We start from the raw sequence: 56,032 nt of genomic DNA on the forward strand, positions 1-56,032 counted from the left end.
CGTTGAACCGCTCGACACAGGCCTCCCCCCACTGGCGATAGCCGTGCAGGATGACTTCGGTGTCGCTATGGGTGCGAAAGACATGGCCCTTCGCCTCCAGTTCGGCGCGCACCTCGGCAAAATTATAGATTTCGCCGTTGAAGACGACCGCCAGACTCCCGTCCTCGGTCAGCATCGGCTGCGCACCGCCACCAATGTCGATGATGGACAGACGCAGATGCCCCAGACCAACGCCCGGCGCGGTCCACACACCCACCCCGTCCGGCCCGCGATGCGGCATCGCGTCGATCATCAGGCGCACGCGCGCGGGATCGACCGGCTTTGCCGTTTCGATATGAAAGATGCCTGCTATCCCGCACATATGCAGCGGCCTTAGAGCATGACGGGATCAAGGGCGAAACGGTTTTTCGCGGAGTCCCTGCGAACGCCCGCGATCACGAAATGCCAGCGCTGCGGTCGGCCAATGCCCTTACCGAACCAAGGTCGCGCAGGAAGGCGACGATGGCCGCGTCGGCAGGCTTCCCCTCACGCTGTTCGGCAGAGATCAGGATGGCGACCGCCCGCTGATCGCGACCCAGCAGGCGGGCCAACATCGTATCCAGCTTGACCTGCGCCGCGCTGCCCGTCAGCGCGCCACCGCCCACACGGTAAAAGGTTGCGACATGCCGAACGACCGGGCCGGGCGCGGTAATCTGCTCGCCGCGCGCACCGGACGGCGCAGATGCTGGCGAGGACCATGCCCATTCCCCATCGGGATCGACCGCACCCTGCCCGAAGCCCACCAGTTCGCGGCCTTCCGCCTGGCCGTCATAGGCGATGATGGTCAGGTCCACCACCTGCCCCTCCGCATTGGCGTAGCGCGCGGCGGCGTGAAGGTTCGCGCCATCGAAGCGCGGCTTCCACGGATAAGCGGGCGACGCATCGGTCTGCGCCCAGCCTTTTATCTGCGGCAGCGCCAGCCGGGCGGGCAAGGGATCGCTGGCCGCAGCGGAAATGGTGAGCCACAGCGGCGCGGCGAGCGCCAGCGCCAGTGCGCCGCCTGCAACACCCAGCATCGCCCCCTGCCGGACTGCGCCCTGCAACTGGCGGGGATCGAACCACGCATCCCCCGGCTTGCGGTCAAAAAAAGGCCAGGCAACGGCCATCACCAGCGTCATGATGATGGCGAAGAACACCCAGCCATAGACGATATGATCGAACCCCACCGCCGCGTCGATGCTGGTATAATGGGCGACCAATATCGTCGCAAAAGCGCGAAAGCCATTGGCAAGGATCGACAGCGACAGCGCCCCGGCCATGAAAGTGATCCGGCGCGGCCAACTGCGGAAACAGACATTGCACACCAGCGCGCCATAGGCGGTCATGGCGATCAGGAACTTGGCGCCCGAACAGGCCTCCGCCACCTCGAAATAGCCGGTCGGCGTGGTGATGAAGATGCCCTCCATATGTGCGGGCACGCCAGCCAGACCAAGGAAAAACATGGAAAGCCGCGCCGTCACCAGTTGCAGGAAGGGCACGACCTCCTCCCCGAACGGCACCAAGAAAAAGGCATAGAAAAGCGGGAATATCAGCGCGCGGGCGACCGAGGGGCCTAGCAGCGCGATAACCGCCCCCTGAAGCATGACGACCAACCCGCCATGCCGAAACAGCGCCACCCCCGCCGCCGATCCCAACATCCAGCACAGCGCTCCCGCGCCCAGCCAGATCAGGCCCGGCATCCAGACGACAGGATCAAGCTGACGCAGACCGGAGGCGCGCTGTTGCACCAGCCAGCCGACCAGAAAGGGCACGAAAAGGCAGTGACCGAAGGTCGAAGAGGTCCACCAGATCGTCACCATGTCGCGCGCATCAGCAGCGAATAGCAACAGGATTGCAGCCGCCACGATGCCCAGCACCATGAGGTGCCCGCGCCATCCGGTCAGATCGATGCCCCCGCCCGACAGGCGGCGAGCAAGCGTTGCGCCCCCACTCACGCCGCTACCCTCAACAGGTCAGGCACCCCCGCCAGTGTCGCGCGCCAGTCATAGCGCTCGACCATCCGCGCCCGCGCGGCTGTCCCCAGCATGGCGGCACGCTCCGGCGTAGCCAGCAGATCACAGACAAGGGCGGCCTCCTGATTGGCATTATCGGCGACAAGGAAATGCACGCCATCGCGGGCATCAATCCCCTCCGCCGCCTGGGCAGAGGCGACGACCGGACGCGCCATCGCCATAGCCTCCAGCACCTTGTTCTGAATACCCCGCGCAATCCGCAGCGGTGCAACGACGACATCCGCCGCCGCCAGCCAGCCGCGCACATCAGGGACAGCGCCGGTAACGATGACGCCGGGCAGATCACCCAGCGCCAGCACAGGCTTTGAGGGCGCCCGTCCCACGATGGCGAAGCGCGTATCGTGATAGGCAGCACGGATCGCAGGCAGCGTCACCCGCGTGAAACTCTCCACCGCCTCGACATTGGGTCGATAGTCCATCTGGCCGGTGAAGACGAGCAGCGGTCCCTCCCCCTTCCCGACCCGCGCGAAATCGGCGGCAGGATTGAAATGGTCGAGCGCAACGCCATTCTCCAGCGCCCGCACCCTGTCCCGCCCCTGCCCGCTGGCAGCGCGAAACAGCGCGGCCTCCGCCTCACTCACGAACACGCTCACCTGCGCCCGATCAGCGACGGCACGCTCGAAATCGAGCAAAACGCGCCCCTCGCGCCGGTTGATCCACCCCATCGCCCCCCGTCCCTGCACGCCATAGGCCGCATATTTGGCGGAGTCGAAATCGACGAAATCCATGAGGAAGGGGATATGCGACGGCAGGGCAGGCACAAAATGCGCCATCTGCGCCGAATAGGCGACCACGGCGGCAATGGGCCGCTCGGCAAGAGTCCGGGCGACCCAGCGATGCAGGCCCCCATGATCGAACAGCGACACCAGCAAAGGCTGCCCGCGCACCAACCCGGTCAGGCCAGCGACCACGCGCGAGCGATCCCGCATCAACACGCACTGGCTGGCGGTGATGCTCGCCATGTCCGCCGCGAACCCCATGTCGCGATCATCGTCGGCAAAACAGCCGACATGGACCGGTGCAATCTCCGCCAGCCGCTTCAACAGATGATAGGAGCGGATTTTGTCACCACGATCGGGCGGAAAGGGAATGCGGTGACAGAGGAAGAGGATTTCCCCCTTCCCTTGTAACATGTTCACGGCTTCAACCGAGGCCACGGGAAATCACCGGGCCAAGAAGGTTGGCGACCGGCAGCGGCAGGCGCTTCCACAGGTCGATGCGGCGCTGATATTTGGGACTGTTGGGATTGATGTCGCGGTCCGCGCCGTCCCCACCCCATAGATGATAGCACAGCGGCTGCGGTTCGAAGCCAAAGCTCTTCTTCCACGCCGCCTGCCCGCTGCCCACCTTCGACCGGCCAAAGTCGAAATGCGTGCATCCCCGCGTCCGGGCATGACCCATTAGCCGGTAATACATGAGTTCATTGGACCGCAACCGCCGCGCATCCTGAACGCCCCCACCCCAATAGGGCATCACATGACCAGCGTGATACAGGCTCAGCACGGCCGAAACCGGACGGTCGCCGTCATAGATGGTGGTAATGTCGGCATCCTCACCGAACACGGCCATGACCTCGCGGAAAAGCCGCGCAGGGAAAACCGGCGTCCCCAGGTTGCGGACGCTTTCCCCATAAATCCGAAAATGATCGCGCATGTGGCGTGCATCCCGCCCATGCTCCACGCGTAGCGCCGGATTGGCGAGCGCCTTGCGCAATTCGGCGCGGTGCTTGCGCGGGATGGCCAGCAATTCCGCCTCATCATCGGCGGCCAGCGGACGGACGAAGCCCAGATGTCCATCGCAGCGACTGGTCCAGTCACCGCCCGGAGAAACGCCTCCCCGCAATTCGACCGACAGGCCGCCAAGATCCGCACCCAGTTGCTGCGCCGCCCGACCCAGCGCCACGCGTGCAGCGGGATCATCGGCCAGCAGCCCGCCATCGACGGCAAAGGCGCTCGACACCAGCGCCTGGCCGAACAGGCGACTGCGGACATGATGCAGCGGCAGCAGCCCTACGATCTTGCCCGAAGGCGCTACCGCCGCCAGCATATGCGCGGGATTGCTGGTAGCGCGGGCCACGGCGGTCATCCAGGCGGGACGATGGAAGGGCGTGCCATCCGCATGGCCCAGAACGAACGCATCCGCCGCCGCCGCCAGCAGGGGATCGGCAAGGTCCAGTGTCGTCACCGCCATGTCGGCCTGATATCCCATCCTCATGCCGCCTGCTCCGCCTGTGCATCGACCAGCGCGTCGATCCGCGTCCAGGCGAAATCGCGGGTCAGGCGACGCAGCTTGCCCGCCATCGCCGAAAGATTGCTATAATGCCGCACCCGCGACTTGAACGGCGCGCCCGCGACGCGCGGCTGGTCCGGATCAATTTCCCACGGGTGGAAATAAATGATCGCGGGCCGCTGCGCTTGCCCGTTTACCTGATTGATGGCCCAGCGGGAGAAGGCATAGGGCAGCAGCCGGAAGAACCCTCCGCCCCCCGCCGCCAATGTCCGGTCGCCCAGCTTCGCCGTCGTCACGGGCAATTCCAGCAGAGGCGAACCTGCCACCGGCTTCCAGGCGAAGCGCGGCGAGTCCGGCCAGCCATAATGATCGTGGCGCACCGGCGCGACGCTGGAGGAATAGCGATACCCCTCCTCCGCCAATATGGGATGCGCCCAGGGCGTGCGGCCATCGATCGAGAAACTGGGCGCACGATAGCCGGTCACACGCTGGCCGGAGGCATCCTCCAGCATGGCACGTGATTTTCGCAAATCCGCGCGGAATTGATCGGGGGTAAAGGTGAAGACGCGGGCATGGTCAAACCCATGGCTCGCCACTTCATGCCCCGCCTCCGCAATCCGGCGCAAAAGGGCGGGATAACGCTCCGCCACCCAGCCCAGCGTGAAAAAGGTGCCCTTGACCCCCGCCTCGTCGAACAGCGCCAGCACCGCGTCGGTATTGCGCTCGACCCGATGGGTCAGCCCATCCCAATCGGCACGGTCGATCGTGCGCTCAAAAGCGCCGACCTGAAACCAGTCCTCGACATCGACCGAAAGGGCGTTCTGCATCATGGTCAATTCTGCCTTGAGAATCAGGCCGCATCCTGCTCGGGATTGAGCATCCGCCCTTCCTGTTCGACCCAGTCAACCAGCAGGGCCAACACACGGCGAAGCGCTGCATCCTGTTCCATCGCGCGCGTCTCGATACCGTTAAGCCGCTCGTCGATGATGGCCAGGCAATCCTTCAGCGCGTCGGGATCGACACTCGGCGCAACGGGCGCGGCGACCCGAGTATGAAGATTGGCAATTTCAACGCGCAGGGCAGCGATCTCTTCATGGTGCGGCGCCATAGGTGCGACGGTTTCGGCCTGCTCGGGCAGGCCAGCCTCCTCTTCTTGCGAAGCGACAGCCACGGTTTCAGCAAGGATGACCGCATCCTCAAAAACCGGTTCCCCCGCCAGCGGGGATTCCGGCTCGACTCCCGCATCCTCGACCACCGCTTCCTCGACAAAAGTGTCGAGCGGCGAAGCGACGACGGGTTCGGGACGCGCATCGCTGTCGCCATTCATCTCGGCGGCTACGGCCTCGACCACATCGGCATCGATCACGGTCAGTTGCTCGATCGCCCCCATCAGCAGAACGCGACTGACAAGGGCGTTGATACGGCGGGGTACGCCCCCGGTTGCCCGATAAAGCGCCGCGAAAGCCTCTGCCGTCAGCCATGGATTGCCGCTCCAGCCGACCAGTTTCAGGCGATGGACGATATAAGGTTCGATCTCGCTCGCCATCATCGGGTCCAGATGATGGGTGGCGATGACACGCTGGCGCAACTGTTCCAGTTCCGGCGATTTCAGCAGATCGCGAAACTCCGGCTGGCCCAGCAGGAATATCTGGAGCAGCGACTGGCCGCCCAACTGGAAATTGCTCAGCATCCGCAATTCCTCGATCGCGGAGACTGCCAGATTCTGCGCTTCATCGACGATCAGCAGCGATCGGCGACCGGCCCGCGCCTGCGCATGAAGGAACCCCTCGATCCGCTGGAGCAACTGCGCCTTGGGCGCACCATCGGCGGACAGGCCGAAACTCTGCGCGGCCAGGCGCAGCATGTCGTCGCCCTCCACCTGCGTCGATACGATCTTCACGGCTGTCAAGCGCGCCGGATCAATCGTCGCCATCAGATGACCGACCAGCGTGGTCTTGCCCGCGCCGATGTCGCCGGTGATGACGATGAACCCTTCGCCCTGCGCCAGACCATAGCCCAGATAGGACAGCGCCTTGCGATGCGTCGCGCTCTCAAAATAGAAATGCGGGTCCGGGGTGAGCTGGAACGGCCGACCCTGCAAGGCATAGAATTGATCGTACATTTGTCTCGTCTCCGGTGTCGGCCGATTAGACCGGCAAATCCCTTAAAAGCCGTAACGAAGGCCCAATTGACCCATCGCCGTGATGACGCTTTCAAAATCGTCCGCCTTGGCCGCGTCGATGCCAAGCGAGGCAGAAGCCGTCAGACGACGGCCAAGTGTGCGGTTGTAACTGGCGAAGCCGCCATAGTTGACGGTATCGACCCGGCCACCGCCGGCGGGGTTGAAATAATTGACATAGGCAGTCGTATCGATCGTCGACTGGCGGTCGATGGCATAGCCCAGCGTGGCCGTGCCCCACCAGTTTTCGTCCCGCGTCCCGTCAACGAACACGGTTTCGCCGCGCGGCGTGATGAATTTGCGCTGCGAATATCCCGCGCCCACACCCCAGTTCCACGGACCCGCACGCATCGCATATTGGGCGGTAACGCCGCGATAGCGGAAATTGGCGTCGGTGATGCCTGTCAGCGAATCGTTGAAACACTGGCCCCCACCGGTGGCGGAGAAAGCGCAGCCGCCCAGATCGCCGGTAAAGGGATTGCGAACCACATTCAGGCCGTTGCCCGACAGCGCCGCCACATTGCTATTGATGACCCGGCCAAAGCTGTCGATGCCGTCAAACACCACCAGCGCAAAGCTGCTGTTGCGGCCAGTCCAGACGAAGCTGCCCGAATAGGTCATCGACCCATAACGCTGCCCCACCCGCGCCTCCAGCGAGGTGCGGTGGTTGGGCCGCCACAAGACGCCCGCATCCCAGATGATGCCATCCTGATCGTAGATCAGCGCGCGCGGCGAGCTTTCGTCCGTCACGTAACGACCGCTGGAGTTGATGACTGGCGCACCCGTCACCGTGTCGATCAAAGGCGATCGCTGGCTGATCTCGATCTTTTCATATCCCACGCCGCCGACCAGCGCGACCGTCGGCGCAACCGGCAAGGTGGCATCCACCCGGCCCCACACATCCTCGAACCGCTGGTCGAGTTGGCGGGCATCCTCCCGATCATAGCCGCCACTGGCGACAAGGCCGACGGGCAGCAACGTGCCGGGGACAAAGCCGACCGATGCGCCCAGGCTGTGGGTCCAGCTCTGGTCGAACGACCCACCCGAAGGGGCGCCCGGAAAGGCGGCGGTCACGTCATCCTCGACCCGTGTGTAGCCAAGACGATAGGAAGCCGCGACGTCGAAGTCGCCGACCTTCGTGGCGTAGGTCGGACCGACATAGCCGGAATAGATCTGGCTGGTCAGGCTGTTGTTGCGGATCACCGGGCCGGAAAAGCCATCCGTCCGCACGCGCGTGGCAAGCGCGCCTGCATTGAGCGAGAGGCCGCGCGCCAGATTGACTTGCGTCTGGAGGATACCGCTGATGACATCGGCATCGCTCGTCTGGCTGCCCCAGCCAAAGCTGTGATCGTACCGCACATCCGCCACCACCTCGTACCGGCGCGTCCGCATGTCCGCGGTCACACCTGCCGAGACATTGGTGTAGGTAAGGACGTCGCCATCCCCCTTTAGCGGCGCGATCACCACCTGATCCACGCCCAGATAGGGCGTGACATTGACCTGCCGTCCACTGCCCGACTGCGCAACTGCGGGCGACGCCGTTGCGAGACACGCAAGCGTCAAAAGCGAGGCGGCCGACGCGATATGTCTGGCGCGCATGAAATCATTCCCCCTTGGGATAATAGCTGCCAAAGCGGCGGCCGCTGGTAGAAAATTGGACACCGTTCAGCATCAGTTGAACCTGAGCGCCGCCTTTGAGTTGCCCTGCCGCATCGCGCAGCGCGCTTTCGGGTGTGCTGTCCGCCCGCACCACCAGCAGCGCAATGGCTGCGTGGGAGGCGAGGACCGCCGCTGCCGAAGCCAACAGCAATGGCGGCGAATCGAACAGGATGATCCGATCCGGACGCCCGTGCGTCAGCCGCGCCAGCAAGGCTTCGGTACGTGCGGAGGCGAGATATTCGGTATCATTGTTGCTGCGCTGCCCGGCAGGCAGGATCGACAGCGAAGGGATGTCCGTCCGCTGTATGCAATCCTCGATGGCGATGACTGGATCAGCCAGCGCATCCAGCAAGCCCGGACCAGCGGTGATGCCCAGCGCATCGGTTATGGACGGCTTGGCGACATCGGCATCCACCAGCAGGATTTCGCGGTCCTTTTCCGCCGCGAGGCTGAGCGCCAGATTGATCGCGCAAAAGGTCTTGCCCTCCCCGCTATAGGCCGAGCAGATCAGGATACGGTTGCCCCGCGGGTTGTTCGCAAGCTGGCCCAGCAAGGCGCGCTTGAGCACGCGAAACTCTTCGCTGAGCGCCGTCACGGGGCCGTCGGGCTGGATGAACCCGGCTTCCGCCATCTTCACACGATCGAGCGGCTGGACAGGTCCGGTCCAGTCACGAGCGCGTGGCGTCGCGGCGGCCTCGACCGGACTATCATAGACAGGCGGTGCTGGAGGCAGATCAGCCGGAATGTCCATGGCCGGGGCAGCACGGCCACGCAAGGCAGCGCCAAAATCATAGATTTCCGCAGCGCGTTCGAGGAGCGAGTTGGGCTTGGTCATGTCTTGAGCCTCCTTCACGCCATGCCGCGCTGGACGAATTCGACCAGGATCAGGAGCAGGCACACGCCCGCCAGCGCGCCACTGGCCCCGGCGAACCATTTAAGCCGCTGCTTGGCGACCAATTGCTGTGCAGGGGTGCGCGCCTGCGTGATCGCACCGATCACCGGCAGGCCAGCCGCCTTTTCCAACCGGGCCGCCGTCGGAAAAGTACCGCGCAACTGCCCCATCGCAAAGGCCACACCAACGCCAACAACAACAGCAACAACCAACACAGCCAGCAGCAACAGCGGCCTGTTGGGCGCGCTCGGCGCTGTAGGAACACTAGGCGGCTGGATCACCCGAAACTGAACGGCGCCCGTTTCAGTCTTCACATCCCCCCGCAACCGAATCTCTTCACGATCGGCCAGCAACTTGTCATATTGGGTCTTCAGAACCTCATAATCACGATCGAGCTTTTCCTGCTCGGCCGCGATCCCCGGTTCCTCGGTCTGTCTGGCCGACATGGCCGACAGGTCGCCCTGAATCTGGTTCTTGCGCGTCTGGAGCGCAGCAACAGTTGCCGATCGCTCGGCCTGCATAGCTTTCAGCGATCCATAGGCGGGATTGGGCGTCGATCCAGCAGCAGCACTGCCGCCACCCTGACGACGCAGCGCATCGACTTGCCGCTGCATGGCGATCACGTCGGGATGATTGGCGGTCCAGCCACGCGCACGCATTCCAGCCAGATCCGACTGGGCCTGCGCGAAGGCGGACGGCGCGCCGCCCGCGCCCATGCCCGCGATCGTGGCTGGCGTACCGGCAAGCTGGGCATTCATGGCGCCGACAGCGCTCTGCGCCTGCACGAGTTGCGAATCGATGGCATTGATTTCGGTCCGAGCCGCATCCATGCGCTGGCTGATCGAGCCCGCCCCCGGCAGCAAGCCGACATAGCGCTGGGCGAACTCCACGCGACGCTGTTCAGCCGCCGCCAACTGCTTGCCGCGTCCCGCGATTTGCGCGTCCAGGAAGGTAAGGCTTTGGCGCGTTTCCGTGCGGTCGCCCGACAGATTCGCTTCCTGAAAAATGTCGATCAGCTTCTGGACGACCTGCGGCGCGATGCGCGCATTCATGCCATCGGACAGGCTGCTGTCGGAGGAGGCCGCCGAAATCTCGATCATGCTCGGATCAAGCTGAGCCACGACCTTGATATTCTCACGCAGCGCGGTGATCCGCGCGGCGACGTCGCTGGGACCGGAAATACTCTGTGACAGATCGGTGCCGCGCACGACTTTTTCCAGATTTTCGGTACTGGCTAGCGACTGACGCAGGCGATCGAGTTGCTGCTGCGACTGGACCTGGGTGATCCCGACCTTGTCCTCCAGCAACGACTGGGTACTGACATAGACCCGCGCCTTGGATTCATAGCTGTTGGGTATCAGCGATACCGCCAGCCATCCGACCATGGCAACGCCCCACGCCACCGCCAGCGCGAGCCAGCGGCGGTTCCAGATGCCATGCAGGACAACCAGGATTTCGTCGTAAAGACCGGCCATGTCAGAACATGCTTTCGGGGATGATGATGACATCGCCCGGCGACAGCAGGACGTTCGCCTTGGTATCACCGCGCTTCAGCAGGTCGCCGATGCGAACCTGATATTCCTTCTGCTTGCCCAGCGCCTTGTCATAGCGGACCAGCCGCGCGCGGTTACCCGCAGCATATTCGGACAGGCCACCGACCGAGATCATCGCATCGAGCAACGTCATGTTGGCGCGATAGGGGATGGAGGCGGGCTTTTCGGTCGCGCCGACGATCCGCACCTGTTGGCTGAACGTGCCGCTGAAATTATTGACGATCACTGAAACCAGCGGATTTTCGATATATTGAGTCAACGCCAGCTTGATGTCATCAGCCAGCATCTTGGGCGTCTTGCCCACGGCAGGCATGTCGGTGATGAGCGGCGTGGTGATGCGCCCGTCGGGTCGCACCTGAACCTTCGCGCCCAGTTCGGGATTACGCCACACGAAGATGGTGAGGTCATCGAGCGGACCGATGACATATTCCTCGCCCGGCCCTTCCTCGGTCGAGACGAAGGAGGCAGGCGGAAGCTGAGGCCCCTTCGCGACCCCTCCAGCGCAGCCCGCCAACGCGACCGCCGGAAGCGATGCCCCAAGAAAAAGCCTGGAAATCCGCAGGAAACGCATGATCACTTCACCTTCTTTTGCCGCCGCGCGCATAGGCCAGCCAAAGCAGAGAAGGCAGACCGAGAGCATAGGGCTTCGGCTCCTTCTTGGCGAAGAAGGGTAAAGATACCGTTAGGGAGTCACTCTATTGGAGGCGCTGTTCTGTACACAAGTTGAGGATGCCGCACCGTCATCCAATCAGTAGTTCGCGCGGAGGCGAGTGCCCCAGAAAGGCGGCGGGACTGGCGGACGCACCATAAGCCCCGGCCAGGAAGATCGCGATCAGATCACCGGGCGTTGCGGGGGGCAAGGCAACCTTGTCCCCTAGCCTGTCGAGTGGTGTGCACAGGCAGCCGACGACCGTCACCGGATCGGGCGCCGGGGCAGCAGTATCGAAGCGGTTGGCGATCGCCAGCGGATAGTTGCGGCGAACAACGGTGCCGAAATTGCCGCTTGCGGCCAGTTGATGATGCAGACCGCCATCAACCACGACAAAGGTTTCACCCTGGCTCTGCTTCACATCGACCACGCGGGTCAGATAGACCCCCGCCTCCGCCACCAGCCAGCGCCCCAGTTCGAGCGCGAAATGGCTGTCCTTGAGGATGTCGGGGCGATGCTCCAGCGCACTGTCGAGCGCCGCGCCGATGGGGCGGATATCAAGCCGCTCATCACCGGGGAAATAGGGCACGCCGAAACCGCCGCCGAGATTGACGAGCGGCGGCGCTTGCCCAACGGCGTCGGACAAGCGGGCCGCAAGGGCGATCGTCGCGGCCTGCGTCTCGATGATCGCCGCGGGATCAAGCGCCTGACTGCCAGCGAAGATATGCCACCCCCGCCAGTCTGCCCCCGCGTCGACCATGGCACGAGCAAGGGCAGCGGCGCGCTCCGCATCGACGCCGAAGGGCTTGGCCCCCCCGCCCATCCGCATGCCCGAACCGCGCAGGTCGAAATCGGGGTTCACGCGGACGGCAAGGCGCGGTGTTTTTCCAACCCTGTTGGCGATGGCAATTGCACGAGCGCCCTCCCCTTCGGATTCGAGATTGAGGGTGACCCCGGATTCGATGGCGAAGCGCAGTTCATCGTCCCGCTTGCCGGGTCCGGCGAAGCTGATGCGATCGGCAGGCATCCCGGCTTCCAGCGCACGGGCGGCCTCGCCCCCGGACGCAACGTCGAACCCGTCTACCAGCCCCGTCATCCGAGCGAGTAAAGGCACATAAGGGTTGGCCTTGATGGCATAGTGGATGCCAAGCTGGTGCGGCATCGCATCGCGCAGACGGCGCACCGTCGCTTCAACAATGCCCATGTCATAAACGAAAAGCGGTGTATCGCCCGCCTCATCCACCAGACTGGCGGCCCCGCAGCCGCCGATAAGCAACATGCCTTCCTCTGCCCCGAACCAGGGCGGGATTGGTCCCATCGGCTTCACGACTTATACTCCTGCCCCAGCGCCACGCGATCAATCTTGCCATTGGGGTTGCGCGGGAAATTGGCAAGGGCGCGGATCGTGCGCGGCTGCATGAAATTGGGGAGGTCCGCCTTCAACCGAGCCTCGACGGCAGAAATCAATGCCTCTTCCGCGCGGATCAGCAGCAGCACCGCCTGTCCCAATCGATCGTCGCTGATGCCCAGCGCGACGGCCTCTGCCACGCCATCGACAGCAACGGCGGCTTCCTCGATTTCAGTGGGGCTGATGCGGTTGCCCGCCGATTTGATCATCGCGTCATCGCGACCGACAAAATAAAGCAGGCCCTCGCGGTCCCGCCGCACCGTATCGCCCGACCACACCGCCATGCCGCCATAAAGCGACGCGGGCGGCGCAGGACGAAAACGCTCGGCGGTCCGCGCCGCATCCCGCCAATAGCCCTGCGCGACCAGCGGGCCGCAATGGACCAGTTCCCCCGGCTCGTCATCATCGGTGACGCTCCCATCCGGGCGCACGATCAGGATTTCAGCATGGGGAATGCCGCGCCCCATGCTGTCGGGATGGCTGTCCACCAACGCAGGCGGCAGATAGGTGGAGCGGAAGGCTTCGGTCAGGCCATACATCGGATACAGGTCGGCGTTCGGGAATAATGCCCGCAGCTTCCCCACCAGTGGCCGGGTAAGCGCACCGCCGCTGTTCGTCAGGCGCCTGAGCTTGCCTGCAACCTCCTGCGGCCAATCCAGTTCGACCAGTTGCACCCACAGCGGTGGCACACCGGCAAGCGTGGTAATGTCCCGCCGATCCACGACCTTCAGCACATCGCGCGGGGTCAGATAGTCCAGCGGATAAACGCAGCCGCCAGCGATCCAGGTCGAAAAAAGCTGATTCTGCCCATAATCGAAACTGAAGGGCAAAACGCACAGTGTTCGGTCATCGGGCCTCAACTTCAGATAATCAGCCACCGCCACCGCGCCCAGCCACAGATTCGCATGGCTCAACATCACACCCTTGGGCCGCCCGGTCGATCCGCTGGTGTAGAGGATCGCGGCCAGAGCATCCCCATCGGCCTCCGAAGGCGGCAATGTGTCGCCGCCCGTCATGGCGCAGGCGGCGTCCTCTTCCCGAAGATATTGGCAGTCGAAGGGAACATCCCCCTCCACCAGTGTCGCTGCCCGGCTGCCCGTCGCAATCAATAGCGATGCGCCGCTGTCGGCCAATATGTGCGCGACCTGCGCATGTTTGAGCAGCGGATTGATCGGGACATGAACAAAGCCCGCTCGCGGCGCCGCCAGCGGCATCAGCGCAGCAACCGGCCCCTTTGCGATCCAGCTTGCCACACGGGCCCCCTTCACGAACCCGAATCCCGCCAGCCAGCAGGCCAGCCGTCCGACGCTGCGCTCCAGTTCGGCATAGGTCTGTGTGCCGGAGCGACCGTCCAGCGCAGGCGCAACGGGATCGGCGTCCAGCAACAGATGGTCGATGGGACGGATCACTGTTTCGGGGGAGTCGGCCATGCTTAACTTCATCTCCAGACTTTTCCCCTATGCATCCCATCCTACGCCGGGAGATAGTCGCTTGCAGGGTCTAAGGGAATATCGGAGCTTTTCCGATGTGCGCGCCACCCTGCGCGAAGCATTGAACCGTGTCGACCAGCCCAACCTGTTCGATCGGTTCGACTGGTTCGAAATGCTGCATCGCCATTGCCTGCCTGACCTGCCCATCCGCGTGATCGAGGCGCGGGAAGGCGATCAGGCGATCTGGCTGTTCCTGGTTGCCCCGCAGGCGCGGCAACTCTCAGCGATGGCCAACTGGTATAGTTTTTCCTGGGCACCCATTTTTACCGGATCGCCAGACGCGGCGACTCAAGACCGGTTACTCTATACCGTTGCCGCGCATCTGGTTCGCGATACGGCGCAGATCGACCTGTATCCCATCAGCGATCATCACGGTTCGGCGGCGACGCTGCTGGCAGCATTCCGGCGGACGGGCTGGTTCGCGGTGCGCCGACCCATGGGGGGCAATTATCGGCTGGACCTCGCCGGACGAGATTTCGCCACTTACTGGGCCAGTCGCCCCGGACGGCTTAAAACCCTGGTAAAGCGCAAGGCACGCGCCGGCATAGTCTTGCGACTGACCGACCATATGACCGATGCCGATTGGGACGCCTATGTCACGGTACACAGAAATAGCTGGAAAGCGCCCGAACCGCATATCACCTTTTTCCGTGAACTTGCGGAGCAGGAAGGCGCGGCGGGCCGGTTGCGACTGGGCTTTGCCGAATTGAACGGGCAACCGATCGCCACGCAATATTGGACGATCGAAAATGGCGTGGCGCTGATCCACAAGTTGGCGCACGACAAGGCGTTCGATGCCATGTCGCCCGGAACATTGCTATCCCACGCCATGTTCGCGCAGGCGATAGACCGCGAAAGGGTTACCACCATCGACTATGGAACGGGCGATAATGGATATAAGCGGGAGTGGATGGATGAACGTGCGCCGCTCCATCGCATCGACTGTTTCAATCCGCGCTTTGCATCCAGTTGGTTGCCCGCTGCGCGCACGGCAATTTCCGCGCTTGTCGGCTAGGCATTGAGCCATTACTTACGGCTCACCATGCGGGCACTTCACGAACAGCCGGTCGACCGGACCCTCAACGATACCCCCACCCTGATCCGCGCGTTGCTGCGCGACGTGCTGGCTTTGCCACAGGAACAGGTCGACGCCTTTACGGATGACACACCGCTGTTCGGCGCGCTACCCGAACTGGACTCGATGGCCGTCGCGGGCATCCTGACCGAGATGGAGGACCGGCTGGATATCATCATCGAGGATGATGATATCGACGGCGACACATTCGAGACGTTCGGGACGCTGGTGGCGTTCGCGCATGGCAAGGTGAAGGGCTGAACACCCGACAACCCCGCCGTTGAGCCGGGCGGCGTTTACTCCGCCGCTATCGCCTCGAAATCCGCTTCCGCCAGGAATTTTTCGACATCCAGGGCCGCCATGCAGCCCATGCCCGCCGCCGTCACCGCCTGCCGATAGATTTTGTCGGTGACGTCGCCCGCCGCGAACACACCGGGAATGGCCGTGTGGGTCGTGCCCTTGTCCACCAGCAGATAGCCCTCGTCCATCGGCAGCTTGCCGGTAAACAATTCGGTCGCCGGGTGATGACCGATCGCGACAAAGCCGCCGTCGGTCGACTCATGCGACTTTTCGCCGGTCACGGTGTCGATCAGATCGACGCCGATCAGTCCCTCCGGGGTGCCACCGCCGACGAAGCGGTCAACTGCCTTGTTCCAGAGCACCTTGATATTGGGATGGGCATGGAGCCGTTCCTGAAGGATCTTTTCCGCACGCAGCGAATCGCGGCGGTGGATCAGCGTCACGTCATGGCTATGGTTGGTAAGGTAGAGCGCCTCTTCAACCGCAGTATTGCCGCCCCCGATCACAACCACCTTCTTGCCGCGATAAAAGAAACCATCGCAGGTGGCGCAGGCGCTGACGCCCTTGCCCTGAAGATGCTCCTCGCCGTCCACGCCCAACCACTTGGCCTGCGCGCCGGTGCAGATGACCAGCGTGTCGGCAATATAGACCTTGCCGCTGTCCCCGGTCAGGCGGAAGGGCCGCTCAGACAGGTCGACGTCGACGATCTGGTCGTACATCATCTGCGCGCCGACATGCTCCGCCTGCGCCTGCATCTGCTCCATCAGCCACGGGCCCTGGATGACGTCACGGAAACCGGGATAATTTTCGACATCGGTCGTGATGGTCAACTGCCCGCCCGGCTGCATCCCCTGCACCACGATCGGCGCCAGCCCCGCGCGCGCGCCATAAATGGCCGCAGACAGGCCAGCCGGGCCGGAACCAAGGATGAGCATACGGGTTGAGTGGGGTGCGGTCATAGTTGGGTTCCGGCTGCGATTCATGTTGGCCGCAAGAGATAGCTACTGACCGGGCGCGTGCAAGCTGCAGTGGCGGATGGAAATGCTTGAGCACCGGAAAGCATCGCTCCCCCGCCGCTCGGCCGATCAGTCCAGCACGTTCGGCAGATCCTCAAATCCCTTGCGCAGAGCGGCGGACCAGCCCTCGGAGATCATCGCAAACTCTTCATTGTCCGCCTCTATCCGGGTGCGGACGCGAAAGTCGAAGGCTTCGGCCTCGATCACGGTCAGGTCGAGCGGCATGCCAACTGACAGGTTGGAGCGCAGGGTCGAATCCATCGACACCAGCACCGCCCTGGTCGCGTCCTCCAGCGTCGTTTCAGGCCGGATGATGCGGTCCAGAATCGGCTTGCCATATTTATGTTCGCCGATCTGGAAGAAAGGCGTGTCGGCCGTGGCCTCAATGAAATTACCGGCCGAATAGACGAGATATAGCCGTGTCTTGCCACCTTTGCGCTGTCCCGCGATCAGGACCGATGCGCTGGCACCTGATCCGCCCATCTCGATACTCTCGCGATAGCGAGTCTGCATCGCCCGCATGGCGTCACCCACGATTTGCGCGACACGGTGCATGGTTGGGCAATTGAGGATCGTCTCAATTGCCGGATCGGCCTGCGAATCCTTGATCGCGCGGCTGAGTATCGCCTTCATTCCCTGGGTGATCGACAGATTGCCCGAACACAACAAAGTGATCGCCCGCTCGCCGGGTATCGAGTAAGTGAAGGTCTTTCGGAAGCGCGCAATATTGTCCATGCCCGCATTGGTACGGGTGTCGGACAGCATGACCAGTCCCTGGTCCACGCGCACGGCCACGCAATAGGTCATCGGCCCCCTGGGCTCCTGTATTCGTTCACACGTCGAGGGCGGACTGCGGCAACGCCTGTTGCTGTTGTCGTTGCAATTGCCGCTCTTCCAACCCCTCCTTCGCCTGCGCGATACGGACGTCCGCGTCAATCGAGATATTACCCGCCACCGTCACCGACCCGCGCACCGGCGCGGCCTGATCGGCGTCCAGCCCACCGGCAAGGCGCAGATAGCGGTCGGTCACACAGACCCGGTTTGACGGGTCGAAACCTACCCAGCCAAGGTTGGGTACCAGCGCCTCTGCCCAGCCATGGGTTTCGTGGAGAGCGTCCTCGTCCTGCGCGAGCAGATAGCCCGATACATAGCGCGCAGGCACGCCCAACGCCCGCGCGGCCGCAATAAAGACCTGAGCATGATCCTGGCAAACGCCCGCCCCCAGCGCGAAGGCGGTCGCCGCCGTCGTCTCCGCTCCTGTGACTCCGGCACGATAGGTAACGGCATCGCTGACGGCAGCGGACAGGGCGTGAAGGCGACCCAGCGCGCTCCCCTCTCCACCAATGCCATGCGCCATGTCGATAATGGCAGCCGATGCCGCCGTCAGCGGCGTCGAGCGCAGGAAATAGCGCGTATCGACGCGGCTCTTGGGCCAACCGAGCACACCATGCGTATCGTGCGTTTCGACCAGCCCTTCAGCGATGATCACAGCGCTGTCATGCCGATCGTGGCGAATCCAGATCGCCTCCATGTCGCCCATGCTGTTGGCGCCGAAACCAGTAATTGCTTCGCCATTGATGCTCACCCGCCAATCCTCGACGGTCTGCGCCGCATTGGAAGTGGGCATCAACTTAAGCAGCATGGCCGCACGACCGGCGACGGCCTCATAACTATAAACGGTCTGGTGGCGCACGAGCAGTTTCATGGACGACGCCTTTCCTCAGCCGAAATGATAGGCCTGCGCGATTTCGGCACCCAGGCGATTGGTCATGCGCAGACCGCTTTGCACCGTTTCATGCAGGCCGATGCGGAAAATCTCTCCGCTGTCGATCTGTTCCAGTCCCTCCACCATCTCCTGCACCGTGTCGTGCGCCTCGCTGCGCGCATCGTGCCAGCCTGCCAGGCGATTGAGCCGATAGGCAAGTTGGGTGTAACAATAGGCGACGCTGCGCGGGAACAGCCGGTTCAGCATCAGGAAATCGGTAATCTGCCAGGGCGTGTAGGTGCCGCCATAAACATGGTGGTAGGCGCGGCTACCCGACAGAGCATGCAGCACCGACGTCCATTGATAATGGTCGCGATTGCCGCCGATCACCTCCGTTTCCGGCAACAGGACATAATATTTGACGTCCAGCAGCCGCAGCGTCATCTGCGCCCGCTCCAGCGCGGAACCGCAGCGCAGGAAATCATGCCCTTCATTCCGTAACTGGCCCGAATGGGTCGCCCCCCGAAAAGTCATGACGCGGGTTTTCACCCAGTCGATCAGTTCGGGCAGATGTTGCCGCGCCTCGGCCACGTCATAGCTGTCCAGCTTGCGCCATCCGTCGTTCAACGCCTCCCACATATCCTGGGTCAGCATGGTGCGAGCCGACTTGGCATTGGAGCGCGCCTTAAGCAAGCAGGAGCGGATTGATGACGGGTTGTCGAGGTCCAGCATCAGGAAGGAAACGACATCGGTTTCCGTCACCTGCGCCCCTTCCGGAAACTGATGCCCCGCCCCTGTGGCGCGGACGACCGACCGCCATTCGTCGCGATGGTGCGCGCCGGGCAGGATCGCCATGCGCTGGCCCATCGTCAGCAGGCGAGCAGTGGATTCGGCGCGCTCCATATAGCGCGCCATCCAGTAGAGATTTTCGGCGGTCCGGCTCAGCATCGCATCAACCCTGTAAAAACTCTAATCCTGTAGAACCCCTAATCCTGCAGAACCCACGTATCCTTGACCCCGCCACCCTGGCTGGAGTTCACGACGAGCGATCCTTCGGTCAGCGCCACGCGGGTCAGGCCGCCCGGAACCAGCCGGATCTGTTTGCCCACCAGGCAATAGGGACGGAAATCGGCATGGCGGCCAACCACCGACGCCGGACCCAATGTAGGGACAGTGGACAGGTCGAGCGTCGGCTGGGCGATGAACTCGACCGGGTTCGCCCTGATCCGTTCGGCATAAGCGGCGACCTCGTCCTTGGTGGATTGGGGACCGATCAACATGCCGTAACCGCCCGATCCGTGCACTTCCTTGGCCACCAGCTCGTCCAGATGCTCCAGCACATAAGCGCGTTCATCCGGCTTGGCGCATTGCCAGGTCTGAATATTGTCGAGGATGGGCTTTTCACCGAGGTAAAATCGAATCATTTCAGGCACATAGACATAGACCGCCTTGTCGTCGGCGATACCCGAACCCGGCGCGGAGGCCAGCGTCACCCCGCCCTTGCGGTAGACGTTGAAGATGCCGGGTACGCCAAGCAGGCTGTCAGGGCGGAAGGCCAGTGGATCGAGATATTCGTCGTCGATCCGGCGATAGATGACATCCACCGCCTTTGGCCCCAGCGTCGTCTTCATCCATACCCGGTCTTCATCGACGAACAGGTCGGCCGGTTCGACCAGTTCCACGCCCATCAGGTCAGCGAGGAAGCTATGTTCATAATAGGCGCTGTTGAGCGAGCCGGGGGTCAGGACGACCACGACCGGATCGCCCTTGCACGCGGGCGGCGCGACTTCTTTCAGGCTTTTCAGCAATTCGGCGGGATAATCGTCAACCGGCGCGACTATCCCCTGCGCGAACAGTTCGGGGAACATCCGGGTCATGATCTCCCGGTTTTCGAGCATATAGGAGACGCCCGATGGCGTGCGGCAATTATCCTCTAGCACCTCAAAACTGCCCGGTCCGGTCCGCACGATGTCGATGCCGACAATATGGCTGTAGACCCTGCCCGGTGGCGTGAAATCGACCATTTCCGCGAGATAGGCGCTGTTCTGGTAGATGATGTCGGCGGGCATGATCCCCGCCTTCACAATCTCCCCACGGTGATAGACGTCGTGGAGAAAGGCGTTGAGCGCGCGGGCGCGCTGGCGGATACCCTTGTCGAGGACGCGCCATTCCTGCGCGGTAAAGATGCGTGGCAACAGATCGAAGGGGATGAGCCGTTCCGGATCACCACCCTCGCCATAGACGGCGAAGGTGATGCCAATCCGCCGAAATATCGCTTCCGCCTCGTCCATCCGACGGTTGAGGCCGGCAACGCCGGTCCGCTCGACCCAATTCTGCACCTCTGCATAACAGGGGCGTATCGAACCGTCCGGCTCGAACATTTCGTGGAAGGGCAAAGCGGCGTTCCTCCCTTGGCCATCAGGCCGGTTGTGCGTTGCAACATTAGTGCAACCGTCCTGAAGGAAAGCAAGCCCAAAATTGCAGGCGAAGTAAGCGAATGATCGCGATGTCGTGCTTGAGTATAGGCCGCCGGGATCGCGCTACTCGTCCCCCGGACGTTTGCGCCCCGCCCTGACCCAAGGTTGCCCGACAACCGACGCAATCATGTCGCGGACGCGCCAGCGCAAGGTTATGCGGCGCTCGGCAATGCCGGGCAGGCTCCAGAGATCGAAACCCACCAAAGGTCGAAAGGGATTGCGGCGGCCATAAGCCCACAGTTCAAGGCGGGTGCTGCGGCCCGCTGATAAACCCCGCGCATGGAAACCATAAGTATCGGCAACGACCAGCGTATTGGCCGGCACAGCAAAGCTCGTCGGCTGAGGCAGACCCAGCGTAGCAAGTTCCCCGGCATCGACTCGGAAAGATCCTCTCGCCGACAAGCGGCAATCGCCGTCGCGGACCGTAAGGCTGCGTTGACGTTCCCACGCCAGCCGCTCCGGTGTCAGACGATGCGAGCCGAGGACATAGTTGAACGGCCCGGTCGCCTCCGACACATCTTCAAGGAATAGCCATGCTTTCATCGCTGGGTAGAAGGTGTCGGCGTGAAGGTTGATTTGCGGATCTGGTGTGGCGTCCCGGCGCTGGGTCAGGATCGCCTGTATGTAGAGCAACGGCTCGACATTGAAGCTGGCAATATAACGGGCGAGACTCCGCCAGCGCGCATTCGCACGAAAGGCGCGAATCGCCGGAATCGCGCTGATCGCTACAGGATCGACGGCAATACGGCGCGTAATGGTATCACCCTGAACCGTTTCCCGCGCCTCGCCCTCAAAAACAACCACCTGATCTCGTAGCGCCGCAAATTGTTCTGGGGACAGGAAATCGCGAATGACAACGACACCATCGCGATCAAAAGCCATCCGATCGGCAGGCGGGACGGTGGCGGCGAGACGGGCGCGACGGCGCTCGGTCATACGCTGGGCCAGCGCGACACGCGTTGTATGAAGCCCCAACGCGTTAAGCCGCCTGGAGCCAATGAGGGGATTATCGACAAATGACTTCGCGCCCGTCAGCAACTGAATCAGCCACCAGGGGGCCATCAGGACCCGAAGAAACGCATTCGACATCTGCGCCCTTTATCGCGCCTGACACCAACTTCTAGCGAATAATTATCAATAGACGTTGATAGGATATGACAGCGTCGTGACCGACGCTTGTTCCAGCAAGCGATATCAATGCCGTAAATGGTAGCGGAGGAGGGACTTGAACCCCCGACACGCGGATTATGATTCCGCTGCTCTAACCAGCTGAGCTACTCCGCCCCGAAAGGCCGCGCCGCGACCTGAGCCGCTGCGGTGAGGGCGCGCTATACGCAGCAGCTTGCCGTCGGTCAACGGGGGCATTTGCCCGGATCGCATTTTCCATCATGGTTTAGTGCTCTTGTTTACACGCGAACCGCAGCCTAGCCCTTGCCAGCGGCGTAAAAGCGCGCCAATCACGCCGGCAAACAGAGCGATGAAGAGGATTGTGGGCAGATGAGCTATTATGACGTTCTGATCGTGGGCGCTGGGCATGCCGGGGCACAGGCTGGCATCGCGTTACGCCAGGCGGGCTTTGAAGGCTCCGTCGCCATGATCGGTGACGAGAAGGAGCCGCCTTATGAGCGCCCACCTTTGTCCAAGGAATATTTTGCAGGCGACAAGCCGTTCGAGCGCATCCTGATCCGCCCTGTCGCCTTCTGGGGCGAGCGCAATATCGACATGTTGCTGAACAAGCGCGTGAAAAATGTCGACCCGATCGCGAAGTTCGTGACCGTCGGCGACGAAGAAATCGGCTATGGCAAGCTGATCTGGTGTACAGGCGGCAGTCCCCGGATGTTGATCTGCGCGGGCGCAGAGGCCGCTGGCGTTCATGCTGTCCGGCGGCGCGACGATGTTGACGCGATGATGGCCAAGCTCAACCAGATCAATCATGTCACCATCATCGGCGGTGGCTATATCGGCCTGGAGGCCGCGGCAGTGCTGAGCAAATTCGGCAAGAAAGTCGTTCTGCTGGAAGCGCTGGACCGCGTGCTGGCCCGCGTGGCGGGCGAAGATCTCTCGCGTTTCTATGAAGCGGAGCATCGCGCCCATGGCGTCGACCTGCGGACGAACGCGAAGATGGATTGCATCGAAGTAATCGACGGCAAGGCGACCGCCGTTTTGATGGCCGATGGCGAGCGGATCGAAACAGATATGGTGATCGTGGGTATCGGCATCATCCCGGAAACCGGGCCCCTGATCGCGGCGGGCGCAGCCGGGGGCAATGGTGTCGATGTCGACGAATATTGCCGCACCAGCCTGCCCGACATCTATGCTGTGGGCGATTGCGCGTCCCATGCCAACAATTTTGCGCGTGGCGCCCAGCTTCGGCTTGAATCGGTTCAGAACGCCAATGACCAGGCGAAAACCGCCGTCGCGCATATCATGGGCAAGGAAGAGGCCTATAATGCCGTCCCCTGGTTCTGGTCCAATCAATATGATTTGAAGCTCCAGACCGTCGGCCTGTCTATCGGCTATGATCATACGATCCTGCGTGGCGACCCGGCGACGCGCAGCTTTTCGGTGCTCTACCTCAAGGGCGGAAAAGTGATTGCGCTCGACTGCGTCAATGCGGTCAAGGACTATGTCCAGGGTCGCGCACATGTGCTGTCGGGCGCAGTACTGGATCAGGCGCAACTGGCCGATTCGTCGGTGCCGCTCAAAGAGGTTGGGCTGGGATAGGCCTACCGCCTCCCTATCCCCGGAACATCGCCTTCACCGCCAGTTCCCAAGGCCCGCCGCGATAGTGCCAGACGGCAAGACCGTCGATCGCCAGTCGCTTGCCCATAAACTGCACGCCCATGGCCTGGTGGAGCGCTCTCGCCTCTGTGGGAGACGCCTTGTTCTGGATGGTGATGTGGAGTCGGGGGCGGGCCTGATCCTGCGGGATAAGAAGGCCGGTGAAAGCCTCTGCCAGATCATCCCGCATTTCCATAAGCCGCTGGCTTTCAATATGGAAAGCGACGCCATTGCCCAGGTTGAGGACGCCGACGATCCGGGTCGGGGGTGATGACCCTGCGGCAAGGCGCTTCAACCGACCCTTCAATTCCGGCAAGACCGAGGGCGGCAGATGGCGGAACAACGTGATATGCGCCGGGACCTGATTGCGACCCGGCGGAAAGTGGGCGCGGCGCAGACCGTCCACCCAGGCGAAGTCCGCGACGCCCAGCAGAGCGGTAACGATGAGCGGCGCGGTCACGCGAGCGGATGCGCCTTCAACCAGCCAAGCACCGGCTCGGGACGGCTTTCGCCATAGGGGTCATCATCCTCGCCGCTATCGTTGATCCCCGGCTCCTCGAACCAGGCCACCACCTTGCCGTCGTCTACGACCATCGCATAGCGCCAGCTACGGTCGCCAAAGCCCAGATGATCCTTCTTGATGAGCATGCCCATCCGGCGGGTGAAATCACCCGACCCATCGGGCAGCAGCTTCACATTGTTCACGCCCAGATGGCGCCCCCACTGGTACATGACGAAGGCATCATTGACAGAAAGGCAGTAAACATCGTCGACGCCCTGCGCCCTGAAGTCATCGTAAAAGCGCTCAAAGGCCGGGCATTGTTCGGTCGAACAGGTCGGCGTGAACGCGCCTGGAAGCGAGAAGACGATGACGCGCCTGCCAGCAAACAGGTCGCCAGTCTGTACATCCTGCCAACGGAACGGGTTGGGGCCTTCGATAGTTTCGTCGCGGACCCTGGTCTTGAGCGTGACATTCGGTACGTAGCGATTCAGCATGGAAGCCTCCTGTTGTCCTAATCCCGATGCACCATCCTGTGCGCCTTGTCGCGGCCCTGACGACGGGTATATCGTTGCGGTAGCGGTCCAAAGCCGTGATGCACGACCATATATATTGGGTAGAGGAACGATTATGAGCGCACCGCGATCCCTGACTATTGTGGGCATAGCCGCCCTGTTGTGGAATCTGATGGGCGATGCATCCTTCGTCGCGCAATATAGCATGGACACGGCCGAACTGGCCAAAACCGATCCCTATACCGCCCGCATCTTTGCGCAAATGCCCACATGGGCTTGGGCCGCCTTTGCCGTGTCGGTAGTCACAGGGACGCTGGGATCGATCCTTTTGCTGATGCGGCGGGCCGCAGCGGTGGCGCTCTATCTGATCTCGCTGATTGCGATCATCATGACCTTTGGCCACAGCTTTTTCGGGACCGACATGCTGGCGATCAAGGGATGGACGGCGACGCTGTTTCCTGCGCTGATCTTCGTGCTGGGGATCGCGCAATTCCTCTATGCGCGCGCGCAGGTGACGAAGGGCGTGTTGCGATAGCCGGATACACGCCCCCAACGCACGGTTTAGTCGAGATCTAAAGTTCGCCGCGCTGGCGGCGGATTTCAAACCACTTTCTGACATTTTCATTGTGCTGCTGATAAGTGTCGGCGAAGATGTGGCCGCCCGTCCCATCCGCGACGAAATACAGCGCTTTGGTTTGCGCGGGCTGGGTGACGGCAAGGATCGAGAGCCGTCCGGGGTTCGCGATCGGCCCTTTGGGCAGGCCGGTCATCGCATAGGTATTATAGTCGTTGACGGCGGCGATCTCCGACTTGCGGATACGGCGCCCCAGCGGCTTGCCCTTGGTGATCGGATAGATGATCGTCGGGTCCGCCTGAAGCATCATATTGGTCCGCAGCCGGTTGCCATAGACGCCCGCCACCGTTGGGCGTTCGGCGGCGACAGCGGTTTCCTTCTCAACGATACTGGCCAGGATGATGGCCTCCCGTGGCGTCTTGACCACAGCCGTGGGGCTGCGTTTCGCCCAAAGGTCGGCCAGCACCTTGGTCATCGCCGCCTGCATCCGCTGCACCACCCGCGTACGCGATTCGCCGCGTTCGAAGGCATAGCTGTCGGGCAGGATGCTGCCCTCTTCGGGCACGGGGATATCGCCGGTCAATTGATCGTTCGCCATCAACCGTTCGTGGACGAGGATGGACGGCATGCCTTCGGGAATGGTGATGAGCCGGGTGAGTACCTTCCCCCCTTGCAGGATGGAGAGGATTTCCGAATTGCTTGCGCCCTTGGGAATCACGAATTCCCCAGCCTTGATCGACATGCTGCCGCCAAAGACCTTGGCCCGCGTCAGGAAGGCATCAGCCGAGCGAACCGCGCCAGCCTGTTTGAGCAGCACCGCCGCCGCACTGAGCGTCGCGCCTTCCGGCACGACGATCGTGGTTTCCCTGGTGGCCGGGCCAGTTTCCGTCCAGCCATGAACGAAACGGAAGGCAACGAACGCGGCAACGGCAAGGCCGATCAGAAGGATGATGCAGCCAAGCCGTTTCATGGTGCTGCGCCTCAGATCGGCTTCATGATGAGCGAGGCATTGGTGCCGCCAAAGCCGAAGCTGTTGTTCAGCACCGCGCGCACCTTGCGTTCTTTGGCGACGTGCGGGACCAGGTCCACGCCCTGGCAGCTTTCGCTGGGTTCATCGAGGTTGAGCGTCGGCGGGACGATCTGGTCCTGCATGGCAAGGATGCAGAAGATGCTCTCCACCGCACCCGCGCCGCCCAGAAGATGGCCGATGGCGGATTTGGTCGAACTCATCGACATATTGCTGATCTGGTCACCGAACAGGCGACGGACCGCGCCCAGCTCCAGTTCGTCGCCCAGCGGGGTCGATGTGCCGTGGGCGTTCACATAATCGATATCTTCCAGGCTGAGGCCCGACTTTTTAAGCGCCATCTGCATCGAACGGAACGCGCCCGATCCTTCGGGGTGCGGAGCGGTGACGTGATAGGCGTCGCCCGACAGGCCATAGCCAATCACTTCGGCATAGATCTTAGCGCCGCGCGCCTTGGCCCGCTCATATTCTTCCAGCACAACGACACCCGCGCCCTCGCCCATGACGAAGCCGTCGCGGTTGACGTCATAGGGACGCGACGCCTTTTCGGGCGTGTCGTTGAAATTGGTGGAGAGCGCCCGCGCCTGCGAGAAGCCGGCGATGCCGATCGGGCAGATCGCGCTTTCCGCGCCGCCCGCGAGCATCACGTCGGCGTCGTCCATCGCGATCATCCGGGCGGCATCGCCGATTGAGTGCGCGCCGGTCGAACAGGCGGTGACGACAGCATGGTTCGGCCCCATCAGGCCATATTTGATCGAAACCTGACCCGAGATCAGATTTATGAGTCGGCCATGGACGAAATGCGGCGAGACGCGGCTAGGGCCCTTGTTCGCCAGCACCAGCGATTCGCTTTCGATGCCCGGCAGGCCGCCGATGCCCGAACCGATCGAGCAGCCCGCGCGCAGGCGCTCTTCCTCTGTCATGTCGAGCAGGCCCGCGTCAGCCAGCGCTTCGCTGGCCGCGGCGATGCCGAAGACGATAAACAGATCGACCTGCCGCTGAATCTTGTGGTCGACTTCCTTGGACGGGTCGAAACCATAAGGATGGTCCGCGGGCTTCACCTCGCAGGCGATGCGGCATTTATAGTCGGTGGGGTCGAACCGGGTGATCGTGGCCGCGCCCGATTTGGACGCGAGGATATTTTTCCAGGTGGTTTCGACATCCCCGCCCAGAGGGGTCACCATGCCGAGGCCGGTTACGACGACGCGACGCATATTGCAGGCTCCACGATAACTTACTGACTTTGGCCGACCCTTAGCCGCCGCAGATGCGCACGGAAAGGGTCGCCAGATACAAAACGGCTCTCCAGCCTCCGGGATCGCCGGGCAGGAGAGCCGCTTTCGTGCCTTTTGGCCGCGGACTGCCCCGGTGGGCTTGTCCGCTAAAGGCCCTTACTGCTTGCTTTCGATGAAATCGATCGCATCCTTGACGGTGGCGATCTTTTCAGCCGCATCGTCAGGGATTTCGACGCTGAACTCTTCCTCGAACGCCATCACCAGTTCAACGATGTCCAGGCTGTCTGCGCCCAGATCGTCGATGAAGCTTGCGTCCTCAGTCACCTTTTCGGCTTCGACGCCCAGATGCTCGACGACGATTTTCTTAACGCGATCCGCGGTCTCACTCATGAGTGGTCCTTCTTCTTGGGTATCGTTGGTAATTCTGAACGGCTGTTAAGCCATGCCCTAGTGCGAAGCCCGAATAGAGGCAAGAGGGAAGGCCGCCAAGCCCCTTCGCGCGGAAAAGCGTCCTGCGCCCCCATGATAACCAGTCATTTACCGAAATTTCAGCCGCACCTGCCAATAAGAACCGATGATCGCGCCCTTTTCCACAGATCGTTATATCACGCGCGAACGCGTGCTTTTGACGGCATCATTGACGCTGCTGGCAACCATTATCGGGCTGTCCGTGCTGCTTTGGGGTTCACATGGCACAGTGGATTCGCTGGGACGGCCGCTGGGGACCGATTTTTCCAATGTATGGACCGCAGGCTGGATGGCTGACCATGGACAGGCGGCGGCGGCATGGGACTGGAGCGCCCATCATGGCGTTCAGAAGGCCGCGCATCATGATCCGCACATTCCTTTTTACGGCTGGCATTATCCGCCGCCCTTTCTGATCATTGCTGCGTTGTTGGCGAAATTTCCCTACACGCTGGCACTGGTACTCTGGCAGGGGCTGACGCTGGCGTTGGCGGCATTGGTGGCGCAGCGCGTGCTGCCAGGGCGCGACGCATTGCTGGCATCACTGGGCGCGCCGGTGGTTCTAGTGTGTCTGGGCCATGGGCAAAATGCGTTCATGACCACCGCGCTGCTGGGCGGCGGCATGATCTTGCTGGACCGGCGGCCCTGGGTCGCGGGGATGCTGCTGGGATGCCTGTGCTACAAGCCGCAATTCGCCGTACTGATCCCGGTAGCTATCGCTGCGCGGGGCAACTGGCGCGCCTTTCTGTCGGCAGGCGCGACGGTGACAGCCCTGTGCCTGTTGACGGTCGCGATCTGGGGATGGGGCGTGTGGGCGGCGTTCATCGGGTCGCTGCCCCTGACGCAGCATATTATCATCGAGGCAGGGGCTACGGGCTGGGAGAAGATCCAGAGTCCCTTCGCCGCGATCCGGCAATGGGGTGGGTCGATCCCCCTGGCCTATGGAGTGCAATCGGTCGCAACCGTGGCTGCGGTGCTGGTCGCGGGACTTGTGACCTGGCGCAGCACCATGGCCGTGCGTGGCGCCGCGGTGCTGGCGGCAGCGCTGCTCTGCACCCCTTATGTGCTGGACTATGACTATGTGCTGCTGGGAATGGCGATTGCCTTCCTTGTCGCCGACATGCGGGCGCGCGGTGCGCTGACGTGGGAGCCGACATGGCTCGCCTATGCCTGGATGGCGCCACTGTTCGGGCGCGCGGTGTCGGCGATGACGCTGGTGCCGGTGAACTTGATCGCGGCTGTGGCCGTGCTGGCGCTGGCGGGTCGACGGGCCGTGGTGCTGGATGACGCATGGACGACGGTAGTGGGGCGGATCACGTCACTGAGAACCGCTCGGTCCTAACGCCCCCGCCCCTCCCACGAACGAGAGAGGCAGGGATGCGCATATCAGATCATGGCCATGCCGCCATTGACGTGCAGCGTCTGGCCGGTGACGTAGCCCGCCTCCTTGCTGGCGAGATAGACGACGGCGGCGCCGATGTCAGCGCCTTCGCCCAGATCGCCTGCCGGGATCTTCATGTTGATCGCGGCCTTCTGGGTATCGTTCAACGCGTCGGTCATGGCCGAGCGGATGAAGCCGGGCGCGACGCAGTTGACGGTGATACCGCGGCTGGCGAGTTCCTGGCCCAGCGCCTTCGACATGCCGATGATCCCGGCCTTTGACGCGGCATAGTTGGACTGGCCCGGATTGCCGGTGACGCCCACGACGGACGTGATTGAGACGATTCGGCCAAAGCGCGCCTTCATCATCGGCTTGGCGGCGGCGCGAACGAGGCGGAAAGCAGCCTCAAGGTTTACCGAGATCACATCCGACCATTCTTCATCCTTCATGCGCAGGATAAGGTTGTCGCGGGTGATGCCGGCATTGTTGACGAGAATGTCCAGCCGGCCGCCCAGTGCTGCTTCCACCGCCTGCGGCACCAGCGCGTCGACAGCGGCGGGGTCGGACAGGTTGCAGACCAAAGTCTTGTGGTCGCCGCCCAGTTCGGCGGCGAAGGCTTTCAGCTTTTCCTCATTGCTGCCCGAGAGCGCAAGGGTCGCGCCCTGCGCGGCGAGCGCCTTGGCGATGGCGGAACCGATGCCGCCCGATGCGCCCGTCACCAGTGCGGTCATGCCTGTCAGATCGAACATTGTAGCTATCCTCTTCAGAGCGCGGCCAGCGCCGCTTCAATATCATCCATCGTCACGATGGAGCGCACGGTGGCGTCGGGGGCGATGCGCTTGACCATCGGTCCCACGACCTTGCCGCCCAGTTCCACGAAATCGGTGACGCCCGCCTCCCACATCGCGGCGATGCTTCCGCGCCAGCGGACACGGCCCGTCACCTGCTCAACCAGGCGCGAACGGATGTCGTCGGGATCGGCGATCGGCGCGGCGAGGACATTGGCATAGACGGGGAGCAGCGGCGTCGCGATCTTCGCCTGCGCCAGCGCATCGGCCATCGCGTCGGCGGCGGGCTGCATCAGTGGGCAATGGAAGGGCGCGGAGACGGGCAGCAGCACGCCGCGCTTGATGCCATGATCCTTGACCAGGGCAATGGCGCGCTCAATCGCGCCGCGATGGCCGGAAATCACGACCTGTCCGGGATCATTGTCGTTGGCGACGGTGCAGACCTCACCCTCTGCCGCCGCATCGGCCAGCGCCTGCGCCTTGTCGATGTCAGCGCCCAGAAGCGCGGCCATCGCGCCTTCACCCACCGGCACGGCAGCCTGCATCGCCTGTCCGCGCAGCTTCAGCAGACGCGCCGTCGTCGGTACGTCGAATGCGCCCACAGCGCAGAGCGCGCTATATTCGCCAAGGCTGTGGCCAGCGACATAATCACCCTTTTCGGAGAGGCGCAGCCCCCCTTCCCGCTCCATCACGCGCAACGTAGCGATGGCGTTGGCCATGATCGCGGGCTGGGCATTTTCGGTGAGGGTCAGGTCACTCTCCGGCCCCTCCACCATGATGCGGAACAAATGCTGGCCCAGCGCGTCATCGACTTCCTGGAACAGTTCGCGCGCCACGGGACTGGCGTCGGCCAGTGCCTTACCCATGCCAACGGACTGGCTGCCCTGACCGGGAAACAGGAATGCCCTCATCACTCATCCTCTTAAAAAACGCGGAAAAACGGGGGCCGCCGCGATCATTACACTTTGCTACAACATTGCCGTTGAGGCGGGCGACCGATTTCGGCAGGAATTAGACGGACGCCGCGCCGTGTGCAAGCATGGTGCCCCTAACGACGATGGAGTGGCAGAAAAAGGTGCGATATCGCATTGGAATCATGGCAGGATCGATGCTGGCACTCTCTGCCTGCGTGGCTGGGCCGGACTATAGGGCGCCACAGCCTGCCGCGCTGGGCATCCCGGAAACTTATACGCAAGGGAACAATGCGGCGACGAGCGAGGCGGACCTTTCCACCTGGTGGACGCGGTTCAACGATCCGGCGCTGAGCAGTTTCATCGACGCGGCGATCGCCAATAATCTGGACATCGTACAGGCGCAAACGCGGCTGCGGCAGGCACGGGAATCACTGCGACAGGCGAACAGCGCCTTCCTGCCGCAAGTCAGCGGCTCTGGCCGGGGCGGCCAGACCTACCGCAGCGGCGGTGGCGGCGCGCAGGTCGACAATAATGGCAATGTCATCTCGTCGGGCAGCGATCCGTGGAGCGGCAGCTATTCGCTGGCGGCCAATGCAAGCTGGCAGATCGACCTGTTCGGCGAACTATCGCGATCGTCGGAGGCTGCGCGCGCGGACCTGGCGGCCAGCGGCTATGATCTGGCTGCCGTGCGCCGGACCATCATCGCCGAACTGGTCAGCAATTATGTGCAGGCGCGGCTGGCGCAGGCCCAACTTGCCATCGCGCGCGAGACGCAAAAAGTGCAGCAGGACAATTATGACATTGCCCGCTGGCGCTTGCAGGCGGGGCTGGTGTCCTCGTTGGACGAGCAGCAGGCGAGAGCGCAACTGGCGCAGACCACCGCCACCATTCCCACGCAGGAAGCCAATATAAAGAGTGCGCTCAACCGCATCGCGGTGCTGACGGGGCAGGTGCCGGGCGAGGCGACGCGGACGCTGGAGCAGGCAGCGCCGATCCCGATCGCGCCCTTCAACGTCGCGACCGGCATTCCCGCCGACACGCTACGCCAGCGGCCCGACGTGCGGAGCGCCGAGCGGGCGCTGGCCGCTGCCACAGCGCAGATCGGGGTGGCGCAGGCGCAGCTTTATCCCGCACTCAATATCAGTGGGAATATCGGGTCCAGTTCGACATCGATAAAGAGCCTGTTCGATATCATCACCGGCAACGTGTTCGGCAATATCGCGCAGGTCATCTTCGATGGCGGGCGGCTGGCCTCTCAGGTCCGGTCACAGCGGGCGGCGGCGGATGGCGCCTTTGCCGCCTATAAGCAGACGGTGCTGACCAGCCTTGAAGATGTCGAGAATGGCATGAATGCGTTGAATGCTGCGCGGGCGCGCAAGGCGCAGTTCGCGATCGCCTACGAAGCGTCGAACAACGCAGCTATCCTGGCGCGGGCGCAATATCAGTCGGGGCTGACCGACTTTCAGACGCTTCTCAATGCCGAACAGACGCTTCTTTCCGCGCGCAACAGCCTGGCTGGCACGCAATCCGACGAGATATTGGCCGTGGCCCAGCTTTACAATGCGCTGGGTGGCGGATGGCAAAATATGGATGGACGCCCCCAATGAGCAATGACGCGACGCCCACCCCTGCTGAAACGGCGGACATGGACGAATTTCTGGGGACGAAGCCGCCCCGGCCATGGCGCAAATGGGTGATCCGGGGGGCGATCGGCCTCGCCCTGTTGATCCTGATCCTGCTCGTGTCACGCTGTTTCACCGGCAACGACGAGCCGAGCTATGCCACGCGCGCGGCCCGGCGCGGCGACCTGACCGTTTCCGTCTCCGCCACCGGCAATCTCAAGCCCATCAATCAGGTGGATGTGGGGTCGGAGCAATCGGGCAAGATCACCGCCGTCTATGTCGATGTGAACGACCGGGTTACGCGCGGGCAGAAGCTGGCCGAACTGGATACCCGTCGCCTCGCCGACGCGATCGATCAGAATCAGGCGCAGGTCGCCTCTTCGCAGGCCAGCGTCGCGCAGGCGCAGGCGCAAGCCGCGCTGGCCAAGGCGACTTTGGACCGGCAATTGAATGTGTTCCAGCTATCGGGGGGCAAGGTGCCCGCCAAGACCGAGCTGGACACGGCGCGGGCCAATTATCAATCGGCGCTCGCCACGCTCAACGCCTCCCGCGCGCAGGTGCAGGTGTCGCAGGCCCAATTGTCGACCGCACAGACCAACCTGTCGATCGCGCAGATTGTATCGCCCGTGACCGGCGTGGTGCTGTCGCGCGATATCGAGCCGGGACAGACGGTCGCAGCGTCGCTGAATGCGCCGGTGCTGTTCACCATCGCCGAGGATCTGACCCAGATGGAGGTCGAGGTGTCAGTGGACGAGGCCGATGTCGGACAGGTCAAAAATGGGCAGACGGCGAGTTTCAGCGTCGATGCCTTCCCCGGCCGCACATTCCCGGCGACGATCACCCGGGTCAATGTAGGGTCGAACGCCAGCAGTACCTCATCGTCCTCAACGACAAGCACGACCAGCACGACCAGCGGCACCGTGGTCGCCTATACTGCCGTGCTGTCGGTCAACAACACCGACGAGACATTGCGGCCCGGTATGACCGCGACCGCAGACATCATCACCCAGGAACTGAAGGATGTGCTGCTGGTGCCCAACAGCGCGCTGCGCTTCAAGCCGAGCAGCGGCGCGGCATCGGGCAGCGGCATCACAAGCACGCTGATGCCGCGCCGTCGCGGGGGCGGCGGCAATGCGCGGCAGGTCAGCTTTGGAGCGGGCAGCAGCCAGACCGTCTATATCGTGGGTGAAGATGGCAAGCCCAAGGCAGTGCAGGTAACGGTGGGCGCGAGCGACGGGTCACGAACCGTCGTCACCGGCGGCGACCTGAAGGAAGGCGCACGGGTCATCACCGGCCAGCTTGCCGCCGGACAGCAACAGCCCGCCGACGATCAGAATGGGACCGATCAGCCACGCGGCAAGGATCGCAGCACGGCTCCCGCCACATCGGGTAATGCCAGCGGCGTGCGCCCAACCGATGGCAGCCCGGCGACCATGAAGACGCTGGGCAATTCAGCCGGCTCCCCAGCCGAGACCGCGCCGGTCGCCCCCACCGCCCCCAGTGGCGGAACTGAGCGCCCCGCCGAGCAACGGCGTGGGCGCGAGGGTGGCGGGGAATAAGCCAGTGGCTGATGATCCGATCATCTCCCTGCGCGGAGTCACCAAAAATTACGGGAGTGGCGCGACTGCTTTCCAGGCGCTGAAGGGCATCGACCTGGACATCGCGCAGGGCGATTTCGTCGCCGTCATGGGGCCTTCGGGGTCGGGCAAATCGACGACGATGAACATTCTTGGCTGTCTCGACGTGCCGAGCGGTGGCACGTTCCTGTTCAAGGGCCGTCCCGTCCACACGCTGGACCGCGACCAGCGGGCGCTGTTGCGGCGGCGCTATCTGGGATTTGTGTTTCAGGGGTTCAACCTGCTGTCGCGCACCACGGCGCTGGAGAATGTCGAACTGCCGCTGCTGTATCGCGGTGAGGACAAGCAGACGCGCTATGACATGGGGATGGCCGCGCTGGACAAGGTGGGCCTGAAGGATTGGTGGGACCATACGCCCGCCGAATTGTCGGGCGGGCAGCAACAGCGCGTCGCCATTGCCCGCGCCATCGTCACCCATCCCGATGTGCTGCTGGCCGACGAGCCGACCGGCAACCTCGATTCGGAACGGTCGGTAGAGATCATGGAATTGCTGACCGACCTCAACAAAAATAGCGGGATTACCGTGCTGATGGTGACGCACGAACAGGACATGGCGGCGTTCGCCCGGACGATCGTGCATTTCAAGGACGGGCTGGTCGAGCGGGTCGAGAACGGGAAGGCGGCCTGATATGCTGGGCACGACGGTCATCCTCGCCTTTCGCGCGATCAACCGGCACAAGCTGCGGTCCTTCCTGACGACGCTGGGCATCATCATAGGCGTCGCCGCCGTGGTGACGATGGTGACGCTGGGCAATGGCGCGACTGCTGCCGTGCGTCAGCAGATCAGTTCGCTGGGGGCCAATGTGCTGCAATTGCGGCCCGGACAGGGTTTTGGCCGGGGCGGCGGCGGGCCGCGTCCGCCGGATTTCAAGCCGCAGGATTTAACGGCAGTCGAGAACCAGTTGACCGGCGTGCGCGCAGTAGCGCCGCTGGCGCAGTCGACCGGCACCGCCATCTATGAGGGCAATAACTGGTCCACGACCGTCTATGGCACCACCGCCGCCTATTTCGAGGTGCAGACGTGGAAGACCGACAGCGGCCGCCTGTTCATGCCGGAGGAAGAGGAAGCGGGTCGCCCGGTGTGCATCATCGGCAATACCGTCCGCACCAACCTGTTTCAGGGCAATGATCCGGTGGGCAAGCGGATGCGGATCAAGGGCGTGTCCTGCCAGGTGATCGGCACGCTGGCGACGCGCGGACAGGGCGGTTTCGGCGATCAGGACGATGTGGTCGTCATGCCGATCAAGTTCGTGCAGCGGCGCTTTACCGGCGACCGTGACATCAGCCAGATATTGGTCGCGGTGGACGACGCCTATGACACCTCCACCGTACAATCGAGTCTGGAAGGGCTGATGCGGGAACGGCGCAAGATCAAGCCGGGCGATCAGGACAATTTCAACGTCTTCGACACCAAGCAGATTTCCGACACGCTCACCGGCACCACTACCATCCTGACGCAGATCGTCGGTGCGGTGGCGGCGATCAGCCTGCTGGTCGGCGGCATCGGCATCATGAACATCATGCTGGTGTCGGTGACGGAGCGGACCCGTGAGATCGGCATTCGTCTGGCCATCGGCGCGGTGGCGCGGGAGGTGCTGATGCAGTTTCTGGTCGAGGCGATCGTGCTGTCCTGTCTGGGCGGATTGATCGGGCTGCTACTGGCGCTGGTAGCGTCGATCGCGATCGCGCCGCTGATGCAGGTGCCGTTCATCTTCGATGTGAAAGTGAATATGATCGCCTTCTTCTTTTCAGCGGTGATCGGCGTGGTGTTCGGCTATTTCCCGGCGCGGCGGGCGGCGGCGCTCAATCCCATCGACGCGCTGCGGCACGAATAGGCCGGGTTTCGCCAGCGCCGCAGGCGGGCGAGGAGCGGCTGTTCGACCAACAGGGACATGGCGAGACCGGCGATCAACGCGGCGGCGGCGAGGACAAGGTAACAGAGGAGCGGCATCGCCGCCGCATCCAGACCCAGACGCTGCCATATTTGCCAGGCAGCACTGAGGCCCAGAAACTGGAAGAGGTAGAGGCTGTAGGACGCTTCGCCAAGCGCACGCAGGGGCGCAGGGACGACCATGCCGCGCGCCTGTTCCCATGCAGCAAGGCCCGCGATGAGCAAGGCAGAGGGCACGCCGTAGGCGAGACGCGCGAGCGGGCCATAGCCGTCCAGTACCCCCATGCTTTCCGCAACACAGGCCGCCAGCAGCAGCGTGGCCCCTGCCCCGGTCATCATCCGGGGCGCGGTGATTCGTCCGCTTGCCAGCAAGGCGGCCGCGCCCATGCCTGCCAAAAATTCCAGATTATAGAGGTTGGTGATGCGATCCGGGACGACTGCGGCGACCAACCCCAGCGCAGCCAGCATGATCCATCCCGTCCAGATCACTAACAGCGTCACGCCCAACCGACGGCTGAAGATCAACAGCGCGAAGACCATATAGAAGATCAGTTCGTGTTGCAGCGTCCAGGCGATGCCCAGCAGCGGTTCCTGCACGGTCGGCAACAGGGTTGCCGACCAGAGCAATGCGCCGGACGATACCATGTGCCCCGCCGCGATCAGGGCGAGTGCGGTCAGCACCAGCGCGATCCAGTAGATCGGCATCAACCGCAGGAACCGCTGGCGCACATAATGGCGCAGCCGGTCGGGCTGGCCGATATCGATGCGGTGGACGTGCAGAATGATGAAGCCGCTGAGCACGAAGAACAGGTCCACACCCGCGTGGCCGGGCTGAAAGAAACGCATCATCAAAGGGGATGCCGTCACCTGATCCATGTGACGGGCGACGTGATAGAGGATGACGGCAAGCGACGCGATTCCGCGCAGGGCCTGAATCCCAACTAATTTCTGAGGGCGTGATGCGTCCATGTCATCACTCATAACGCCGATTTCCTAAGCAATTGCTGCTGCAACACGCCCTTCGCTGAACAGCCGTTCAGACTAAATCGGGTTTTGATACAATATCCTACACTTTAACCCTGTGGCTGGGACATCCTTGCGACAGGCGGCTCCTATCTCTGTATTCGACGCCGATGAGACGGCGCCTTTGAAAAAAAGGAGCGACAAGATGAAGAAGTTTTTGATGGCGCTGGCCGCAACCACGATGGTCGTAAGCCCGCTGGCCGTGAGCCAGGCGCAGGCCGCACCGCATCGCGAAGTCACCCGCGTCGTGAAGCAAGGCCCACATGGCCGCACGGTCGTCAAGCAACGGACTGTTGTTCGCAACAACGGCAATGCCTATCGCAACAACAACTACCGCGCGAACAATCACCGCTGGGCCAAGGGGCAGCGTTTCGATCGTCGACAGGCAACCAACTATCGGGTGATCAACAATTATCGCGGCTATCGCCTGAACGCGCCGCCGCGTGGCTATCACTGGGTGCAGTCGGGCAATGACGCGGTGCTGATTGCAATCACCAGCGGCATCATCGGCGCTGTTATCGGCGGCGCGATCCGCTAAGATCCCGTCTACAAAATAGAGCGAAGGCCCCGGAGGTGAGGAACCTCCGGGGCCTTTCGATGCGTGGGTCAGACGAGGCCGGTCAGATAATAGACGGCGATCACCAGAAAAACGGTGAGCGTCTTGATGATCGTCAACGCGAATATGTCCTTATAGGCCTGCCGATGAGTGAGGCCCGTTACGGCCAGCAAAGTAATGACCGCGCCATTATGCGGCAAACTGTCCATGCCGCCGCTGGCCATCGACGCGACACGGTGCAGCACTTCGCGCGGAATGCCTGCGGCATCCCCGGCGGCGGCGAACTGCTCCGCCATCGCGGCGAGCGCGATCGACAGGCCGCCCGAGGCCGAGCCAGTGATCCCGGCGAGCGAGGTCACGGTGATTGCTTCGTTGATGAGCGGGTTGGGAACGCTTTTCAGGGCTTCCTTAACGATCAGGAAGCCGGGCAGCGCAGCGATCACCGCGCCGAAACCATATTCGACCGCCGTGTTCATGCCCGCCAGCAGCGCGCCGCCCACAGCCGCCTTCGATCCTTCAGCAAAGCGCCGCGCTACCGTGCGGAAGGCGAAGAGCAGGATCGTCGCGATCCCCAGCAACAACGCGCCCATGACGGCCCAGAGCGCAGACACCTGCGCCACCTTCACCACAACGGGTTCGGTGAGGCCCGCGAGCGAAACGCTGACCTGCTCGACCGGCACAAGGCGCGGGATCAGAATGGTGAGAGCAAGGTTGCCGGCGCCCACGACCACGAGCGGAAGCAGCGCGATCAGCGGATGGGTGGCCGGGGCGGCATCATCGTCGCCTTCCGGCTCGTTCACCAACGTCGTCGGATCGCCATAGCCCTCCCCTGCTGCCATCAGGCTGCGCCGTCGCCAACCCAGATAGGCAAGACCCGCCGCCGCGATCGCCACAGAGCCGATGGTGCCGAGGATTGGCGCAGCCCATGTAGTGGTGCCGAAAAAGCTGGTCGGAATGATGTTCTGGATCTGCGGCGTGCCGGGCAGCGCGTCCATGGTGAAGGTGATGCTGCCAAGGCCGATGGTCGCCGCAACCAGACGTTTGGGAATGGCGGCGCGCCGAAACATCTCCGCCGCGAAGGGATAGACGGCGAACACCGCGACGAACACCGACACCCCGCCATAGGTCAGCAGCGCCGTAACCAGCATGATTGCCGGAATTGCCCGGCCCGCGCCCACCATGCCGATGACGGCGGTGACGATGGCGCGGGAAAAGCCCGATATCTCCACCAGCTTGCCAAACAATGCGCCCAGCAGGAACACCGGGAAATAGAGTTTGAGGAAGGTCGCGACCTTTTCCATGAACAGACCGGAAAAGACCGTGGGCACAGCGGCGGGATCGGTGAGGAAGACGGCCAGCATGGCCAGCAGCGGAGCCATCAGGATGACACTCATGCCCCGATAGGCTGCGATCATCAGCAATATGAGCGCCAGCGCCGCTATGGCGACATCCATGCAAATCCCCCTCGAACGACTATGTCTCTGGGGGTGACAGTGGCGTATCCGGGCCCCGGCTGGCAAGGGCGCTGCAACGGGTGCCTGAAACCCCATACGGGCGCTTGCCTTTGCACGACTTTTGCGTCATAGGCGCCGCTTCCATTCGCTCGGGGTGACTCGGGAGAACAGGGAAATTGCTTGAAGACGACAGCCGGAGGGGCGTTGTACATGGGGTACACGTCAGCGATCGGCCAACATAGAGGTATAACCATGGCTCTTTACGAGCATGTGTTCCTTGCGCGCCAGGATCTGGCACAGGCGCAGGTGGATGCACTGGCGGAAGCCGCCACGAAGATCGTCGAGGACAACCAGGGCAAAGTCACCAAGGTTGAGACCTGGGGCCTGCGCAGCCTGGCCTACAAGATCGCCAAGAACCGCAAGGCGCACTACGTGATGCTGAACATCGACGCCCCCGCCGGCGTGGTTGCCGAGCTGGAGCGCCAGACGCAGATCAACGAAGACATCATCCGCTACATGACCATCAAGGTCGAAGAGCTGGAAACCGGTCCGTCGGTGGTGATGCGCAAGCAGGAGCGCTCCGATCGTGATCGTGGCGAGCGCGGCGATCGTGGCCCCCGTCGTGATCGTGAAGATCGCGGCGACCGTGGTGATCGTGGCCCGCGCCGCGAAGAAACCGCTGGCGAATAAGGAGACCTAGACCATGGCACGCCCATTTTTCCGCCGCCGCAAGAGCTGCCCCTTCGCCGCCAAGGACGCGCCGAAGATCGATTATAAGGACGTTCGTCTGCTTCAGGGCTTCGTGTCCGAGCGCGGCAAGATCGTCCCCAGCCGCATCACGGCCGTTTCGGCCAAGAAGCAGCGCGAACTGGCCCAGGCCATCAAGCGCGCCCGTCATCTGGGCCTGCTGCCCTACATCGTGAAGTGAGGGAGTAGCCCACATGGAAATCATTCTGCTCGAGCGCATCGAGAAGCTGGGTGCAATTGGTGACGTCGTCACCGTGAAGGACGGCTATGCCCGTAATTTCCTGTTGCCCAACAAGAAGGCGCTGCGTTCCAACAACGCCAACAAGAAGGTCTTCGAGGCCAACCGCGCCAAGATCGAAGCCGACAACGCTACCCGTCGTACCGACGCCGAAGCCGCATCGAAGGATGTGGACGGCACGCAGATCGTTCTGATCCGCCAGTCGTCGAACGCCGGCGCGCTCTACGGCTCCGTGGCCGTCCGCGATATCGTGGACGCGTTGCACGCCGATGGCATCACCAACGTCACCAAGACGATGGTCGTGCTGGAGCGTCCGATCAAGACGCTGGGCGTGTTCGACGTCAAGGTCGCGCTGCATCCCGAAGTCGCCGTGTCGATCCAGGTGAACGTCGCTCGTTCGCCTGAAGAGGCCGAGCTTCAGAAGCAGGGCGTCGACGTGATGGCCGATCTGTTCGAAAAGGACGAGAGCGGCTTCACCGAAGACTATGACGCCAATGCCGAACCGGGCGAAATCGCGTCGGAAACGACCGATGAACCCGAAGAGGCCGAGGAAGCCTAAAACTTTCTTCGTCAGATCGACGGAAAAGGCCGTCCGGAGCGATCCGGGCGGCCTTTTCTTTGGTCAGCCCGCTTTCCTGCGCCGGGTTTCCCAGCCCTTCTTCGCGGCGGCAGAACGATCGGCCGCCGACCGCCGGACCGAAGCCGCGCCGCCCAGGCGACCGCCCTTGCGTGAGGAGCCGTGGGTATCCGGCTTGCCCCGGCCAGAACCGGATTTGTTGCCGCCGCCCGATTCCTTGTTGACGGTCGCCCAGGCGCGCGATTCCGCTTCGTCCTTCGGCACGCCGCGCTCCTCATAGCCCTGCTCGATATGTCGGGCTTTGCGTTTCTGCTTGTCCGCATAGCTGCTCTTGTCGCCCTGGGGCATGACACCTCTCCCACTAAGCCTCCCGCCGTGAAAACTTGGCATCGAGCGATGCGTTCAATTCATCGCGCTTGCGGAACGAGCGGAAGAACCGGGCGTTTCTCCTGTCATGAGCGACACCCCTGCCCCCCGCAGTCTGATCGAGCGCCTCGCCCGCCATCTGGCGACGCGACAGGATGTCGATTGGTCCGCCTGCGTGGAGGATGCAGCCAGCATCCTGGCGATCCTGAAAGACCCAGACCCGGCAATGAGTGAGGCGGGCAATGCGGCAACATGGCGCGCGATGGTCGACGCGGCGCTGACCGAGCGCTGGACGATCGGCGCGCCCCTCTCCGCCACATCGACGCCCCTGCCCGCAGGCAGCGACGAAGAAGGCGAGAGTGCCCTCTCGCCCGAGCAGGTAAACCAGAGCGCGCGGGAGCATGCGGCCTGGGTCCATATCAACAGTTCAAAAGGAGACTGACGAAATGAAGAGGCTACTCAAACTGGCATTCATTGGCGGTCTGAGCGCGATGCTGTACAAGTCGTTCAAGGGGCAGACTGCCGAGGCTGATGATCGCGGACCCGCCGGGTCTTCGGGCATCATCCGCGACGCCGGTCCCGAAGAGCAGCATGGCGTATCGCGCCGCGATTGGGATATGGTGGACGAACAGTCTGACGAATCCTTTCCCGCGAGCGATCCGCCCGGCAACTACTGAACGATAAAAAGCAGGAGGATGGCATGAACGTGATCGAACGGGTGGCACGTGTGCTCGCCGGGCAATTCTACAGCCGTAATGCAGGCGGGACCGAAGAACATGCCGCCGACCTTGTCGATCGCGAATGGCCCCATTTCGCTGCCGATGCGCTGGCGGTCATGAAGACCCTGCGCGAGCCGACCGCCGAGATGGCGGCGGCAGGCGATTCCGCCAGCTGGCACCGGATGGTCGAGGCTGCGCTGGAAGACGCACGTACCAAGACAGCCAATAGCCTCCACTGACGGACGGACCGGCTCCAAAAGGCGACCCGGAACGTTGCCGCATTGCCCCATGCCTGCACGCCCGATAAGAGCGCGCGGGAACGGGGCTTTCTTTTGTCGAACATCCCCATCTTTCGGCCCCATCTTTCGGAGTGACCATAGATGCCATCCGGCCTGATTGCCCTGCTCGATGATATAGCAGGCATCGCCAAGATCGCCGCCACCTCGCTGGACGATGTCGCAGCGGCAGCGGGTAAGGCCGGGACCAAGGCGGCAGGCGTGGTCATTGACGACGCCGCCGTGACACCCCGCTATGTCATGGGCCTCACGCCAGACCGCGAATTACCGATCATCTACAAGATCGCCAAGGGGTCGCTGCGTAACAAGCTGCTTTTCCTGCTGCCTGCCGCGCTGCTGCTGAGCGCCTTTGCACCGTGGCTGCTACCGCCGCTGCTAATGGCGGGCGGCGCATTCCTGTGTTTCGAGGCGTCCGAAAAGCTGCTGGAGGCGATTCAGGGCGGGCATGATGTCGCGGAAGAAGCCGCCGCGACCCTGACGTCCAAGGAGATTGAGGACCAGAAGGTCAAGGGTGCGATCACCACCGACTTCATCCTGTCGGGTGAGATCATGGCGATAGCACTGGGCACGGTCGCGACCGAACCCTTGTGGGAACAGGCGGTCATATTGGTGGTGGTGGCGATCTTCATTACCGTGGGCGTTTATGGCGTGGTCGGCTTCATCGTGAAGATGGACGATATCGGCCTGCACATGGCCCAGCGCACGACCGCCATCGAACGTAGCGTAGGGCGCGGGCTGGTGCATGCTATGCCGGTGTTGATGAAGATATTGAGCGTGGTGGGCACGGCTGCGATGCTGTGGGTCGGCGGCGGTCTGATCGTCCACGGGCTGCATGAATTTCACCTCGACACCATTCCCGACGCGATCCATCATGTGGCGCAGGGTGCAGCGAGTGCTCTGCCAGCCATCGGCCCGGTCGTCGACTGGGTAGTGAACGCGATCGGCGCAGGCATCGTCGGCCTGATCATCGGTGGCATCATCGTTGCCGTGCTGCACATCATTCCGAGCAAGAAGAAGCACTAATGCCCTCCCCCTGGCGCCTGGAAGCGCGGGCGATGATTGCACTGGCGTTGCCGATGATCGCGGGCAATGTCGCCTGGTCCGGCATCGCAGCGACTGACCTGCTGCTGATCGGGCGGCTGGGGTCTGACGCCGTGGCGGCAGGTGCGCTGGCGATCAACCTGTTCAACGCGCTGCTGATATTCGGCATGGGGCTTGTCACCGCCGCCGCGCCGATGATCGCCAGCGAGCGTGGACGCAAGCGCCATTCGGTGCGCGACATCCGCCGGACGGTGCGCCAGACCCTGTGGTGTACGATCCTGTTCGTCCTGCCCGCCTGGGCGCTGCTGTGGCATAGCGAGGCGATCCTGATCGCCATGGGGCAGGACCGCGATCTGGCGCGCGGCGCGGCCGACCTGATGCGCGGGCTGCAATGGGCAATGCTACCCTTCCTTGCCTTCACGACCTTGCGTAATTTCGTGTCAGCGCTCGAACGGCCAGTCTGGGCGCTGATCATCATGCTGCTGGGCATCCCGGTAAACCTGCTGGCCGGATGGGTGCTGATCTTTGGTCATCTGGGCTTGCCCGCCATGGGACTGCATGGCGCGGGAATAGCGAGCACGCTTTCCTCCACCTTCCTGTTCCTTGGCCTGTTGGCGGTCACACAAATTGATCGGCAGTTCCGCCGCTATCACCTGATGGGCCGCTTCTGGGTCGCAGACTGGCCGCGTTTTCGCGCCGTCTGGGCACTGGGCCTGCCGATCGCGATTACGTTGGGACTCGAAGTCACCGTATTCAATGCATCCGCCTTCCTGATGGGGTTGATCGACCGCGCTTCGCTGGCCGCCCATGCGGTGGCGATCCAGATCGCGTCGCTGGTCTTCATGGTACCCATGGGCATTGGCCAGGCGGCGACGGTGCGCGTGGGTTTTGCCTATGGACGGCGGGATGCCGCTGCGGTCGGCCGCGCGGGCTGGCTGGCGCTGATCGTGGGGACGGGCTTTGCCGTGGCAGCGGCGGTGCTGCTGATCGGGGCGCCGCGCGCGCTGGTCGCCATCTTCCTGGACGTGAACGATCCGGCCAACGCGCATGTGATCGCGCTGGCCGTCTCCTTCCTGGCCGTGGCGGCACTCTTCCAACTAGTCGATGCAACGCAAGCGGTGGGTGCTGGCGTGCTGCGCGGGGTGCAGGATACGCGGGTGCCGATGATCTTTGCGCTGTTCGGCTATTGGGTGATCGGCATTGGCGTGGGATCGATCCTCGCCTTTCCGATGGGTCTGCAGGGCGTCGGTATCTGGCTGGGACTGGCGAGCGGGCTGGGCACGGTGGCGGTGCTGCTCATGTGGCGATGGAGCAGGCGGGAACAGATCGGCCTTGTTACATTCGCCGCGCCGCAGTCCACCGCGTTCGCGAGCGCCTGATCAGTTCCAAAGGCATATTGACGCACGAAGCGACGCGAAAATGCGCCGCTGCGCCGTTCCACATAATGGTGCAGCGCACAAATCCGTTGAACTTTTCCGACATGTTGCTATGTGAAACCCATGCAAGCCCCTACCTCTATCCTGGAATCGATCGCGCTCCAGAAGTGCCTGATCGCGACGTACAACAAGATGTCCGTCAAGCTGGCGCCGCATATCCTGTACACGCGCCATGACGAAATGTTCATCGACGCCGTGACGCTGGAACGGGAGGGCAGCCCGCCCCGCGAACTGAAACTGGGCGTTTTCAAGCTGGCGGGCCTGAGCGATCTTCAGGTGGTGGAAGAGACATTCGACCACATGGGCGGTCTGTATGACGCCAATGATTCGAAATATAAGGGCGTGACCCTGTTTGCGGTCGATCCCCGGAGCGCGGCGGCCTGAACGCAGCACCAGAACAGGACTTCAAAGGGGGCTAATCGCCCCCTTTTCTATTTCTTCAGCCGGTAGCCGGTCCTGAACATCCAGCCAATGATACCGATGCAGACGAGCAGCATCGCCGCGATGAACATCAGGGTGAAGTGGATGGCCACGTCTCCCTGACCGAAGAAGGTCCAGCGAAAGCCGGAAATCAGATAGACGACCGGGTTGAACAGGGTGATCGTCCGCCACGGTTCGGCCAGCATATGGATCGAATAAAAGGCGCCGCCCAGAAAGGTCATCGGCATGATGACCAGCAACGGGATGATCTGGAGTTGCTCGAAACTCTGCGCCCATATCCCCAGAATAAAACCGAACAGGCAGAAGCTGATCGCGATCAACGCCATGAAGGCAATCATCAGGAACGGATGCGCCACCGGCACATCGACAAAGAGATGCGCGGTCGCAAAGATGATGAGGCCCACCGTCATGGATTTTGTCGCAGCCGCGCCGACATAAGCGATCACCGTTTCCACCGCCGACACCGGGGCAGAGAGGAGTTCATAGATGGTGCCGGTGAATTTGGGCATATAGATGCCGAAACTGGCGTTGAAGATGCTTTCGGTGAACATTGACAGCATGATAAGCCCGGGCACGATGAAGGCGGCATAGGGAATGCCGTCAATCTGCGTCATGCGTGAACCGATCGCCCCGCCGAACACCACGAAATAGAGCGAGGTTGTGATGACCGGCACCGCAAGTCCGGTCAGCAATGTACGGCCAAAGCGCGCCAGTTCGAATTTGTAGATGGCCTTTACGGCATTGAAATTGAAGCCGCTCATGCCGCTTCCTCCGTCTTGTCATGATGGACGAGGCTGACGAAGATGTCCTCCAGCGAGCTTTGCCGTGTATCGAGATCCTTGTAGCTGATGCCAAGGTCGCCCAGCCGCCGCAGCAACGTGGAGATGCCCGTCCGGTCGGCCTGGCTGTCGAATATATATTCCAGCTCATGCCCCTCGCCCTTCAGCGCCACATCCCACTCGTCCAACTCGGGCGGCAGGGCAGCGAGCGGGGTAGTCAGGTGGACGGTCAGGGTCTTCTTGCCCAGCTTCTTCATCAGCGCGGTCTTGTCCTCGACCAGCAACAGCCCGCCCTTGTCGATCACGCCGACACGGTCGGCCATCTCCTCGGCCTCTTCGATATAATGGGTGGTGAGGATGATGGTGACGCCGGTTTCGCGCAACTGGCGGACCAACGCCCACATATCACGGCGCAATTCGACATCGACGCCCGCCGTGGGTTCGTCAAGGAACAGGACGCGCGGTTCATGGCTGAGCGCCTTGGCGATCATCACGCGGCGCTTCATGCCGCCCGACAATTCCAGGATCTTGCTGTTGCGCTTGTCCCAGAGTGACAGGTCGCGCAGGATTTTCTCGATCAGCGCATCGTTGCGCGGTTTGCCGAAGAGGCCACGGCTGAACCGAACCGTGTCGATCACCTTTTCGAAGGCGTCCGTGGACAATTCCTGCGGAACAAGGCCGATGGCGGAGCGTGAACCGCGATAATCGCGCACGATATCATGCCCCGCCACGGTGACGGTACCGGCGCTGGGGTTCACATTGCCGCAGATGATGGAGATCATCGTCGTCTTGCCCGCGCCATTGGGACCAAGCAGCGCGAAAATCTCCCCCTCCTCGATGGTGAGGTCGATGCCCTTGAGCGCCTGAAAACCGGATGCGTAGACCTTTGTCAGGCCTGAGATGGTGATGATGGATGCCATATCTGGCGGTGCCCCTTTTCGCTTATGCGGAAGATAGGGGCTGGAAGCGCTGACGCAACTAGGCGGGGTCGCTCCGACGCGAAAAACGGAAGACGGTGGCGGGCGGAAAATTGCGAACCGTCTGGCCTACGCGCGCGACATCAAGGTCCAGCGCCTCAATCACTTCCCGATGGACGGGCGGACGCATGGAATAGGTGAACTGGATGAAGCTGCCGCCCGGTCGCAACATGCGGAAAGCTTCGCTCAAAATATCGACATGCATATGCCGGTCCATCGCCAGCAGCGGCAGACCGCTGACGACAGTCTGATAGTCGCCGGGTTTGCCCGCAGCGGAGGTCGAAACGATCTGCGCGGGTGTTTCCAGGATCGAGACACCATGGAAATGACGACGCAGGCCGCGCGCGAAGGCAGGGTTGATCTCCACCACTTCCAGCATTTCGGGCGGCAGGCCGGTTTGCAGGATTGCGCGGGTAAAGACACCGGTGCCGCCGCCCAGCTCAAGAACGCGGCCACCATCAGGATCGACATCGGCGACCATCAGACGCGCGAGATAGCGGCTGGAGGGCACGACGGACGCGGTTTGACGCGGCTTCTTCACCCAGGCGGCAAGGAAATCGAGATATTCGGTCGCGCGCGTGCGGAACTCGCCTCTGGGCAAGGCGATTGCCCGACTGTGCTTTGACTTATGCTGCATGGGCGAAATGCGACCGCTCCGTTTAGGCTTCGACTCTCCCTTAGCGAGCGGGAGCAGGTCCGTCGATTGGCTTTAGCGTTTGCACGCGTTCCTGCAACCATGTCGCGACTGCGGCGATACGCGCGAGCTGGCGCAGGTCGCCATGTGTAACCAGCCAAAAGCTGCGCGTAATCTCTATCCGCTCACCCATCAGCCGCTCAAGCGACGGGTCGTGGCCGGCAATAAAGTCCGGCAGCACACCGATTCCGGCTCCTTCCGCCACCATGCGATGCTGCATATTGATGCTGGTCGATCGCAGATTGGCCTCCAGCCCGGCCTCCACTTCATCCAGATAATCGAGCTCGGGGGAAAAGATGAATTCGGGCACATAGCCGACCAGCGTATGATCGCGCAGCGCCGATGGAGAGTCGGGCCGCCCCGCTCGCTCCAAATAGGCGGGTGCGGCATAGAGGTGCAGACGATAATCGCCCAGCCGCTTGACCGACAACCGCCCCCGCTGGGGCCGGGCCAGCATGACGGCCATGTCCGCCTCCCGCTTCGACGGATTGAGAAAGCCCGAGGCGGTGATGAGGTCGATGCGGATACCGGGATGATGGGCGTGGAAATCGGCAATACCGGGCGCGAGCAGCCATGTGCCGAACCCTTCCGCCACGGACAGGCGCACCTGGCCCGACAGGCGGCGCTGTTGGCCCGTGACATCCTCCATTGCCGCAAGCGCGGCGCTTTCCACGCTTTCAGCGTGGCGCAGCAGTACCTGTCCGCGTTCGGTCAGCGCGCGTTCGCCCGCCGCCATCTCGAACAGGTCAGTGCCCAGCGCCTGCTCCAGCCGCTGAAGTCGGCGGCCGATGGTGGTGGCGTCGACGCCCAGCGCGCGCGCCGCCGGGGCAACGCGCCGCGCACGGGCGACAGCCAGAAAGATACGCAGATCATCCCAATCGAACACCAACCCACCTCGCCTGCAATATTGCAGCATCACCATGCAGAAGTTCACCATTGCTTGCAAATCCGCAATGGCTCAAAGATCGGCCAACATCGGAGAGGATGATCAGAGTCATGCGTGAGATTTCCCACAAACTCGCCTTCGCCAACAGCGCGGCGCCGACGCGCTTCAGCGACGTGTTCGATCCTAATAATGGTGGCGTACAGGCCCGCGTGGCGCTGGGCGACGCGGCCCTGCTGGACGCTGCGGTCCAGGCCGCGAAGAAGGCGCAACCCGGCTGGGCAGCGACCAACCCGCAGCGGCGCGCGCGCATCATGTTCAACTTCAAGACGCTGGTCGAGAAGAATATGGACGAGCTGGCGCACATGCTCTCCTCCGAACATGGCAAGGTGATCGCGGATTCGAAGGGCGACATTCAGCGCGGGCTGGAGGTTATCGAATTTTGCTGCGGCATCCCCCATGTGCTGAAGGGTGAATATACGCAGGGCGCGGGTCCGGGCATCGACGTCTATTCAATGCGCCAGCCGATCGGCATTGGCGCGGGCATCACCCCGTTCAACTTCCCCGCGATGATCCCGCTGTGGATGTCCGGCGTGGCGATCGCCACCGGCAACGCCTTCATCATGAAGCCGTCCGAGCGTGACCCTTCGGTGCCCGTGCGGCTGGCCGAACTGTTCAGCGAAGCAGGTCTGCCCGATGGCATCCTGCAGGTCGTGCAGGGCGACAAGGAGATGGTGGACGCAATCCTCGATCACCCCGATATCAAGGGCATCAGCTTCGTTGGTTCGTCCGACATCGCGCACTATGTCTATAATCGCGGGGTCGCCGCAGGCAAGCGCGTGCAGGCGATGGGCGGGGCCAAGAACCATGGCATCGTCATGCCCGATGCGGATCTGGACCAGGTAGTGAACGACCTGTCTGGCGCGGCATTCGGCTCGGCGGGTGAGCGCTGCATGGCCCTGCCGGTCGTGGTGCCTGTGGGCGAGAAGACGGCGATCGCCTTGCGTGAAAAACTGATCCCGGCGATCGACGCGCTGCGCGTGGGCGTATCGACCGACGCGGAGGCGCATTACGGCCCGGTCGTGACCGCCGCGCACAAGCAGAAGATCGAGAACTGGATTCAGACCGGCGTCGATGAGGGCGCGGAACTGGTGGTCGATGGACGCGGGTTCAAGCTACAGGGGCATGAAGAGGGCTTCTTCGTCGGCCCGACGCTGTTCGATCATGTAACGCCCGAGATGAGCGCGTATAAGGAAGAGATTTTCGGCCCGGTATTGCAGATGGTGCGGGCGGAGAATTTCGAGGAAGCGCTCGCCCTGCCCAGCAAGCATCAGTACGGCAACGGCGTCGCGATCTTCACCCGCAACGGTCACGCCGCGCGTGAATTCGCCGCGCGGGTGGATGTCGGCATGGTGGGCATCAACGTGCCGATCCCGGTGCCGGTCGCTTATCATAGCTTCGGCGGCTGGAAGCGGTCGGCCTTTGGCGACACCAACCAGCATGGCATGGAAGGCGTCAAGTTCTGGACCAAGGTGAAGACCGTGACCCAGCGCTGGCCCGATGGCGGTGGCACCGGGGATAGCGCGTTCGTTATTCCGACAATGGGGTGATGGATTGGGGGCAAGCGTCCCCTGCCCCTTTTCCCGCCGCATGCCGGACTTGATCCGGCGTCCATTGGCCCTACGGTCGATTGAATGGTGCAACCGTCCGTTCACGCCGCCGCGCTACCGGGGGGCTGAACATTGTCAGCATGACGCGATTTTTCATATGGACAAGATGCCATGACTCAATTCGACCTGACCGACGACCAGCGCGAAATTCAGGAGCTGGCGCGACGTTTCACGGCTGATGCGATAACGCCCCATGCGGCCGAATGGGACGAGAAGCACATCTTTCCGCGCGACACGATCCGGGCGGCGGCGGAACTTGGCTTTGGTGGCATCTATGTGTCGGAGGAAGCGGGGGGCATTGGCCTCGGGCGGCTGGAGGCGGCGCTGATCATGGAAGCGATGGCCTATGGCTGTCCTTCCACCAGCGCCTTCATCTCGATCCACAATATGGGCGCGTGGATGATCGATCGCTTCGGCGCGCAGGCGGTGAAGGACAAATATCTCCCCGACCTCGTGCCGATGACCCGTATCGCCAGCTATTGCCTCACCGAAGCCGGCGCAGGCTCGGACGCCGCCGCGCTCAAAACCAAAGCGGTGAAGGATGGCGATCATTATGTCGTCACCGGCTCAAAGCAGTTCATCTCTGGCGGCGGCGAGAATGAACTCTATGTCGTCATGGTCCGCACCGGCGAGGATGGGCCAAAGGGCATTAGCTGCCTCGTCATCGAAAAGGATATGGAAGGAGTCAGCTTCGGTGCGCAGGAGCGCAAGCTGGGATGGCATTCGCAGCCGACAGCGCAGGTCAATTTCGACGGCGTGCGCGTGCCGATCGAGAATCTGGTGGGCGCGGAGGGCGAAGGTTTCCGCATCGCTATGATGGGGCTGGACGGCGGGCGGCTCAATATCGGCGCCTGCTCGCTGGGCGGGGCGCAGCGCTGCATCGACGAAGCCGTGCAATATAGCAAGGATCGCAAGCAATTCGGTCAGGCCATCGCCGATTTCCAGAATACGCAGTTCACGCTGGCGGACATGGAAACCGAATTGCAGGCCGCGCGCACTCTGCTCTATGCCGCCGCCGTCAAGGTGACGGAGAACGCGCCTGACAAGACGCGCTTTGCCGCGATGGCCAAGCGCTTCGCCACCGACACCGGATCATCGGTGGTCGACCGGGCGCTGCAACTCCATGGCGGCTATGGCTATCTGATGGACTATCCGATCGAACGCTTCTGGCGCGACCTGCGGGTGCATTCGATTCTCGAGGGCACCAACCAGGTGATGCGGATGATCGTCGCGCGGGATATGCTGCGGCAATGACGTGCCTTCAGCCCAAGGAAAGCCAAAGAATGACAGAACAGGTTCTGACCTTCACCGAAAGCAGCGCCAATGGCGCGGTGGGACGCATTCGCCTTAACCGGCCCAAGGCGATCCACGCGCTGACCCCCGAGATGTGTCACGCGATCAACGATGCGCTGTTGGCCTGGGCAGACGATGACAGCGTAGTTGCGGTGATGATCGACCATGAAGAGGGACGCGGCTTCTGCGCGGGCGGCGACATTGCGCTGATCGCCAACAGCGCCAAGGGCGACTGCAAGGAGGCGGAGGCCTTCTTCCATGTCGAATATCGGATGAACCACCTGCTGTTCGTCTATGAAAAGCCGATCGTTGCGTTCATCGACGGGATCGTCATGGGCGGCGGCGTGGGCCTGTCCCTGCCCGCCCGCTATCGTGTTGCGACCGAGCGGACGACCTTCGCCATGCCAGAGACGGGCATCGGCCTGTTCCCCGATGTCGGTGGCGGCTGGTTCCTGCCCCGCCTGCCTGGCCGTATCGGCGCCTGGCTGGCAGCGACAGGCGCGCGGATCGACGGGGCGGATTGTTCCGCGATCGGCCTTGCTACCCACTATATCGCCTCGGATCGGCTGGACGCGGTCAAAGCCCGCATATTGGCGGATCCCACAGGCTTGCGTGAGATATTGGACGAGCAGACCGAGACCCCACCGCCCTCGAAACTGGCGACGCAGCGGGACGCGATCGACCGCTTGTTCGCGACAGACCGTTATGAGGATATATTGGCCGCATTGCAGGCGGACGGGTCAGAATGGGCAGATAAGCAGCTGTCCATATTGGCCACCAAGTCGCCGCAGACGATCAAGGTAGCGCTGCGCCAGTTGGTCGAGGGGGCCGCTTTCACCGATTTCGCCGACAATATGGCGAATGAATATCGACTGGCCTGCCACGTCATCCGCCGCCCCGATTTCATCGAGGGCGTGCGCGCGGTGATTTTCGACAAGGATAATGCGCCATGCTGGAACCCGGCCACGCCCGAAGCGGTGAGCGACGCGATGATCGACAGCCTGTTCGCGCCACTGCCGCCAGAAAATGAATGGACGCCGCTACCGCAACTGGCGCGTTAAAAAAGAGAGGAACCTGTCCGCATGAGCATGACAATCGCCTTCATTGGCCTGGGCAATATGGGCGGTGGTATGGCCGCCAATCTGGTGAAGCACGGCTATGCCGTCCGCGCCTTCGACCTTTCGGAAGAGGCACTGAAGAAGGCTGAGGCGGCAGGTGCGGGGCGTGCGGACAGCGCGGCAGAGGCCGTTGCGGGCGCCGACGCGGTCGTGACGATGCTGCCAGCGGGCAAGCATGTCGAGGCGGTCTATAGTGGCGACGTGTTCGGCGCCGCGAAGCCCGGCGCGCTGTTCCTCGACTGTTCAACCATCGACGTGGCGACCGCGCGACGGGTGATCGAGGCCGCGGAAGGCAAGGGCTTTGCAATGGTCGATGCCCCGGTATCGGGCGGGATCGCGGCCGCCAATGGCGGCACGCTGACCTTCATGGTGGGCGGAACCGACGCGGCGTTCGCGGCGGCCAAACCGATCCTGTCGGCCATGGGCAAGGCGGTCATCCATGCGGGCGGCTCGGGCAATGGTCAGGCGGCGAAGATCTGCAACAATATGCTGTTGGGCGCGACGATGGTCGCCACCTGCGAGAGCTTTGCCATGGCCCGCAAGCTGGGGCTGGACCCGCAGACTTTCTACGACATCAGCAGCGTGTCGTCAGGACAGAGCTGGTCGATGACCAGTTACTGCCCGGTCCCCGGCGTGGGACCACAAAGCCCGTCCGACAGTGGCTATCAAGGTGGCTTTGCCGTCGGCCTGATGCTGAAAGACCTGAAGCTGGCAAGCGAGGCGGCGGCCGCCGTGGGCGCCAGTGTTCCGATGGGCAACGCCGCCGAAGCGCTGTACCAGATGCTCGCGAACAAGGGTGAGGGCGCGCGCGACTTTTCCTATATGATCGAGATGCTGGACGGGAAATAGGCAGTCCACCTGCCGTCATCCTCTCATGGTCAGGATGACGGCAGACACAGAACGCTATTTGGCCTTCCCCGCCTCCGCTGCGGCAAGTACCCGCAGGACATTACCGGACCAGATTTTGGCGATGTCGCTCTCGCCATAGCCTGCCTCAAGCAGCGCGGCGGTGATGCGGGGGAGGTCGACCACATCCTCCAGCCCCTTGACGCCGCCGCCGCCATCCCAGTCGAGACCGATGCCGACATGGTCCGGTCCCACGACCTTGAGAGCATGGAGCATGTGCGCCATGAAATCATCGAAACTGGGCTTGTCGGTGTCGGGGGTGAGCGTGTCGATCTGCTGCCGTTGCTTGAGCAGGACCGCGCGCGTCTCCGCCGTCATTTTTTCGCCGCCCTCGCGCATCTGGGCGTAGAGCGCGCCAAGAGCCTTTTGTCGTTCCGGATTGGGCGTGCTGGCGCGCAGGTAGGCGCCATAGGCGTTCATCTGGATCACCCCGCCCTTCGCCGCCAGCGCCCGAAGATGCGCGTCGTCGATATTACGCGGATGGTCATAAACCGCTTTGCAGCCCGAATGGGTGAGCAGGACCGGCGTGGTCGAAAGTGCCAGCAGATCGTCCAGCACCTGATCCGAACTGTGCGAGGCGTCGGGTACGACGCCAAGGCGGTTCATTTCCTTCAAAAGATGCTTACCGAGCGGGCTAAGACCGCCCCATTTCGGCTTTTTCGACGGATCGGTCGAACTGTCGGCAAACTGGTTATGCGCGAAATGAGCAAAGCCTGCCACGCGCACGCCCAGCCCATAGAAAGTATCGATCAGCGACACATCCTCGCCCAGCGGATAGGCGTTTTCCATCGACATATAGACGATGCGCTTGTCTTGCGCGGCGATCAGCGCCGCGTCCTTTGCTTCCAGCGCCAGCGCGAAATTTTTGGGGGCCGCCGCCACCATCTCACGGATCGACACGCCCCGCAGGATCGCGAAGTCACGGGCCTTGCGATAGGCCTCGACCGTCAACGGTCCCTGCGGCGTGTAGATCGCCCAGAAGCCGCCATCGAGGCCGCCCTTCTTCATCCGGGGCAGATCGACCTGGGTGAAATCGGCATGGACGTCATGCTCCGTATCGATCGACCAGCCCGGCAGGTCGAGCGAGGCGGGCGTGTCGAGATGACTGTCGAGGGTGATGATCCGTTCGTGCAACCGGGCCGCCGCGCGGCTGACGGGCGGCTGGGCCGAAGCGAAGGAAAGCGGGAGCAGTGCGACCAGCGCTGCTCCCCAAAGATAGGTCTTCATGCTCATATTTCGCCCGAAATCGTGAACTGGACTGTGCGCGGCGACAAGGGCCGGAACAGACCATCTCCTGTAACAGATGAGGAAATGAAGGACAGTGTGTCCTTGTCGAAGATATTGTCGATGTTGAAGCGCGCCTTGATCCCCTTGACGGGGCCAAAGGCGATGTCGTCGCCAATATCCACATAGGCGCTGAACACGGTGTACCCCGGCACGCTCGACCCGGCCGCATTGGTGAAGGTCGACCAGCGCTTGCTGGTATATTTGCCGGAGATATTGCCTACCAGCCAGCTTGCAGGCTCGATCGTCACGCCACCCGAAACAATCCATTTCGCGCTGTCAGGGACATATTTGTCGGCGATCAGGATGGGCGTGGAGGCCGCGATATCATCCTTGAACTTGGCATTGTTGTAAGTGACGTTCAGGTTTCCATAGGCCAGCCCGTTCAGGAAGGACGGCTTGTAGGTGCCACTAAATTCCAGACCATAGGATTCCACCCGGCCGACATTCTGGTAGAAGGTTTCCGTGGTTGCGCCACCGCCCGGCAGGAAGGTCGTGATCGACTGGATGCGATTGTCGAACTTCGTGTAATAGGCAGCCAGCGAGGCATAGACTTGCCCCTGATTGGTGCGCAGGCCGATCTCCATATTCCTCGAACGTTCGGGCGCGGGCTGTGGCACCAGCGCGGCGCTTCCGGGGCGCGTGACCGCGTAGATATCGTCCATCCCCTTGGGCAGCGCCATATTTTCGGCATAGGACGCGAAAATCTGGGTCCGCTGGTCGAATTTGTAGAGCAGGCCTGCCATCGGCAGGAACATGTCTTTATAATGCGCGCCGTTATTTTGCGGACCCCAGCCGGGCACACCGACGCCACCGACGACCCGATAATAATCGTCGAAATCCCGATAGCCGCGCTGGCTATAGTCCAGCAGCAGCCCCTTGAACCCGGCATCCAATATCAGGCGATCATCGGCCAGCGATAACTGATCCTTCAGGAAGACCTGCAAGGTATCGCGTTGCGAACGATAGTCACGGCGCAGATAGACAAGTTCGTCCAGGTTGGGCGCGCTGTCAGGGCGACCGTCCGTCGTATTGTAGCGGGCCTGCGTGCGGTGATATTTGTCAACCTCCGCCCATATGCCCGCCTCGACGGTGTTCGCGCCCATTTCCCAGTGCAGCTTCGTGGTGACGCCATAGCGATCGCCACCGACGCCCGATCGGCCATATTGCACGCCCTTGGGCGCGACCACGGCAAGACCAGCCGCCAATTGCGGCGTATAGCGGCTCAGTGAATTGGCGTAGCCATCGGGCGAGACGCCATAGCCCGCCTTGTCCTCATAATAGAGCGTGGATTCCGCCCATACACCCTCAGCGATACCGGCATGGAAGGTGGCGCCATAGAGCTTGTCCTTCCGGACATTAATGGCCAGATTATAGTTCTGCACATAGTTGCCATTGGAATAATAGACGCCCGGCGCGCTCGCCAGCGGCTCGAAACCGGGGGTGGTGTTGGCAGGGACCGTACTCAGATACGCATAGTCCCGGCCGCAATGCCCTTCCAGGTCGCGGGCGACGCAATTAT

General features: G+C 62.7%; 57 protein-coding genes and 1 tRNA gene (2 of these 58 cut by a window edge). 23 read left to right on the forward strand and 35 right to left on the reverse strand.

Translation table 11 applies throughout. The features are described 5' to 3' along the window. The 12 genes from WFR25_RS17365 to WFR25_RS17420 all read right to left on the reverse strand — a co-directional run. Positions 1–361, reverse strand: partial view of an XrtA/PEP-CTERM system amidotransferase gene (locus tag WFR25_RS17365; protein ID WP_336972595.1) — the 5' portion only. The gene continues 1,538 nt to the left of window position 1, outside the view; only the first 361 of its 1,899 coding nucleotides appear in the window; its start codon is at positions 359–361; its stop codon lies beyond the left edge, outside the window. A 73-nt stretch (positions 362–434) separates the two neighbouring features. Continuing rightward, a complete protein-coding gene (xrtA, locus tag WFR25_RS17370; RefSeq protein WP_336974945.1) occupies positions 435–1,898 on the reverse strand; it encodes an exosortase A in 1,464 nt (487 codons plus the stop codon). 71 nt (positions 1,899–1,969) lie between these two features. After that, complete coding sequence (locus tag WFR25_RS17375; RefSeq protein ID WP_336974947.1) at positions 1,970–3,184, reverse strand: TIGR03087 family PEP-CTERM/XrtA system glycosyltransferase; 1,215 nt, start codon at positions 3,182–3,184, stop codon at positions 1,970–1,972. Between the two features lie 10 nt (positions 3,185–3,194). Continuing rightward, positions 3,195–4,265 carry a FemAB family XrtA/PEP-CTERM system-associated protein gene (locus tag WFR25_RS17380; RefSeq protein ID WP_336972596.1) on the reverse strand — a complete coding sequence of 357 codons (1,071 nt, stop codon included), beginning with the start codon at positions 4,263–4,265 and terminating at the stop codon, positions 3,195–3,197. Continuing rightward, entirely contained in the window at positions 4,262–5,110 is an 849-nt protein-coding gene (locus WFR25_RS17385; RefSeq protein WP_336972597.1) for an XrtA system polysaccharide deacetylase, read from the reverse strand. Before WFR25_RS17385 ends, WFR25_RS17380 begins: the two co-directional genes overlap by 4 nt. 20 nt (positions 5,111–5,130) lie before the next feature. Then, the gene (locus tag WFR25_RS17390; protein WP_336972598.1) at positions 5,131–6,402 is read right to left on the reverse strand and encodes an XrtA/PEP-CTERM system-associated ATPase; all 1,272 of its coding nucleotides are present in this window, start codon (positions 6,400–6,402) and stop codon (positions 5,131–5,133) included. 42 nt (positions 6,403–6,444) lie between these two features. After that, positions 6,445–8,058: a hypothetical protein gene (locus tag WFR25_RS17395; protein WP_336972600.1), complete on the reverse strand. Its 1,614-nt coding sequence runs from the start codon at positions 8,056–8,058 to the stop codon at positions 6,445–6,447. A 4-nt stretch (positions 8,059–8,062) separates the two neighbouring features. After that, positions 8,063–8,953 carry an AAA family ATPase gene (locus WFR25_RS17400; RefSeq protein WP_336972602.1) on the reverse strand — a complete coding sequence of 297 codons (891 nt, stop codon included), beginning with the start codon at positions 8,951–8,953 and terminating at the stop codon, positions 8,063–8,065. A 14-nt stretch (positions 8,954–8,967) separates the two neighbouring features. Further along, a complete protein-coding gene (locus WFR25_RS17405) occupies positions 8,968–10,485 on the reverse strand; it encodes an XrtA system polysaccharide chain length determinant (protein WP_336972604.1) in 1,518 nt (505 codons plus the stop codon). Position 10,486: 1 nt separating this feature from the next. Beyond that, positions 10,487–11,134, reverse strand: a complete 648-nt coding sequence (locus WFR25_RS17410) for an XrtA/PEP-CTERM system exopolysaccharide export protein (protein ID WP_336972605.1) — start codon at positions 11,132–11,134, stop codon at positions 10,487–10,489. 169 nt (positions 11,135–11,303) lie between these two features. Continuing rightward, the gene (locus WFR25_RS17415; RefSeq protein WP_336972606.1) at positions 11,304–12,539 is read right to left on the reverse strand and encodes a pyridoxal-dependent decarboxylase, exosortase A system-associated; all 1,236 of its coding nucleotides are present in this window, start codon (positions 12,537–12,539) and stop codon (positions 11,304–11,306) included. Then, positions 12,536–14,050 (reverse strand): acyl-CoA ligase (AMP-forming), exosortase A system-associated, encoded by a 1,515-nt coding sequence (locus tag WFR25_RS17420; RefSeq protein WP_336972607.1) that lies wholly within the window; start codon positions 14,048–14,050, stop codon positions 12,536–12,538. Before WFR25_RS17420 ends, WFR25_RS17415 begins: the two co-directional genes overlap by 4 nt. Positions 14,051–14,111: 61 nt before the next feature. Between WFR25_RS17420 and WFR25_RS17425 the strand changes: the two genes are divergently transcribed. Further along, the gene (locus WFR25_RS17425) at positions 14,112–15,125 is read left to right on the forward strand and encodes a GNAT family N-acetyltransferase (protein ID WP_336972608.1); all 1,014 of its coding nucleotides are present in this window, start codon (positions 14,112–14,114) and stop codon (positions 15,123–15,125) included. Positions 15,126–15,152: 27 nt separating this feature from the next. Beyond that, the gene (locus WFR25_RS17430; RefSeq protein WP_336972610.1) at positions 15,153–15,446 is read left to right on the forward strand and encodes a phosphopantetheine-binding protein; all 294 of its coding nucleotides are present in this window, start codon (positions 15,153–15,155) and stop codon (positions 15,444–15,446) included. Positions 15,447–15,481: 35 nt separating this feature from the next. Here the strand turns inward: WFR25_RS17430 and trxB are convergent, their stop codons facing one another. From trxB to WFR25_RS17465, 7 genes are all read right to left on the reverse strand, one after another. Next, positions 15,482–16,444: a thioredoxin-disulfide reductase gene (trxB, locus tag WFR25_RS17435; RefSeq protein WP_336972611.1), complete on the reverse strand. Its 963-nt coding sequence runs from the start codon at positions 16,442–16,444 to the stop codon at positions 15,482–15,484. Between the two features lie 126 nt (positions 16,445–16,570). Then, positions 16,571–17,308, reverse strand: coding sequence for a proteasome-type protease (locus WFR25_RS17440; RefSeq protein WP_336972612.1), 738 nt, complete (start codon positions 17,306–17,308; stop codon positions 16,571–16,573). Positions 17,309–17,333: 25 nt separating this feature from the next. Continuing rightward, a complete protein-coding gene (locus tag WFR25_RS17445; RefSeq protein WP_336972613.1) occupies positions 17,334–18,206 on the reverse strand; it encodes a transglutaminase family protein in 873 nt (290 codons plus the stop codon). Between the two features lie 15 nt (positions 18,207–18,221). Then, positions 18,222–19,154, reverse strand: coding sequence for an alpha-E domain-containing protein (locus WFR25_RS17450; protein WP_336972615.1), 933 nt, complete (start codon positions 19,152–19,154; stop codon positions 18,222–18,224). A gap of 38 nt (positions 19,155–19,192) precedes the next feature. Beyond that, a complete protein-coding gene (locus tag WFR25_RS17455) occupies positions 19,193–20,602 on the reverse strand; it encodes a circularly permuted type 2 ATP-grasp protein (protein WP_336972617.1) in 1,410 nt (469 codons plus the stop codon). A 144-nt stretch (positions 20,603–20,746) separates the two neighbouring features. Next, positions 20,747–21,772, reverse strand: coding sequence for a phytanoyl-CoA dioxygenase family protein (locus tag WFR25_RS17460; protein WP_336972618.1), 1,026 nt, complete (start codon positions 21,770–21,772; stop codon positions 20,747–20,749). Between the two features lie 118 nt (positions 21,773–21,890). Beyond that, positions 21,891–21,967: transfer RNA gene (locus WFR25_RS17465), tRNA-Met, on the reverse strand. Positions 21,968–22,180: 213 nt separating this feature from the next. On the opposite strand from WFR25_RS17465, the gene WFR25_RS17470 reads away from it, so the two are divergent. After that, entirely contained in the window at positions 22,181–23,407 is a 1,227-nt protein-coding gene (locus tag WFR25_RS17470; RefSeq protein WP_336972619.1) for an NAD(P)/FAD-dependent oxidoreductase, read from the forward strand. Positions 23,408–23,420: 13 nt separating this feature from the next. On the opposite strand, the gene WFR25_RS17475 is transcribed toward WFR25_RS17470, so the two are convergent. Both WFR25_RS17475 and WFR25_RS17480 read right to left on the reverse strand, forming a co-directional pair. Next, positions 23,421–23,924 carry a 2'-5' RNA ligase family protein gene (locus WFR25_RS17475; RefSeq protein ID WP_336972620.1) on the reverse strand — a complete coding sequence of 168 codons (504 nt, stop codon included), beginning with the start codon at positions 23,922–23,924 and terminating at the stop codon, positions 23,421–23,423. Beyond that, a complete protein-coding gene (locus WFR25_RS17480) occupies positions 23,921–24,460 on the reverse strand; it encodes a peroxiredoxin (protein ID WP_336972621.1) in 540 nt (179 codons plus the stop codon). The genes WFR25_RS17475 and WFR25_RS17480 overlap by 4 nt, the downstream gene beginning before the upstream one ends. Positions 24,461–24,593: 133 nt before the next feature. On the opposite strand from WFR25_RS17480, the gene WFR25_RS17485 reads away from it, so the two are divergent. Next, positions 24,594–25,013 carry a sugar transporter gene (locus WFR25_RS17485; protein WP_336972623.1) on the forward strand — a complete coding sequence of 140 codons (420 nt, stop codon included), beginning with the start codon at positions 24,594–24,596 and terminating at the stop codon, positions 25,011–25,013. A gap of 37 nt (positions 25,014–25,050) precedes the next feature. Here WFR25_RS17485 and mltG read toward each other — a convergent pair whose 3' ends face one another. The 3 genes from mltG to WFR25_RS17500 form a co-directional block, all read right to left on the reverse strand. Then, a complete protein-coding gene (gene mltG, locus WFR25_RS17490; RefSeq protein WP_336972625.1) occupies positions 25,051–26,022 on the reverse strand; it encodes an endolytic transglycosylase MltG in 972 nt (323 codons plus the stop codon). Between the two features lie 11 nt (positions 26,023–26,033). Continuing rightward, complete coding sequence (gene fabF / locus WFR25_RS17495; protein ID WP_336972626.1) at positions 26,034–27,293, reverse strand: beta-ketoacyl-ACP synthase II; 1,260 nt, start codon at positions 27,291–27,293, stop codon at positions 26,034–26,036. A 177-nt stretch (positions 27,294–27,470) separates the two neighbouring features. Continuing rightward, complete coding sequence (locus WFR25_RS17500) at positions 27,471–27,704, reverse strand: acyl carrier protein (protein ID WP_336972627.1); 234 nt, start codon at positions 27,702–27,704, stop codon at positions 27,471–27,473. A 184-nt stretch (positions 27,705–27,888) separates the two neighbouring features. Here WFR25_RS17500 and WFR25_RS17505 point away from each other — a divergent pair, with 184 nt between their 5' ends. Beyond that, positions 27,889–29,121 carry a glycosyltransferase family 87 protein gene (locus WFR25_RS17505; protein WP_336972628.1) on the forward strand — a complete coding sequence of 411 codons (1,233 nt, stop codon included), beginning with the start codon at positions 27,889–27,891 and terminating at the stop codon, positions 29,119–29,121. A gap of 44 nt (positions 29,122–29,165) precedes the next feature. Here WFR25_RS17505 and fabG read toward each other — a convergent pair whose 3' ends face one another. After that, a complete protein-coding gene (gene fabG, locus WFR25_RS17510; RefSeq protein WP_336972630.1) occupies positions 29,166–29,909 on the reverse strand; it encodes a 3-oxoacyl-[acyl-carrier-protein] reductase in 744 nt (247 codons plus the stop codon). Positions 29,910–29,923: 14 nt separating this feature from the next. After that, the gene (gene fabD, locus WFR25_RS17515; protein WP_336972632.1) at positions 29,924–30,859 is read right to left on the reverse strand and encodes an ACP S-malonyltransferase; all 936 of its coding nucleotides are present in this window, start codon (positions 30,857–30,859) and stop codon (positions 29,924–29,926) included. 185 nt (positions 30,860–31,044) lie between these two features. On the opposite strand from fabD, the gene WFR25_RS17520 reads away from it, so the two are divergent. The 4 genes from WFR25_RS17520 to WFR25_RS17535 are packed head-to-tail and all read left to right on the forward strand — an operon-like array spanning position 31,045 to position 35,956. After that, positions 31,045–32,469 (forward strand): efflux transporter outer membrane subunit, encoded by a 1,425-nt coding sequence (locus WFR25_RS17520; protein WP_336972635.1) that lies wholly within the window; start codon positions 31,045–31,047, stop codon positions 32,467–32,469. After that, a complete protein-coding gene (locus tag WFR25_RS17525; RefSeq protein ID WP_336972636.1) occupies positions 32,466–34,043 on the forward strand; it encodes an efflux RND transporter periplasmic adaptor subunit in 1,578 nt (525 codons plus the stop codon). The genes WFR25_RS17520 and WFR25_RS17525 overlap by 4 nt, the downstream gene beginning before the upstream one ends. Positions 34,044–34,047: 4 nt before the next feature. Further along, positions 34,048–34,749 (forward strand): ABC transporter ATP-binding protein, encoded by a 702-nt coding sequence (locus tag WFR25_RS17530; protein WP_336972637.1) that lies wholly within the window; start codon positions 34,048–34,050, stop codon positions 34,747–34,749. A gap of 1 nt (position 34,750) precedes the next feature. Next, positions 34,751–35,956 carry an ABC transporter permease gene (locus WFR25_RS17535; RefSeq protein ID WP_336972639.1) on the forward strand — a complete coding sequence of 402 codons (1,206 nt, stop codon included), beginning with the start codon at positions 34,751–34,753 and terminating at the stop codon, positions 35,954–35,956. On the opposite strand, the gene WFR25_RS17540 is transcribed toward WFR25_RS17535, so the two are convergent. Continuing rightward, positions 35,896–36,993: an acyltransferase family protein gene (locus tag WFR25_RS17540; protein WP_336972640.1), complete on the reverse strand. Its 1,098-nt coding sequence runs from the start codon at positions 36,991–36,993 to the stop codon at positions 35,896–35,898. The genes WFR25_RS17535 and WFR25_RS17540 overlap by 61 nt on opposite strands. A gap of 187 nt (positions 36,994–37,180) precedes the next feature. Here WFR25_RS17540 and WFR25_RS17545 point away from each other — a divergent pair, with 187 nt between their 5' ends. Continuing rightward, the gene (locus tag WFR25_RS17545) at positions 37,181–37,573 is read left to right on the forward strand and encodes an RcnB family protein (protein WP_336972641.1); all 393 of its coding nucleotides are present in this window, start codon (positions 37,181–37,183) and stop codon (positions 37,571–37,573) included. A 68-nt stretch (positions 37,574–37,641) separates the two neighbouring features. On the opposite strand, the gene WFR25_RS17550 is transcribed toward WFR25_RS17545, so the two are convergent. Then, on the reverse strand, positions 37,642–39,045 hold the full coding sequence (locus WFR25_RS17550; RefSeq protein ID WP_336972642.1) for a GntP family permease: 1,404 nt from the start codon (positions 39,043–39,045) through the stop codon (positions 37,642–37,644). 252 nt (positions 39,046–39,297) lie between these two features. Here WFR25_RS17550 and rpsF point away from each other — a divergent pair, with 252 nt between their 5' ends. The 3 genes from rpsF to rplI are packed head-to-tail and all read left to right on the forward strand — an operon-like array spanning position 39,298 to position 40,589. Further along, positions 39,298–39,735: a 30S ribosomal protein S6 gene (rpsF, locus tag WFR25_RS17555; RefSeq protein WP_336972644.1), complete on the forward strand. Its 438-nt coding sequence runs from the start codon at positions 39,298–39,300 to the stop codon at positions 39,733–39,735. A 13-nt stretch (positions 39,736–39,748) separates the two neighbouring features. Beyond that, positions 39,749–39,973 (forward strand): 30S ribosomal protein S18, encoded by a 225-nt coding sequence (gene rpsR / locus WFR25_RS17560; RefSeq protein ID WP_004212076.1) that lies wholly within the window; start codon positions 39,749–39,751, stop codon positions 39,971–39,973. Positions 39,974–39,986: 13 nt separating this feature from the next. Beyond that, a complete protein-coding gene (gene rplI / locus WFR25_RS17565) occupies positions 39,987–40,589 on the forward strand; it encodes a 50S ribosomal protein L9 (protein WP_336972645.1) in 603 nt (200 codons plus the stop codon). A 63-nt stretch (positions 40,590–40,652) separates the two neighbouring features. On the opposite strand, the gene WFR25_RS17570 is transcribed toward rplI, so the two are convergent. After that, positions 40,653–40,955, reverse strand: a complete 303-nt coding sequence (locus WFR25_RS17570; protein WP_336972646.1) for a plasmid stabilization protein — start codon at positions 40,953–40,955, stop codon at positions 40,653–40,655. A gap of 106 nt (positions 40,956–41,061) precedes the next feature. On the opposite strand from WFR25_RS17570, the gene WFR25_RS17575 reads away from it, so the two are divergent. The 6 genes from WFR25_RS17575 to WFR25_RS17600 all read left to right on the forward strand — a co-directional run bounded on the left by WFR25_RS17575 (position 41,062) and on the right by WFR25_RS17600 (position 44,849). Continuing rightward, a complete protein-coding gene (locus WFR25_RS17575) occupies positions 41,062–41,415 on the forward strand; it encodes a hypothetical protein (protein ID WP_336972648.1) in 354 nt (117 codons plus the stop codon). Positions 41,416–41,419: 4 nt separating this feature from the next. After that, positions 41,420–41,650: a hypothetical protein gene (locus WFR25_RS17580; protein ID WP_336972649.1), complete on the forward strand. Its 231-nt coding sequence runs from the start codon at positions 41,420–41,422 to the stop codon at positions 41,648–41,650. 23 nt (positions 41,651–41,673) lie between these two features. Continuing rightward, a complete protein-coding gene (locus WFR25_RS17585; RefSeq protein WP_336972650.1) occupies positions 41,674–41,931 on the forward strand; it encodes a hypothetical protein in 258 nt (85 codons plus the stop codon). A gap of 141 nt (positions 41,932–42,072) precedes the next feature. Further along, complete coding sequence (locus WFR25_RS17590) at positions 42,073–43,011, forward strand: DUF808 domain-containing protein (RefSeq protein WP_336972651.1); 939 nt, start codon at positions 42,073–42,075, stop codon at positions 43,009–43,011. Then, entirely contained in the window at positions 43,011–44,408 is a 1,398-nt protein-coding gene (locus WFR25_RS17595) for an MATE family efflux transporter (RefSeq protein WP_336972652.1), read from the forward strand. Before WFR25_RS17590 ends, WFR25_RS17595 begins: the two co-directional genes overlap by 1 nt. Before the next feature lie 120 nt (positions 44,409–44,528). Beyond that, positions 44,529–44,849 carry a hypothetical protein gene (locus tag WFR25_RS17600; RefSeq protein ID WP_336972654.1) on the forward strand — a complete coding sequence of 107 codons (321 nt, stop codon included), beginning with the start codon at positions 44,529–44,531 and terminating at the stop codon, positions 44,847–44,849. 47 nt (positions 44,850–44,896) lie between these two features. Here WFR25_RS17600 and WFR25_RS17605 read toward each other — a convergent pair whose 3' ends face one another. The 4 genes from WFR25_RS17605 to WFR25_RS17620 are packed head-to-tail and all read right to left on the reverse strand — an operon-like array spanning position 44,897 to position 48,242. Continuing rightward, positions 44,897–45,667 carry an ABC transporter permease gene (locus WFR25_RS17605; protein ID WP_336972657.1) on the reverse strand — a complete coding sequence of 257 codons (771 nt, stop codon included), beginning with the start codon at positions 45,665–45,667 and terminating at the stop codon, positions 44,897–44,899. Continuing rightward, positions 45,664–46,605, reverse strand: coding sequence for an ABC transporter ATP-binding protein (locus WFR25_RS17610; RefSeq protein WP_336972658.1), 942 nt, complete (start codon positions 46,603–46,605; stop codon positions 45,664–45,666). The genes WFR25_RS17605 and WFR25_RS17610 overlap by 4 nt, the downstream gene beginning before the upstream one ends. Before the next feature lie 58 nt (positions 46,606–46,663). Further along, positions 46,664–47,299, reverse strand: coding sequence for a class I SAM-dependent methyltransferase (locus tag WFR25_RS17615; protein WP_336972660.1), 636 nt, complete (start codon positions 47,297–47,299; stop codon positions 46,664–46,666). A 40-nt stretch (positions 47,300–47,339) separates the two neighbouring features. Next, positions 47,340–48,242 carry a LysR family transcriptional regulator gene (locus WFR25_RS17620; RefSeq protein WP_336974948.1) on the reverse strand — a complete coding sequence of 301 codons (903 nt, stop codon included), beginning with the start codon at positions 48,240–48,242 and terminating at the stop codon, positions 47,340–47,342. 110 nt (positions 48,243–48,352) lie between these two features. Here WFR25_RS17620 and WFR25_RS17625 point away from each other — a divergent pair, with 110 nt between their 5' ends. The 4 genes from WFR25_RS17625 (at position 48,353) to mmsB (ending at position 53,169) form a co-directional block, all read left to right on the forward strand. Beyond that, complete coding sequence (locus WFR25_RS17625) at positions 48,353–49,849, forward strand: CoA-acylating methylmalonate-semialdehyde dehydrogenase (RefSeq protein WP_336972661.1); 1,497 nt, start codon at positions 48,353–48,355, stop codon at positions 49,847–49,849. Between the two features lie 171 nt (positions 49,850–50,020). Further along, positions 50,021–51,163, forward strand: a complete 1,143-nt coding sequence (locus WFR25_RS17630; protein ID WP_336972663.1) for an acyl-CoA dehydrogenase family protein — start codon at positions 50,021–50,023, stop codon at positions 51,161–51,163. Positions 51,164–51,192: 29 nt separating this feature from the next. Then, a complete protein-coding gene (locus WFR25_RS17635) occupies positions 51,193–52,263 on the forward strand; it encodes an enoyl-CoA hydratase/isomerase family protein (protein WP_336972665.1) in 1,071 nt (356 codons plus the stop codon). A 21-nt stretch (positions 52,264–52,284) separates the two neighbouring features. Continuing rightward, positions 52,285–53,169, forward strand: coding sequence for a 3-hydroxyisobutyrate dehydrogenase (gene mmsB, locus WFR25_RS17640; protein WP_336972666.1), 885 nt, complete (start codon positions 52,285–52,287; stop codon positions 53,167–53,169). Between the two features lie 54 nt (positions 53,170–53,223). Here the strand turns inward: mmsB and WFR25_RS17645 are convergent, their stop codons facing one another. Together WFR25_RS17645 and WFR25_RS17650 are read right to left on the reverse strand one after the other, a co-directional pair. After that, positions 53,224–54,453 carry a dipeptidase gene (locus tag WFR25_RS17645; protein ID WP_336972667.1) on the reverse strand — a complete coding sequence of 410 codons (1,230 nt, stop codon included), beginning with the start codon at positions 54,451–54,453 and terminating at the stop codon, positions 53,224–53,226. Positions 54,454–54,455: 2 nt separating this feature from the next. Beyond that, positions 54,456–56,032, reverse strand: partial view of a TonB-dependent receptor gene (locus WFR25_RS17650; protein WP_419723167.1) — the 3' portion only. 823 nt of this gene lie beyond the right edge of the window; 1,577 of the gene's 2,400 nt are visible here — the last part of the coding sequence; its start codon lies off the right edge, out of view — the gene reads right to left on this strand; its stop codon occupies positions 54,456–54,458.

Origin of the sequence: Sphingobium aromaticiconvertens (assembly GCF_037154075.1) — a bacterium.
In the GTDB taxonomy this organism is placed as follows: Bacteria; Pseudomonadota; Alphaproteobacteria; order Sphingomonadales; family Sphingomonadaceae; genus Sphingobium; species Sphingobium aromaticiconvertens.

Coding starts and splice junctions, on each gene's coding strand:
- WFR25_RS17395 (WP_336972600.1), bottom strand. CDS start 8,058: ATGCGCGCCAGACATATCGCGTCGGCCGCCTCGCTTTTGACGCTTGCG.
- rpsF (WP_336972644.1), top strand. CDS start 39,298: ATGGCTCTTTACGAGCATGTGTTCCTTGCGCGCCAGGATCTGGCACAG.
- WFR25_RS17445 (WP_336972613.1), bottom strand. CDS start 18,206: ATGAAACTGCTCGTGCGCCACCAGACCGTTTATAGTTATGAGGCCGTC.
- WFR25_RS17430 (WP_336972610.1), top strand. CDS start 15,153: ATGCGGGCACTTCACGAACAGCCGGTCGACCGGACCCTCAACGATACC.
- WFR25_RS17525 (WP_336972636.1), top strand. CDS start 32,466: ATGAGCAATGACGCGACGCCCACCCCTGCTGAAACGGCGGACATGGAC.
- WFR25_RS17505 (WP_336972628.1), top strand. CDS start 27,889: ATGATCGCGCCCTTTTCCACAGATCGTTATATCACGCGCGAACGCGTG.
- WFR25_RS17405 (WP_336972604.1), bottom strand. CDS start 10,485: ATGGCCGGTCTTTACGACGAAATCCTGGTTGTCCTGCATGGCATCTGG.
- WFR25_RS17570 (WP_336972646.1), bottom strand. CDS start 40,955: ATGCCCCAGGGCGACAAGAGCAGCTATGCGGACAAGCAGAAACGCAAA.
- WFR25_RS17375 (WP_336974947.1), bottom strand. CDS start 3,184: ATGTTACAAGGGAAGGGGGAAATCCTCTTCCTCTGTCACCGCATTCCC.
- WFR25_RS17545 (WP_336972641.1), top strand. CDS start 37,181: ATGAAGAAGTTTTTGATGGCGCTGGCCGCAACCACGATGGTCGTAAGC.
- WFR25_RS17460 (WP_336972618.1), bottom strand. CDS start 21,772: ATGTCGAATGCGTTTCTTCGGGTCCTGATGGCCCCCTGGTGGCTGATT.
- mltG (WP_336972625.1), bottom strand. CDS start 26,022: ATGAAACGGCTTGGCTGCATCATCCTTCTGATCGGCCTTGCCGTTGCC.
- rplI (WP_336972645.1), top strand. CDS start 39,987: ATGGAAATCATTCTGCTCGAGCGCATCGAGAAGCTGGGTGCAATTGGT.
- WFR25_RS17440 (WP_336972612.1), bottom strand. CDS start 17,308: ATGACCTATTGCGTGGCCGTGCGCGTGGACCAGGGACTGGTCATGCTG.
- WFR25_RS17585 (WP_336972650.1), top strand. CDS start 41,674: ATGAACGTGATCGAACGGGTGGCACGTGTGCTCGCCGGGCAATTCTAC.
- WFR25_RS17635 (WP_336972665.1), top strand. CDS start 51,193: ATGACAGAACAGGTTCTGACCTTCACCGAAAGCAGCGCCAATGGCGCG.
- xrtA (WP_336974945.1), bottom strand. CDS start 1,898: ATGGTGCTGGGCATCGTGGCGGCTGCAATCCTGTTGCTATTCGCTGCT.
- WFR25_RS17645 (WP_336972667.1), bottom strand. CDS start 54,453: ATGAAGACCTATCTTTGGGGAGCAGCGCTGGTCGCACTGCTCCCGCTT.
- WFR25_RS17600 (WP_336972654.1), top strand. CDS start 44,529: ATGCAAGCCCCTACCTCTATCCTGGAATCGATCGCGCTCCAGAAGTGC.
- WFR25_RS17385 (WP_336972597.1), bottom strand. CDS start 5,110: ATGATGCAGAACGCCCTTTCGGTCGATGTCGAGGACTGGTTTCAGGTC.
- WFR25_RS17610 (WP_336972658.1), bottom strand. CDS start 46,605: ATGGCATCCATCATCACCATCTCAGGCCTGACAAAGGTCTACGCATCC.
- WFR25_RS17390 (WP_336972598.1), bottom strand. CDS start 6,402: ATGTACGATCAATTCTATGCCTTGCAGGGTCGGCCGTTCCAGCTCACC.
- WFR25_RS17480 (WP_336972621.1), bottom strand. CDS start 24,460: ATGCTGAATCGCTACGTACCGAATGTCACGCTCAAGACCAGGGTCCGC.
- WFR25_RS17470 (WP_336972619.1), top strand. CDS start 22,181: ATGAGCTATTATGACGTTCTGATCGTGGGCGCTGGGCATGCCGGGGCA.
- WFR25_RS17535 (WP_336972639.1), top strand. CDS start 34,751: ATGCTGGGCACGACGGTCATCCTCGCCTTTCGCGCGATCAACCGGCAC.
- WFR25_RS17595 (WP_336972652.1), top strand. CDS start 43,011: ATGCCCTCCCCCTGGCGCCTGGAAGCGCGGGCGATGATTGCACTGGCG.
- WFR25_RS17575 (WP_336972648.1), top strand. CDS start 41,062: ATGAGCGACACCCCTGCCCCCCGCAGTCTGATCGAGCGCCTCGCCCGC.
- WFR25_RS17450 (WP_336972615.1), bottom strand. CDS start 19,154: ATGCTGAGCCGGACCGCCGAAAATCTCTACTGGATGGCGCGCTATATG.
- fabG (WP_336972630.1), bottom strand. CDS start 29,909: ATGTTCGATCTGACAGGCATGACCGCACTGGTGACGGGCGCATCGGGC.
- WFR25_RS17520 (WP_336972635.1), top strand. CDS start 31,045: ATGGCAGGATCGATGCTGGCACTCTCTGCCTGCGTGGCTGGGCCGGAC.
- WFR25_RS17615 (WP_336972660.1), bottom strand. CDS start 47,299: ATGCAGCATAAGTCAAAGCACAGTCGGGCAATCGCCTTGCCCAGAGGC.
- mmsB (WP_336972666.1), top strand. CDS start 52,285: ATGAGCATGACAATCGCCTTCATTGGCCTGGGCAATATGGGCGGTGGT.
- trxB (WP_336972611.1), bottom strand. CDS start 16,444: ATGACCGCACCCCACTCAACCCGTATGCTCATCCTTGGTTCCGGCCCG.
- fabD (WP_336972632.1), bottom strand. CDS start 30,859: ATGAGGGCATTCCTGTTTCCCGGTCAGGGCAGCCAGTCCGTTGGCATG.
- rpsR (WP_004212076.1), top strand. CDS start 39,749: ATGGCACGCCCATTTTTCCGCCGCCGCAAGAGCTGCCCCTTCGCCGCC.
- WFR25_RS17540 (WP_336972640.1), bottom strand. CDS start 36,993: ATGAGTGATGACATGGACGCATCACGCCCTCAGAAATTAGTTGGGATT.
- WFR25_RS17630 (WP_336972663.1), top strand. CDS start 50,021: ATGACTCAATTCGACCTGACCGACGACCAGCGCGAAATTCAGGAGCTG.
- WFR25_RS17550 (WP_336972642.1), bottom strand. CDS start 39,045: ATGGATGTCGCCATAGCGGCGCTGGCGCTCATATTGCTGATGATCGCA.
- WFR25_RS17580 (WP_336972649.1), top strand. CDS start 41,420: ATGAAGAGGCTACTCAAACTGGCATTCATTGGCGGTCTGAGCGCGATG.
- WFR25_RS17590 (WP_336972651.1), top strand. CDS start 42,073: ATGCCATCCGGCCTGATTGCCCTGCTCGATGATATAGCAGGCATCGCC.
- WFR25_RS17400 (WP_336972602.1), bottom strand. CDS start 8,953: ATGACCAAGCCCAACTCGCTCCTCGAACGCGCTGCGGAAATCTATGAT.
- WFR25_RS17420 (WP_336972607.1), bottom strand. CDS start 14,050: ATGGCCGACTCCCCCGAAACAGTGATCCGTCCCATCGACCATCTGTTG.
- fabF (WP_336972626.1), bottom strand. CDS start 27,293: ATGCGTCGCGTCGTCGTAACCGGCCTCGGCATGGTGACCCCTCTGGGC.
- WFR25_RS17605 (WP_336972657.1), bottom strand. CDS start 45,667: ATGAGCGGCTTCAATTTCAATGCCGTAAAGGCCATCTACAAATTCGAA.
- WFR25_RS17625 (WP_336972661.1), top strand. CDS start 48,353: ATGCGTGAGATTTCCCACAAACTCGCCTTCGCCAACAGCGCGGCGCCG.
- WFR25_RS17410 (WP_336972605.1), bottom strand. CDS start 11,134: ATGCGTTTCCTGCGGATTTCCAGGCTTTTTCTTGGGGCATCGCTTCCG.
- WFR25_RS17380 (WP_336972596.1), bottom strand. CDS start 4,265: ATGAGGATGGGATATCAGGCCGACATGGCGGTGACGACACTGGACCTT.
- WFR25_RS17500 (WP_336972627.1), bottom strand. CDS start 27,704: ATGAGTGAGACCGCGGATCGCGTTAAGAAAATCGTCGTCGAGCATCTG.
- WFR25_RS17485 (WP_336972623.1), top strand. CDS start 24,594: ATGAGCGCACCGCGATCCCTGACTATTGTGGGCATAGCCGCCCTGTTG.